The sequence below is a fragment of the Streptomyces sp. CA-181903 genome (assembly GCF_050937075.1).
In the GTDB taxonomy this organism is placed as follows: Bacteria; Actinomycetota; Actinomycetes; order Streptomycetales; family Streptomycetaceae; genus Streptomyces.
Genome location: NZ_JBNJLY010000001.1, coordinates 4,512,838 through 4,570,508 on the forward strand (window position 1 = coordinate 4,512,838; position 57,671 = coordinate 4,570,508).

Here is a 57,671-nt window from a genome sequence, read left to right on the forward strand (position 1 = left end):
GCCGCCGCCGGGCAGCCCGGGCGCCGGGACGGCGGAGTCGGCCGGTCCGTTGCGGACCTCGACGCGCAGTCCGTCGTTCGGCTCGTCCACCCGCACCCGCACCTTCGCCCCGGGCGCGTGTTTGCGCACGTTCGTCAGCGCCTCCTGCACGGTGCGGAAGGCGGCCCGTTCGACCGCCTCCGAGCGTTCGGCGGCCGGGTCGTACGCGGCCTCGTACGTGACGTCGAGCGCGCTCAGTTCGATCAGCCGGGGCAGGTCGGCGAGCTTCGGCTGCGGCGTCAGTTCCTCGGTGTCCGCGCCCGCGGCCCGCAGGATGCCGACCATGTGGCGCAGTTCGTCCAGCGTGCGCACCGAGAGCTCGCGGATGGTCCGCGCCCCGGCGCGGGCCCGGGTGTCGGCCGTGCTGACCTGCACGGCGCCCGCCTGAAGGCTGATCAGGCTCACCTGGTGGGCGACGATGTCGTGCATCTCGCGGGCGAGCCGGGCGCGTTCGGTGGCCAGCACCCGGTCGGCGAGGAGCCGGTCCTCGCGGGCCCGGCTGCGGGTCAGTTCGTCCAGCCGGGCGGCCAGTTCGCGGCGGGTCCGGGAGAGCAGTCCCACCGCGATCGGCGCCGCCGCGATGACGACCGCGTTGATCGCGTCCAGCGCCAGCCCGCGCGGATCGTCCACCGGGAGGTGGGAGACGGGGTAGGGCAGGAAGTGGACGACGGCGAAGAGCAGGCCGGTGACGCCCAGCAGCCGCCGGTCGGGCCGGCGCACAGCCGCCACCGTGTAGAGCGCGATCAGCGGCGCGAACCAGATGTAGCCGATGTAGAAGCCCGGCAGAACGGCCAGGAAGACGGCCACGGGGAAGCGCCGCCGCCACAGCAGCGCCACGGCGGCCGCCAGGGAGAGCAGCAGGGCGGCGCCGGGCGTCACCCCGTTGACCAGGAGGGCGTCGGCGACGGCCAGCGCCACGGGCGCGACGAGCGGCACCCAGGCCGGCCGGCTCCGCGCCCGGGGTCTCACCGGACGCCGTCCCCGGGCCGTGGCACGGGCACCAGCCCCGCGCGGTCGGCCACGACGGCCGCCTGCACCCGGTTGATCCCGCCGAGCTTCCCGAGGACCGCGCGGACGTGATCCTTGACCGTGCTGGGCGCCAGGCCCATGCGCGCGGCGATCTGCGGGTTCGCCAGCCCGGCGCCGACGTGGGCCAGCACCTCGCGCTCGCGCGGGGTCAGGCTTCCCACCGCCTCGGCGGCCGAGGCCCCGGCGCCCGCCGCGAGATAGCCGCCGATCACGGTCCTGGTGACCCCGGGGTCGAGCACGCTGCCCCCGGCGGCGAGCGTGCGGACGGCCCGGACGAGCTGGTCGGGGTCGGTGTCCTTGAGCAGGAACCCGGCCGCTCCGCCGCGCAGCGCGGCGGCCAGGTACTCGTCCGCGTCGAACGTGGTGAGCATGGCGACGGCGGGCGGCTCCGGCGCGGCCCGCAGGGCGCGCAGCACGGTCAGCCCGGAGACGTCGGGCATCCGCACGTCGAGGAGGACGACGTCGGGCGCGCAGGCGAGAACGGTGGCCACGGCGTCGCCGCCCCCGCAGTCCGCGACGACGTCGATGTCCCGGGCCGTGCCCAGGATCATCCGCAGTCCGGACCGGACCAACTGCTCGTCGTCCACCACAGCGACACGGATCAACGCCCGCTCCCTCGTCCCTTTCACACCAGGAGCCTCTGGGGGCTCTTGGCACCTTCCAGCCTGCCGTACCGGCACGGGGAAAGCGGAATCCAATGCTCCGCCGGTCGGCCGGAACCGGGCGGCCACGACCGGACGGCCGGGACCGGACGGCGACGGCGGCCGGCGGACCGGGTGGATTTCCCTCCCGGTCTGCCGTCCGGCAGAGTGCTGCCCATGCTGCACCATGCCGGGCCCGGCCCTCGTACGCCGTCCCGCGCACGGTACGTCCGTATTCTGCCCGCGGCGCTGGCCTGCGCCTTCATGGCCACGGCCTGCGGCGGCGGAGGAGGCGGGGGAACGGACGACCGCACGACCCCGCGTCCCGGAAACGGAGTGACCGTCTCCTACCGGACGGCCGACGGCGGGGACGCGGAGCACCTGGTCTTCCTGCGCGGCCGGCGGCTCGCCGAGCGGGTCGCGGACGACCTGAACGCCGCGCTCCGGCTGCCCCGGCGGATCGCGATCGTCGGCCGCTCCTGCGCCGAGGACGACGTCCCCGAGTACGACCCGGAGACCGGCCGGGTCGGCCTCTGCTACGGCTACGTCGGCGAGGTCCGCGCGATGTTCCGCGCGGCCCACGACCCGGACGTGCCCGGCCGCACCGCCGGAGTGATCACCGAGACCCTGTACCACGAGGTCGCCCACGCCCTCATCGACCGGCTGGACCTGCGGTTCACCGGGCGCGAGGAGGACGTCGCCGACCAGTTCGCCGCGTACCGGCTGCTCTCGCGCGGCGCCGAGGGCCGGGCCGCGCTGCGGGCCGCCGCCGACAACTACGCCCAGTACGCCGCCGACGACCCCGAGGACGGCGACCCCAGCGACGAGCACGCCCCGGACGCCGTCCGCAGCGCCAACTACCTCTGCTACCTGTACGGTTCCGCCGACGACGGCGACCGCGAGCCCGTCGACGGCAAACGGCTCACCCGTGAACGGGCCGGGCAGTGCGCGGACGAGTACCGCGCCCTGCGCCGCGGCTGGGAGGCGCTGTTGACGCCGTACGCCGTACGGGGCGGAAACTGACCGGGGACGGGCTGTTCAGCCCGTCCGGCATGTGAGGACGAGCGGCGAAGCCGTGGCAAGGGGGTCGGGGCCCCCTCCGGCCCGCTCACCCGCACGGCCGCCGCAGCCGTACCGGCGGCGCCGGGCCCAGCGTCGTCGTGCCGGGCGCGGCACGGTGGCCGAGCCCCGTCCGGTACGCGTTCAGCGCCGCCTGAGTGCGTCCGGTCCGCCGCAGCAGGTCCCCGAGCAGCCGGCACAGGTCGGCCAGGTCACCGGCCGCCCCGGTGCGTTCCAGCAGCGACAGGGCCGCGCAATAGTGCTCCTCCGCCGCATCGGTGTCACCCCGGTCCTCCGCCATCAGGCCGAGCAGCCGGTGCGCCCCGCCCGCGTGCACGGCGCCCCGCTCGGCCCCCAGCGCGGCCGGAGTCAGCAGCGGGGCCAGCAGACCGGCGGCCTCGTCGGCCTTGCCGCGCCGCCGCAGCACGTCCGCGAGCTCCACTTCCACCTGGACGGTGAACAACGGTGCCCGCTTGGCGGCCAGCATCGCGCGCGCCGTGCGCAGTTCGCGCTCCGCGGCGCCCAGTTGCCCGTTCTGGGCGTGGACGTAGCCGCGCGCCCGGTGGCAGTGCGCCAGTTCGGTGCGGAACCGCCGGCTCCGGCACAGCTCCTGGGCCCTGGCCAGCGAGGTGTCCGCCTCGGCGAACCGCCCCTCGACGACGAGCGTCCTGGCCGCCCCCCGCAGCGCGCCCGCCACCAGCACCGGATCGTCCACCTGCGCCGTGAGCGCCAGCGCGAGATCCGCGGCGCGCGCGGCCCGTGCGTACGCCCCGAGGTCGACGTACGGCGCGATGGCCGCCGTGTGCAGGGCGAGCAGCGCCCGCGGGTCCCCCGCGCCCGCGGCGTCGAGCTCGTCCAGCGCGGTCTCCAGCAGGTGGCAGCAGTACCGCAGTTCGCCCGCCAGCAGGTGCGCGGTGGCGCGCCCCCGGCGGGCGGGCGCCCGGTGCGCCGGCGGCTCGTCCGCGAGCAGCAACTCCGCCTCCGCGAAGTGGTCGCGCGCGTCGCTCAGTTCGCCGGACTCCAGGGCACAGTCCCCGAGGCCGACGAGCGCCGCCGCCCACTCGGGGACGAGGCCGAGCCGGGCGGCCTCCTCCTGTAGTACGCGGTAGATTTCGGCGGCTTCCGCCGCCGCCCCCCAGTGCAGGACGTCCCGGGCCTCGGCAAGGCGCGGAACGATGTCGTCCGGCTCGTGGGCCGGCATCCCCTTCATGCTGTTCTCGGCCACTTCAACCCCCCGGTACATGACGCCGTCGTCGAGGTGGCGGGTTGCGTCCACACAGGGTCATCCATGCCCGGGACGGGGCCGTCGCACGGCGATCCGCCCTAATTCGCCAACTCCCGCTCCAGCGGCGCGCGGTACCGGGGTGTGACGCGCACGGCGCCGATCCACGCGGTCAGCCGTTCCGCCTCGGCCTCGACCGCGGCGGCCCCCTCGCGGCCCACGTCGGTGAGCAGCCGCCACACCACCTCGCCGTCCGCGCGCTGCGTCCACGCGCCCACCACGCGGCCGTTCCACCAGACCGTGGGGCCCGCGTTGCCGGCGCGGTCGAAGAGGGCGGGGACGTGCTCGGGCGGCAGGTACCAGTCGCGGTGGCGCCAGCCCATCGTCGTCGGATCAAGGCAGGGCAGCAGGGCGGCCCACGGCCCCACCGGGGGCGTCTCCTCCTCCGGCTGGCCGGGCAGCGCGCGGCCGGGCCCGCAGTCCAGCTCCACGTCCACCGCGCCCGCGTCGGCGAGCGCCTTCCGGGTGTCGCCGAGCGACCAGCCGGTCCACCACTTGAGGTCCGTCTCGGTGGCCGGCCCGAACGAGTCGAGCCAGCGGCGTGCCAGTTCGGCCTTGGCCTCCCGCACGGGCGGCTCGGGCAGCCGCTCCGCGGCCGCCCAGGGGAACATGCTGCTCGTCCAGGAGCCGCGCGGCCGGGCGCGGCGTATGTGGCCGTCGGCGGCCAGCAGCCGCAGGACGCGGCTGCCGACGCTCTGCCGCGCGGCATAAGGCTTGTCCGGGGACGTCAGGATCGTCTCCCGCAGGGCGGGCACGTCCTTGTTGAGCTCGGCTGTCGTGGCCTCGCCGCGGACCGCGAGCGCGTCGAGGGCGGCGCGTTCGGTGGCCGCGAGCCGTTCCTCGTCCCAGTGCGCCCCTTCCTCGATGTTTTCGCGGAGATGCTTCAGCAACTGCGCACGCTCGCGGGCGGCGATGGCCCGTGCGGTCGACGAGCCGACGTAGGGGGCGAGTTCGGTGGTGACGGCGAAGAGGGTGCGCCGCATGGAGAGCAGCTTCACCAGCGTGACGTCCTCGTACAGCGCCCGGTCCACCTCGTCCGCCGCCGGCTCCGCCAGCCGGGCGCAGACGGACAGGTACACGGTCGCCGGGTCCGTCGCGTGCAGGGCCACGACGGCGTCGGCGACCTCCTCGGCCGACCCGGCCCGGTACGCGGGTGCCAGGAGGTGGCGGCGTCCGACGCGGGCACGGCGCTGATCGTCGCTGAAGCGGGGGCGGGGGCTGCTCATGACCGCAGAGTAGACGGCATATAGGCCGGATCCCGACCTACTTCGGCGGGGTGTCCGGCCGCCGGGGAGGGGGCCGCGGGCCGTCCGGGACCTCTCTCGGGGGCGCGGATCCGGGACAACCCTGACAGGAATTCAGGGGAACGTCGGGGCTCTCCCGGATGGGCCGGGAGCCGTCCGCGGGAAGACTGGAGGGCATGGAGACGACGAGGACGGGGTCGCGCCGGGCGGGGACGGGTACGCCGCAGCGCGGGGTGGAGTCGAGAACGAGGGTGCGCGGCGCGGGGTGGGCGGCGCTCGCGGCCGGCCTGTCGGCCGCGATGCGGACCGGGAGCGCCGGGACGGGGGAGGCGCCGCCGCTGGACCGCGCCGCGCTGCGGCGGGCGGTCGACGGGATGACGGCCGGGGGTGTGACGGGTGCGGTGGTACGGGTGGCCGGGGCGGACGGGCACTGGTGGGGCACGACGGGCACGGGTGACCTGATGACGGGCGAACGGGCGCGGACCGACGGCCTGTTGCGGGCGGGCGGCATCAGCGCCCTCTTCATCGGCACCCTTGTACTGCAACTGGCGGGGGAAGGACTGCTCTCGCTGGACGCGCCCGTCCGTGACCACCTTCCGGACCTGCTGCCGGGCGGCCCGGACGGGTACGACGCGGTCACCGTCGGCATGCTGCTCGACCACACCAGCGGCCTCCCGGGGCCACACAGTTCCGCCTTCCGGTCACCGGGGGAGGCGGTCGAGGCCGCGCTGCGGGGTGGCGGCCGGGCCTTCGCGCCGGGCGAGCACCAGCAGGAGAACGACGTCAACACGTGGCTGGCGGCCCTGGTCGTGGAGAGGGCGACCGGCAGACCCCTCACCCGGGAACTCCGGGAGCGCATCACCCGGCCCCTGGGCCTGTGCCACACCCGCTGTGTGCGGGCCGGGGCGCATGAGGCGGGCGTGCGGCCCGGGGACGCGGGGGTCCTCGAGGCCACGGCCGGCCGGGGTGGGGAGTGCGCGGGCGGCATGGTGTCCACGGCTGCCGACCTGGACCGCTTCCTCGACGCGCTCCTGGGCGGCCGGCTCCTCGCACCGGCCCAGCAGAGACTGCTGTTCGAGCTCCCGGAGCCCGGCGTGACCACCCCGCCCGGGACCGGGACCGGGGCCGGCGGTCGGGCCGGAGGGACCGGGCCGGGAGCACCGGCGGAGGGCCCGATGCCGCGCCGGATCAGCCGGGGCGGCCTGACGCGGGTGGTCCTGCCGGACGGCACCCCGGACGGGACGGTGGTCTGGGGCCGGGCAGGGACGGGCCCGGGGTACGTCAACGGACTGTTCGGCACCCGGGACCGTACGCGCCGGCTGGCCTGCTCGCTGAACCGGGCCGATCCGCCCGGGCCGGACGGGGAGCGGCACGTCGACGACCTGATACGGGCCGCCTTCACTGCCGGGCGGCAGGCCGGAGGGTGACGCGGCACCCTCGGCGCCGCGTCGGGCAAGGCGGCGATCCCACGGGACCACGCCGTGGGGCAAGATGTCGCCCATGGGGAGTTTCGCTGCACACGACGGCGTGATCGCGGGACGCTATCGGCTGGGGCGGCGGATCGGGCGCGGTGGCATGGGCACGGTCTGGCGTGCCACCGACGAGCTGCTGGGCCGCGAGGTGGCCGTCAAGGAGCTGCACACGGACGACGCCGCGTCCGCCGGGGCCGCCCTGTCGTCCCGGGAGCGCACCCTGCGCGAGGCCCGGGCGGTGGCCCTCATCAAGCACCCGAACGTCATCGTGCTGCACGACATCGTGGAGCAGGACGGCCGGCCCTGGATCGTCATGGAGCTGGTGGACGGCCGCTCGCTGTCCGACCGGCTGACGGCGGACGGCCCGGTGGACGCGCGCGAGGCGGCCGGGATCGGAGTCGCGTTGCTGGGCGCGCTGCGCGCCGCCCACGGGCGGGGAGTCCTGCACCGGGACATCAAGCCGCCGAACGTCCTCCTGGAGGCGGGCAGCGGACGCGTGGTGCTCACCGACTTCGGCATCGCCCAGGTGTCGGGCGCCACGACGATCACCGAGACCGGGGCGTTCGTCGGATCGCCCGAGTACACCGCGCCCGAGCGGATGGCCGGCGGCCAGGCGGGCCCGGAGTCGGACCTGTGGTCGCTGGGGGTGCTGCTGTGCACGGCCCTCAGCGGCGAATCGCCGTTCCACCGCGACTCGCTGGGCGGCATCCTGCACGCGGTGGTCTACGACGAGATCCGGCCGCCGTCGTCCGTGGGGCCGCTGCTGCCGGTGGTCCGCGGCCTGCTGGAGCGCGACCCGGCGCGGCGTTTGGGCGCCGACGAGGCCGAACGGTTGCTGCGCGCCTACCTGGACACCGGGCGCACCCCGGCCGCCTCCCTGCACTACACGCCCACTCAGCGCAGCGTCCCGACACCGACACCGGCCGCGCCCGCCTCACCGGCCGCGCCCGCCTCACCGGCCGCGTCTGCTTCACCCGCCACGCCTGCTTCACCCGCCACGCCTGCTTCACCCACCACGCCTGCTTCACTCACCGCGTCTGCTTCACCCGCCGCGCCCGCCTCATCGGCCGCACCCGTCGCCCCGCGGACCGCAACGCCGGTGCCACCGGCCCCGGATGCCACTCCCGGCTCAGTCGCCGACCCGCGAACTCCGCCCGCCCCGGCGGAAACCGCCAAGCCGCAACCCGAGTCGGCCGCGACGCCCCCCGGGCACGTCCCGGAGGCCGAGTCGCCCGGCGCCCACCCCGCGACGCCGCCAGGGACGCCCCCGGGCACACCGCTCACGACACCGCCCGCGACGCCCCCCGCCGCGTTCGTCCCGCCCCCCGGGCCGTCCGCCGCGCCCCGCCGCACCGTGCGGGTCCGTACGGCGGTCCTGGCCGGCGTCGCCGTGGTCACCCTGGCGGGGCTGGGTGCCGGGGCCGTGGCCTGGCTGATGCTGCGCGGCGACGCGGAACGGGACGACGCCAAAGGACCCGCCGTGGTCCGCGGCGCCCCGGGCCGGCCGTCCGCCGCGCGGTCCGCCGGCGCGTCCGCGCGCCCCGGACCGCACGGGCCCGCCGCGGCCTCCGCCGGAGCTTCCGCCGCGGGACCGGCCGCGAGCGCCGCTCCGGAGACCCCGCCGCCCGGTTCGCCGACCCCGCCCGCGTCCCCGGCGGCGGGCCGGGCCCCGGCGGGCTACCACGTCGTCCAGGACCCGATGGGCTTCACCCTCGCCGTCCCCGACGGCTACACCCGCTCGCTCGAACCCCCGCGCGTCTTCTACTACTCGCCGGACAAGGAGTTCCGCATCGGCGTGCTGATCTCCGACCCCAAGGACGGCGGCCCCATCGGCTTCATGCGCGACTCCGCCGCGCAGGGCCCGGACCACTACCCGGGCTACCGCGACGGCCGTGTCACGCGCACCACGCACAACGGAAACCAGGCCGCCTCCTGGGAGTTCACCTGGGACGGCTTCGAGGACACCGCCGGCCCGCGGCGCACCGAGGACGTCTGCTGGAACGAGGGCGGCAGGATGTACGACGTGTGGGTGTCCGCCCCGGCCGCCCGGTCCGCGGAGGGGCGGCGGCAGTTCGACACCGTCCTCGGGAGCTTCGACCGGTCCGGGTGACCCCCGGCCCAGGCTTCCCCGATCACGCGCGATCCCCTTCCGGGCCGCCCCGCCGACCCTGCCATCAACCACTGGCGGGATTGTGGACGACCGGTGAAAACAAGCTACTTGCGGGTACCCAAAAAGCCGCACCTCCGCCTACGCTCGCCCTCATGACGGACTCGCGGCACAGCACAGCAGTGGCGGCGCAGGCCCCGGAGGTCCCCGGGGGCAACCCGGTCGCCCCGGCCAAGGACACCCGCACGGCGGCCGACGTGGTCACCCCGGAGCTCGTCGCCCGCCTCACCCGCGGGGTGACCGGTTCCGGCACGACCGCCAACCACACCCCGTTCACCGAGGAAGAGCTGGCCCGCCTCCCGGAGGCGACCCCCGAGGACGTCACGATGGCCTTCGCGCGGGCGCGCGAGGCGCAGCGCCGGTGGGCGGACGTGCCGGTGCGCCGGCGCGCGGACGTCCTCCTGCGCTTCCACGACCTTCTGTTGAGCCGCCAGTCCGAGGTCCTCGACCTCATCCAGCTGGAGACCGGCAAGGCCCGGCTGCACGCGCACGAGGAGGTGCAGGCCGTCGCCGTCGCCGCCCGGCACTACGGCCGCCGCGCCCCCTCCTACCTGCGGCCGAAGGCGCACACGGGAGTGCTGCCCCTGCTCACCAAGGTCACCGAACTGCGCCGCCCGCGGGGTGTGGTGGGCCAGATAGCCCCCTGGAACTACCCGCTGGAGCTGTCGGCCGGCGACGCCCTCCCGGCCTTCGCCGCCGGCAACGCGGTGGTCATGAAGCCGGACACCGAGACGGCCCTCACCGCGCTGTGGGCCCGCGAGCTGCTGATCGAGGCGGGGCTCCCGGAGGAGCTCTGGCAGGTGGTCCTGGGCGAGGGCCCGGTCGTCGGCCCCGAGGTCGTGGCCCACGCCGACTACGTGACGTTCACCGGTTCCACCCGCACCGGCCGCGACGTCGCCCGGCGCGCCGCCGCCCGCCTGATCGGCGCCTCGCTGGAACTCGGCGGCAAGAACGCCATGCTGGTCCTGCGCGACGCGGACGTGGAGAAGGCCGCCTCCGGCGCGGTCCGCGGCTGCTTCTCCACCGCCGGCCAACTGTGCATCTCCATCGAGCGGTTGTACGTCCACCGCTCCATAGCCGACGCCTTCCTGGAACGCTTCACCGCCCGGACCCGCGCCCTGCGGCTCGGCACCTCCCTGTCGTACGGCGCCGACATGGGCTCGCTGACCTCCCGGCGGCAGCTGGAGACGGTGGTCCGGCACGTCGAGGAGGCCGTCGCCAAGGGGGCCACCGTCCTCGCCGGCGGCCGCCCCCGCCCGGACGTCGGCCCCCTCTTCCACGAGCCCACCATCCTGGAGGGCGTCGAGCCCCCGATGGCCGTGTGCGCCGAGGAGACGTTCGGCCCGGTCGTCTCCGTCTACCGCTTCGACGACGAGGACGAGGCCGTGCGCCTCGCCAACGCCACGCCGTACGGCCTCAACGCCAGCGTCTGGACCCGGGACGGCCGGCGCGGCCGGGAGATCGCCGGCCGGCTGCGGGCGGGCACGGTCAACGTCAACGAGGCGTACGCCGCCGCCTACGGCAGCGCCGCGGCGCCCATGGGCGGCATGGGGGAGTCCGGCGTCGGCCGGCGGCACGGCGCCGAGGGCATCCTCAAGTTCACCGAGGCCCAGACCGTCGCCCACCAGCGGCTGGTGCCGCTCGCGCCGTCCTTCGGGCTCGACGACGCGGCGTACGCGCGGCTGATGACCGGCGGCCTGCGCGCGCTGAAGGCCCTCCGCCTGCGCTGACGCACCCGGCCGCGCCGCCCCGCACACCCCGACCCCTGCACGGAGGTACTGGTGGCACAGTTCGACTACGACGTCATCGTCGTGGGATCCGGTTTCGGCGGCGCGGTGGCGGCCCTCCGGCTGTCGGAGAAGGGCTACCGCGTCGGAGTGCTGGAGGCCGGCCGGCGCTTCACCCGGGACTCCCTGCCGAAGACGTCCTGGGACCTGCGGAACTTCCTGTGGGCACCGGCCCTCGGCCTCTACGGCATCCAGCGCATCCACGTGCTGGGCCACGTCATGGTCCTCGCGGGGGCGGGCGTCGGCGGCGGCTCGCTCAACTACGGCAACACCCTGTACGTACCGCCCCCGTCGTTCTTCACCGACCCGCAGTGGGCGGACATCACCGACTGGCGGCAGGAACTGGAGCCCTACTACGAGCAGGCGCGGCGCATGCTCGGCGTCAGGCTCAACCCGACGACGACGCCGTCCGACGTCCACCTCAAGGCCGCAGCGGACCGCATGGGTTACGGGCACACCTTCCAGGCCGCCCCGGTCGGCGTCTTCTTCGGCGACGGGCGGGACGGCGAGGGCAACGCCCCGGTCGCCCCCGGGACCGAGGTGCCCGACCCGTACTTCGGCGGCGCCGGGCCGGCGCGCACCGCCTGCACCGAGTGCGGCGAGTGCATGACCGGCTGTCGGCGCGGCGCGAAGAACACCCTCAACGAGAACTACCTCCACCTCGCCGAACGGGCCGGAGCCGTGATCCACCCGCTGACCAAGGTGGTGGCGCTGGGCGAACTCCGCGACGGCGGCTGCCGCGTGGTCACCGTCCCCACCGACCGGCGGCGCGGCGCCCCGCCCAAGGTGCTGCGCGCGGAACACGTGGTCGTCGCCGCCGGCACGTACGGCACCCAGACGTTGCTGCACACCATGCGCGACCGCGGCCTGCTGCCCCGACTCTCGCCCCGGCTGGGCCACTTGACCAGGACGAACTCCGAGGCGCTGTTCGGCGCGCAGACCACCGACCGCCGCTACCGCGCGGTGCACGGCACGGGCGTCGACTTCACCCGCGGCGTGGCCATCACCTCGTCCGCGTACCCCAACGAGAACACGCACATCGAGCCCGTCCGCTACGGCAAGGGGTCGAACGCGATGGGGTTCCTGTCGATCCCGCTGGTACCGCTCGCCGGCCGGGCGGTGCCGCGCGTCCTGGGCTTCGCCTCGGCCTGCGCGCGGCAGCCGGTCGTCGTGCTGCGGTCGTTCTCCAAGCGGCGCTGGTCCGAGCGGACCATCATCGGCCTGGTGATGCAGTCCGTGGACAACTCCCTGACCACGTACCGCCGCAGGCGGGGCCCGGGAAAGGGGCTGCTCACCGCGCGGCAGGGACACGGCGCGCCCAACCCGGTGCAGATCCCCGAGGCGACGGAGGCGGCGACGAGGATCGCCGAGGAGATCGGCGGGTTCGCCGGCAGCAATGTGGGGGAGCTCATGGGCACTCCGCTGACGGCGCACTTCCTGGGCGGCTGCACGATCGGTTCCGGTCCCGACCGAGGCGTGATCGATCCGTACCACCGCGTGTACGGTCATCCGTCGATCTCGGTGGTCGACGGCTCCGCGGTCACCGCCAATCTCGGCGTCAACCCTTCGCTGACGATCACCGCCCAGGCCGAGCGGGCCATGTCCTTCTGGCCCAACAAGGGCGAGGTCGACCCGCGGCCCGAGCAGGGCGGCGGGTACGAGCGCGTGGCCGCCGTGGAACCGCGTCAACCGGCCGTTCCCAAGGACGCGTTCGGGGCGCTGCGGCTGCCGTTCCTGCCCGTCCCGCCGGTACCGCGCGCGCCCCGGGAGTGAGCGCGGCGGCGTGCGCCGCGCGACCGGTCGCGCACGGCGCGCGGCAGGCGAAGGGCCCCGGACCGTCTACGCGGGGGCGTGCGGACGGCCACGGGGCCCTTGACAGCCGGCACCGGTGAACAGGGCGGCCCGGTGCCGCGGAACGGCGCCGGGGGGAGCGCCGTGGTCCTCGGATGGTGCTGGGTTCCTCGGGTGGTGCGGTGTCGCTCGGGTGGTGCGGCTCCGGAACCGTACGGTCCGGGATGGTGCGGGGCGTTCTTCCGGTGGTCCGACCAATGGCGGTGCGGTACGGGGGAATTGAGCGCCCACTTCGCATCGTGGGGTATGAACCGCGTCGAACGCAACCGTTCGGGGTGGATACGGTCGGTTCCAGGCGTCCCCGGAACCGACCGTTCCTTGGTGGCGGCCGGGCGGCTGTCCCCTGCCGACCGGCCGCCGTACCACCGGAGTGAGGTCCCACGACGCGCGTCGGCGCGCGTCTCACACTCCGGTGGAATCCGCCCTGTCGTTGCGGGCGCCCAGGTGAACAGGGGCGGAGACCACGCGTGGATTCAGGTGGGCCGCTCCTGGCTGGCGCGGACACCGACTCCAACGAAGGCGGATCGCGACCGGTCACGCGCCGTACGGGTGACGGGACGGGCGGCGGGTTTCCGCCGCGTCACCGGCGCCGTACGGCCCCGTTCCGGGGGGTGTTCAGACACGGCCCCGGCAGAGGTCCAGCAGAGTCATCGCGAGGACGGTGCCGTTCTTCCCCAGCCGGTCGCTGTAGTGGTTGAGGATCTCCATCTCGCGGGAGAGGCTGACGCGTCGCCCGCCGGAGGCGATGCGCTCGCGCTGGATCTCCTCCGAGACGGCCATCCGTTCCTGGACGAGGCCGATGATCCTGGCGTCGAGATCGTCGATGCGCTCACGGGCGCCGGTGATCAGGCGGGCGGCCTCGTCGGTGCGGGCGCCGGTGTCGGTCGCGGCGGGGGCGGCGGGCGCGGTGGTCGTGGTCATGTCCGGTGTTCTCCTCGGGGTGGGGGTCCGGCGCCGGCACGGCCCTGGGGAGAAACGCACGAGCGCCCCGGGCCTTGGCCGGCCCGGGGCGCTCGTGGAAGTCGCTGTTCTATCGCTGAGCAGCACGACCATGGCAGCCGGACGGGCCGGTGCCATAGGTAAAGACGAAGGTCGAGTGCTCACGCATGGCGGTCAGTATGGCCCCCGGGGGGTCCCGGAGCCAACCGCATTCGGATGGTGAGACAAAAGCGACCACCCCCGTCCCGGTAGAATCGACAAATAGAGACCCCCACCCTCGACCGCCGGAAGGGCCGCTCCCGTGTCAGCAGCACCACCCCCCGCCGCCCACGACAACACCGCGGAGCCGGTCCTCGTCGTCGACTTCGGCGCGCAGTACGCCCAGCTCATCGCCCGCCGTGTCCGCGAGGCCCGGGTCTACAGCGAGGTCGTCCCGTCCACCACGCCGGTGGCCGAGATCCTCGCCCGCAAGCCGAAGGCGATCATCCTCTCCGGCGGGCCCTCGTCCGTCTACGAAGAGGGCGCCCCGACGCTCGACCGCGAGATCTTCGAGGCCGGCGTCCCCGTCTTCGGCATGTGCTACGGCTTCCAGCTGATGGCCACGACCCTCGGCGGCACGGTCGACAACACCGGCGCCCGCGAGTACGGCCGCACGCCGCTGGCCGTCTCCCGTCCGTCCTCCACCCTCTTCGAGGGCACCCCGGCCGAGCAGCCGGTGTGGATGTCGCACGGTGACGCCTGCTCCGCCGCGCCCGAGGGCTTCACCGTCACCGCGTCCACGGACCTGGTGCCGGTCGCCGCCTTCGAGAACGACGAGAAGAAGCTGTACGGCGTGCAGTACCACCCCGAGGTGATGCACTCCACCCACGGCCAGCAGGTCCTGGAGCACTTCCTCTACCGGGGCGCGGGCATCGAGCCCACCTGGACCACGGGCAACGTGATCGAGGAGCAGGTCGCGGCCATCCGCGAGCAGGTCGGCACCAAGCGCGCCATCTGCGGCCTGTCCGGCGGCGTGGACTCCGCGGTCGCCGCGGCCCTCGTCCAGAAGGCCATCGGCTCCCAGCTGACCTGCGTCTACGTCGACCACGGGCTGATGCGCAAGGGCGAGACCGAGCAGGTCGAGAAGGACTTCGTCGCCGCCACCGGCGTCAAGCTGAAGGTCGTGGACGCGCAGGAGCGCTTCCTGGCCGCCCTCGCCGGGGTCTCCGACCCGGAGGAGAAGCGGAAGATCATCGGCCGGGAGTTCATCCGGGTCTTCGAGCAGGCCCAGGCCGAGATCGTCGCCGAGGCGCCGGACGACCAGCCCGTCGAGTTCCTGGTCCAGGGCACGCTCTACCCGGACGTCGTCGAGTCCGGCGGCGGCACGGGCACCGCCAACATCAAGTCGCACCACAACGTGGGCGGCCTCCCCGAGGACCTGGAGTTCAAGCTCGTCGAGCCGCTGCGCCAGCTGTTCAAGGACGAGGTCCGCATGGTCGGCAAGGAGCTCGGCCTCCCCGACGAGATCGTCCAGCGCCAGCCCTTCCCGGGTCCCGGCCTCGGCATCCGCATCGTCGGCGAGGTCACCAAGGAGCGCCTCGACCTGCTGCGCGAGGCCGACGCCATCGCCCGCGAGGAGCTGACGGCCGCCGGTCTCGACCGCGAGATCTGGCAGTGCCCGGTGGTCCTGCTGGCCGACGTCCGCTCGGTCGGCGTCCAGGGCGACGGCCGCACCTACGGCCACCCGATCGTGCTCCGCCCGGTCTCCTCCGAGGACGCGATGACGGCCGACTGGTCGCGCCTGCCGTACGAGACCCTGGCGAAGATCTCGACCCGCATCACCAACGAGGTCCGCGACGTCAACCGCGTCGTCCTCGACGTGACCAGCAAGCCGCCGGGGACGATCGAGTGGGAGTGACCCCTCCCTGAACCCCGACCGCGCCGCCCTTCGTCCACAGCTGTGGACGAAGGGCGGCCGGCTTTTTCCGGCGGCACTTCCCCGGCCGCCCTGCTTTTCCCGGCTGCCTGGGTTTTCCCGGCTGCCCGGGCGCGGGGGGCCGTCCGCTCCGCCACGGTGGTGCGTAGGGTCGGGGTGCGTACGACGCATGACCGGGGCACGGGCGGACAGGTGCCACCCGGGCCGGGAAGCGAGAGGAGCGGTGGACGGCATGACACTCCTGGGACGAGGGGAAACGGTGAGCGGTGGCACGGGACGACGGCCCCCGGCCGCTCCGTACGCACTGCTGCCCCTGCGGCTCTTCCTCGGCGTCACCTTCCTCTACGCGGGGCTCGACAAGCTCACCGACGGAGCGTTCCTCGCGAGCGACGGACCGGGCTCGCTCGGGGAGCTGATGCGCTCCTGCCGGGACAGCGCCGGCGCTCCCTGGCTCGTCGACCTGGGGCTGCACAGCCCGGTCGGCTTCGGCTGGGCGATCGGCCTGGGAGAGGCGGCCGTGGGCGCGGCCACGCTGCTCGGGCTCTTCGCCCGCGTGGCGGCGGCAGGTGGCGCACTGATCTCGCTCTGCCTCTGGCTGACGGTCAGTTGGTCCTCGACCCCCTACTACTACGGCAACGACCTCGTCTACCTGGTGGCCTGGCTCCCGCTGGTCATCGCGGGAGCGCCGCTCCTCTCCCTGGACGCCGTCCGCCCCCGCCGCCGGGCGCGCGCCCGGCGGGGGGCCTTGTTCACCTGAGCCCGGCGCGCACCGGGGACCGGCGGGGGCTCACCGCCGCTCGACCGGCCCCCGCGCGCGGGCCGCCCGGTGCCGGCGTATGAGGAAGCCGACGGACGAGGTGGCCCCTGCCAGGCAGAGCCCCCCGACCAGGGCGGGCAGCAGCGCGAAGGCGGGGAAGCGCCAGCGGCCCGCCGCCGCCGCGAGGTAGGCCAGCCCACCGCCCACCAGCACCAGCCCGATGATGAGCTTGCCGGGTTCGAACTCATGGCGCCGCACGGGTCACCTCCACTTCACCGAGACCGGCTTTGAGCCGCAGTTCCAACGTGCCCCGCGAGGCGTGCCCCGGCAGCGGGTCCACGGTCACCCGCTTGCTCTGGCGGGGCTGGACGTCCACGTCGTCGCGGTCGCTGCCGGGCAGCTTGATGGCTCCGACGCCCACCTCCACCGTCAGCTTCGCCGTGACGTCGCCCGGGAGGACGACCTTCAGCTGTCCGGCACCCGCCTCGGCCCGGACGGCCGGGGGCTTCGAGCCCGGTCGCCCTCCTGCGGGCCAGGAGAGGCGCGACAGGTCGAGGGTGCCCACGCCCGTGCCGACCTCGTACTCCGGCCGGAGCTCCGCCGCGTTCGCCGGCCGCCAGGTCACCCGGCGCCAGTCCGTGGTGACCGACTTCGGCAGGGCCGCCGCCCCCACCAGCAGCAGCCCGGTCAGCACGGCCGCGGTGACCGTCCCGCCGCCGGTGCGGCCGTAGCGGGAGCTGACGGCTATGCCCAGCCCGTAGACGCCCAGCGCGCATGCCAGGCCCGTCTCCAACGAGGTGCCCAGGGGCCGCCCGTGCCAGGTGAGGGCCGTGCCGACCGAGAACGCCACGAGGGCCAGCAGGAACGTCCAGCCGCCGAGCTGCCGCCCGTCCCGCGCCGGGCGCGCGCGCGGCGCCTCCCGCCGGACCGCGTCGGCCGGGCCGTCGTCCGGCCCCCACAGATAACCGGTGCCGTGGTAGGGCAGACCGGCCACCTCCACATGGAGGAGCGGATCCCGCCACCACGACGGACCGGCGGGCGGCGGGGGCGCCTGGGTCTCGGGCGGCGCGTCCACCGCCTTCTGCGCCTTCGCCGGCCTCCCGGCGCCCGGCGCCGGGGCCGCCTCCTCGTCGGCTTCGGGCGTCCGGCGCCGCTGCGACCAGTACGCCGTCCCCACCAGGGCCACGGTCAGCAGGAGCGAGAACGACATGGCCCCGCTGTTGTTGATCATGGACAGGAACAGCCCGCAGCCCACCAGCGCGCACAGCACCGCCGTCAGCGCCGGGCCGTCCACCCGGCCCGACAGCATCCGGCGGCCCTCATTCTCCTCCTCACCCTCCAGGGGGATCAGCAGCCACGCGAAGCCGTACACGATCAGGCCGAAACCGCCGGTGACCGCCAGGACTCCGAGGACCACCCGGAAGATCACGGGGTCCAGGTCGAAGAAGCGGCCCAGCCCTCCGCACAGGCCGGAGAGCACCTTGTGGTCGCGGCTGCGCCGCAGCGGTGGCCCGGCCGCGGCGGGTGGCGCGTCCCGGTGCTGCGGGTTCTCGGCGGGCGGTGCGTCGGTCATGAGCACATGGTGTCAACCGCGGCCGCCGAGCGGCATCCGTGATGACCCTGGCCCTTCCCTGAGATCGACCCTGAGACCGGGACGGTTAGGGTGGCGGATCGAACAGAAAGTCGTCATCCGGAGGGGCGCGCGGTGTCCGAGTCAGAGTCCGGTGCGCCGGGCGGGGTGCCCGGCACGGCCTCCGGCCGCCTGCTCGCCGGCCGGTACCGGCTGCTCCGGCGGATCGGCCGGGGCGGCATGGGCACCGTGTGGCTCGCCGAGGACGAACTGCTGGGCCGCCGCGTCGCGGTCAAACAGCTCCATGTGTCCCGCGGGCTGGACGAGGAGGAACTCGCCACCCTCTACGAGCGGACCCGCCGGGAGGCGCGCAGCGCGGCGCGGATCAGCCACCCCAACGTGGTCGTCGTCCACGACGTGGTCGAGGACGACGGCCTGCCGTGCATCGTGATGGAGCACGTGCCGTCGAAGACCCTCGGCGACGTGTTGAAGCAGGGGCCGCTGACGCCGGAGGAGGCGGCCCGGATCGGGCGCGGGATGATCGCCGCGCTGCGGGCCGCCCACGCGGCCGACGTCCTGCACCGCGACGTCAAGCCGGGGAACGTGCTGCTCGGCGACGACGGCCGCGTCGTGCTCACCGATTTCGGCATCGCGCACCTGGCCGGGAACTCCACCCTCACCAAGACCGGTGAGATGGTCGGTTCGATCGACTACATCGCCCCCGAACGCGTCCGGGGCGCCCGCCCGGGCCCGGCCTCGGACCTGTGGGCGCTGGGCGCCACGCTGTACGAGGCGGTCGAGGGCCGGACGCCGTACCACCGGCCCACGCCCGTCGAGACGGCGTACGCCATCGCCGTGGACCCGCTGGAACCCCCGCTGCACGCCGGTCCGCTGACCCGGCTGATCGAGACCCTGCTGGCCCGGGACCCGGACCTGCGGCCCCCCGCCGACCTGGTGGAGCAGATCCTGCGCGAGCCGGCCGCCGAGCCGGGGACGGCCCGTCACCCGGCCCCGGGGGCGGGCGGATTCGAGCGGTCCGAGGCCACCACCGCCGTGACACCGCCCCGCGTCGAACCCGCCGCGGAGCCGTCCGTTCCGGCACCGGAGCCGACGCCGGATCCCGCGCCGGCTCCCCGCCCGCGGCCGACCGTGCCGACCGCCGTCGCGCCTCACGGGCCTGCCGCCGCCCCCGCCCCCGCTCCCGCCGGGCGCCGGCGGATCGGCAAGTGGGTCGCGGTGGCGGCCGTCATGAGCGTGGTGGGCGCGGTCTGCGCGTTCTTCCTTCTTCCGGGGGACAAGGAGGACGACGCCGCGCCGCCGGCGCCGAAGCCATCGGCGTCCTCGGCCGCACCCACGCCCGCTCCCTCCTCGCCGCCGCCCGTACCGCCCGGTTACCGCCTGGTGACCGAGAAGCGCCTCGGGGTCGCCTTCCCGGTGCCCAAGGGCTGGAGCCGCAAGGAGAAGTCGGCCGTCGAGGTGGACTACATCGACCCCACCGGACTCATCGACCTCAAGGTCAACGTCCTGGACCTGGCGAGCCCCGATCCGCTGAAACACTGGCAGGACGTCGAACAGCAGGTGCGGACGAAGGTCGACGGCTACCGGCGGCTGCGCATGCAGGCCACCGCCTACCGCGGCGTCCCGGCCGCCGTCTGGGAGTTCGTCTTCAAGGGCCGCGTCCGCGAGTTCCGGGCCATCGACCTGGGCTTCGGCCGCGCCGGCGACGACGAGTACGCCGTGTACCTCTCCGCCCCCTCGGCCGACTGGGACCGCCACCGGCCGGTCTTCGACGCGGTCCGGGACGGGTTCCGGGTGCTCCCGCACTGACGGGTGCCGGACCGGCCGCACCGGCCGCCGCGGGCTCGGGCGGGAACCGGTGTAAGGGACGGCAACAGGGCTCTCTCAGGGAAACAGATCGGGGTTCGGTCAGGGACGACCCCGATACCGCGGGGGCTCACGACGTGTGACGATCGTTCCATGACCGGCGCATCGACGACGCAGCCCCGAGCCGGCGGTGCCTACGCGCCCGCCGCCCCCGACCCCGTGCCCTTGCGCAAGCTCTACCGCAGCGCCGAGGGCCGGATGCTCGGCGGCGTGGCGCGCGGCCTCGCCGGGCACTTGGGGGTGCCGGTCTCCTGGGTGCGGCTGGTCTTCCTCGCCCTGCTCATGGCCCAGGGCATGGGCGCGCTGCTCTACGCGGTCTTCTGGTTCGTCGTACCGCTCGGTGTCGGTGGCGTCGAGGCCCGCCGGCCGGACGGAGAGGTGGCGCCGGACGGCCGGAGACACCTGTTCGCCCGCAAGCCCGACCGGGGGCAGGTCTTCGCGTTCCTCGCGCTCATCGTGGGCGCCGCGATCTTCCTGGACCGGATGCACCTCGGCCGCGCCAACGTCTACGTCTGGCCGCTGGTCCTGATCGGAGCGGGCGTCGCCCTGGTGTGGCGGCAGGCGGACAACGCGCGGCGGGCGCACTGGGTGGAGGTGAGCCGGCGCAAGCGCGTCCTGCCGCTCGCCCGGGGCGCGGCCGGCGTCCTGCTGGTCGGCGCCGGGGTGACCGGCATGGTCGTGCTCCAGGGATCCGCCGAGCACCTGGGCACCGTGCTGCAGGCGTCGCTCGCCGTCCTGGTCGGCATAGCCCTGTTGGCGGGCCCCTCCGTAGTGCGCATGACGCAGGACCTGTCCGCCGAGCGCACCATGCGCATCCGCGCCCAGGAACGCGCCGAAGTCGCCGCGCACGTCCATGACTCGGTCCTGCATACGCTCACTTTGATACAGCGCAACGCCGAGGACTCCAGGGAGGTTGCCCGCCTCGCCCGGGCCCAGGAGCGCGAGTTGAGGGCCTGGCTCTACAACCCCGAGGGCCACGGCAAGGACGAGTCCGAGGAGCCCGAGACCCTGGCGGAGGCCGTACGCGCCAACGCCGCCGAGGTCGAGGACCACCACGGCGTCCCCCTGGAGGTGGTCGTGGTCGGCGACTGCCCGCTCGACGAACGCCTGCGGGCGCAGATGCAGGCCGCGCGCGAGGCCATGGTCAACGCCGCGAAATACGGGGGCCAGGGCGGGGCGGTTCAGGTTTACGCCGAGGTCGAAGGGCGTACGGTCTTCGTCTCGGTGCGCGACAGGGGACCGGGCTTCGACCCGGACGCCGTGCCCGACGACCGGATGGGGGTCCGGGAGTCGATCATCGGCAGAATGCAGCGCAACGGTGGTACCGCGCGCCTGCGCTCCGTTCCCGACGGGGGGACGGAAGTGGAGCTGGAAATGGAGAGGGCGGAACAGACGTCATGACGAACGGGACGACGACCGAGCCGACGGACCGGAGGGTCCGGGTGGTGCTGGTGGACGACCACCGGATGTTCCGCACCGGGGTGCAGGCGGAGATCGGGGTGACCGACCGGACGGGTGTCGAGGTCGTCGGCGAGGCCGCCGACGTCGACCAGGCCGTCACCGTCATCACCGCCACCCGCCCCGAGGTCGTCCTGCTGGACGTCCATCTGCCCGGCGGCGGCGGGGCGGAGGTGCTGCGCCGCTGCGCCGGGCTGCTGTCGACGTCCGAGGAGCCGGTCCGCTTCCTCGCGCTCTCCGTGTCCGACGCCGCGGAGGACGTCATAGGGGTCATCCGCGGCGGCGCGCGAGGCTATGTGACCAAGACGATCACCGGCTCCGACCTGATCGCCGCGATCTTCCGGGTCCGGGACGGGGACGCCGTGTTCTCCCCGCGGCTGGCCGGGTTCGTCCTCGACGCGTTCGCCTCCACCGACGCCCCTCCCGTCGACGAGGACCTCGACCGCCTCACCCAGCGTGAGCGCGAGGTCCTGCGCCTGATCGCGCGCGGTTACGCCTACAAGGAGATCGCCAAGCAGCTGTTCATCTCCGTGAAGACGGTCGAGTCCCATGTCTCGGCGGTGCTGCGCAAGCTCCAGCTGTCCAACCGGCATGAGCTGACCCGGTGGGCGACGGCCCGGCGCCTGGTGTGAGAGACCGCACCTTCCGCCACCGCGGGGAACCGTAGTCACGCGCCTCCCATCTGCAGAGGGTGAGTGGCTCTCGACAAGCAGGGCCCGGGCCCGCCGGGCCTGACGTCGGAAACGAGAGCCGCTGACTCGATGAGCCTGATGGGGACGCCCTTCTTCGTGACCACGATCGCCCTGGTCGTGGTGGCGCTCGTACTGCCGCTGCTGCTGTGGAGCAGGGTCCCGGGCCCGAGGTTCGTCCGGCATGTGACGCGGCTGCTGATGCTGCTCTTCGCCCAGGCCGCCGCGATCACCGCGGTCTTCGTGGTCGTCAACGACGACAACGACCTGTACGACAACTGGGACGACCTGCTCGGCACGGGCAACCACGTCACCTCGGCCGCCTACCTGGGGGCGGACGGCACCGGCGGCAAGAAGATGAAGGACCTGCCGAAGGTCGTCCAGAAGTTCACGGCCGCGACCGACCCGCTCATGGGGGAGGGCGTCCGCCAGACGCAACTGAAAGGCGCCGTCTCGGGCGTGAGCGGCGAGGTCTACGTCTGGACCCCGCCCCAGTACGACGACCCCAGGTTCAAGGACGAGAAGTTCCCCGTGGTGGAGGTGCTGCCCGGCTTCCCCGGTTCGGCGAAGGCGTGGTTCGGCTCCCTGAAGGTCAACGAGCAGCTCAAGCCCATGATGGAGCGGGGCGAGATCCGGCCCTTCGTCATCGTCGCGCCCCGCACCACCCTCCTCGGCGGCAACGAGGACACCGGCTGCGCCAACACCCCCGGCAAGATCAACGCCGACACCTGGCTCAGCTTCGACGTCCGCAAGATGGTCGTAGACAACTTCCGCGTCAGCGACAAGGCCAAGTCCTGGGGCGTCGCCGGTTATTCGGCGGGCGCGCACTGCGCCGCCAAGCTCACCATCGCCCATCCCGACCGCTTCCACGCCGGAGTGAGCCTCTCCGGCTACAACGACCCCGCCGGCGTCCCCTCCTCGCTCACGGCCAGGACCCCCGAACTCCGCCGCGCGAACAACCCGCAGCGGATGCTCGAGCGGGCCAAGACGCCGCCGCACGTGGCGCTGTTCTTCTCGGGCAGCGAGCTCGACGGCTACCGGGCCGGTATGGACATCAAGAAGGTGGCGAAGCCGCCGACCACCGTGGAGGTCAGGAGGATCCCGGCCAATGCCGGCGGCCACAGCACGGCCGTCTGGAAGGAGCAGATCCCCGAGGTCTTCCGGTGGCTCGGCAAGCAGCTCGCCCCCTGACCCTCCCCGGGTGGCCCGCTACGCGGGTCTGACCGCTCCGGCGAAGGGCATCGAGTCCACCGACGCGATGCTGACGGGCGCCCCCGGGTGCGGGGCGTGGATCATCTTCCCGTCGCCGATGTAGAGACCGACGTGGCTCACGCCGGAGTAGAAGAACACCAGGTCACCCGGGGTCAACCGGGATCTGGTGACCCGGTGCCCGGAGTTGATCTGGGTGTAGGTGGTGCGCGGCAGCGAGACGCCCGCCGCCCGCCAGGCCGCCTGCGTCAGCCCCGAACAGTCGTAGCCGAACGGCCCGGTGGCCCCCCAGACGTAGGGCTTGCCGAGCGCCCCGTAGGCGAAGGCCACGGCCTGTGCGGCGCGGCCCGTCGCGGGGGCGGGTCCGGCCGGCGCCGCCGCGGGGTGCGGGGCCGCGGGCGCGGCCGCGGGCGCCGAGCGCCCGGCCGCGTGGCCGGCCTCGGCGGCGCCCTGGTCGTCGTCGGCGGGCCGCGCGGCGGACGGCAGGGTGCGGAGCAGGTCGCGCGCGGCGGCGAGCTTGGCCTCGATGGTGCGGCGGTGCCGCGCGAGCGCGTTCCGCTCGGCCTCGAGCTCCCGCAGCTTGGCCTCGGCCGTGGTCCTGACCTGCCGCACCTGCCGGACCTCCTCCCGCACCCGGGCCACCTCGGTGGCCTCGCGGGTCCCGGTGCGTTCGGCCATCGAGGCCCGGTCCAGGAAGTGCCGGGGCGAGGACGAGAGCAGCAGCCGCACCGAGGAGGGGATGCCCCCGGCGCGGTACTGGGCCGTGGCGTACGACCCGAGGGCGTCGCGGGCGGCGTTGAGCCGTTCCGTCCGGCGGGCGGCGTCGTCCTGGAGGCCGTCGAGCACGGCCCGGGCCCGGTCGGTGCGCTCCTTCGCCCCGTTGTACCGCTCCGTCGCCACCTCGGCCTGCCGGTAGTAGTGCGCGACCTGCGCCTTCACCTCGTCCGGGGTCCGCTGGGGGGCCGCGTGGCCGGTGCCGGCCGGCACGGTGGCGGTGGCGGCACCCGCCAAGGCGAGGCCGGCCGCCGTACGGGCGGTGCCACTGAGGAGCGAGAGATGCTTGGGCTTGCGGTGCGACGCCACGGTGGCCGTCACTTCCTTCCTGTCCGGCGGCAGGCTGGGGGGCTCAGGCGGTGGCCCGTCCGAGGGGGAGGAGGGCGGGCCACCGCCGTCTGGGGCAGGACGCTAAACCGCGAGATCCGCCGGTAACGCGCATGACTGTTAATGGCCGGAACCGGTGGTGAAACGACCGGTGCGGGCCGGGAACTCCTCGGCCTCGCGGAAGGATTCGGTGCAGGACTGACCGAATCGATGATCTTTGCCCGGTTACGGGGGAGTTGATGGTACGGGGCCCGATTTATTCGGAGCCCGACCATCCGGCTAAGGTCGGCCCCCATGGACCCTCTGATTCACGCCATGATCGGCCTGCACATCGTCGGCATCGCCGCCCTGCTCGGCGGCTTCCTGACCCAGGTGAAGGCCATGGGCAAGGGGGAGGCCCGCATGGTCCCCGCGATGCTGCACGGCGCCCTCACCATGCTGGTCACCGGCATGGCGCTGGTCGGCCTGCACCGCGCGGAGGACGACGCGGTGAACACCTTCAAGATCGGCCTGAAACTGTCCCTGCTGATGGTGGTCCTCGCCCTCGTGTACGTGAAGCGGGACCAGGGAGAAGGGGAGCGGGTCGGGGCCGTCGCCTTCGGCACGGTCGGGGCGCTGACCACGGCCGACGTCTTCATCGCCGTCCTCTGGACGTGACCGGCGCCACGGCGCCCCTCCCCGGCCCCGGGAGCCGAGGGGGGACGGGTTGTCAGTGGGGCCGCCTAGACTCGGATGACGATGAGCAGCCTCTTTGACGACAGCTTCCTGGCGGATCTCGTCCCTTCCGACGAGGAGCCGCCGCCCCCCGCGGAGGACTCGGCCCCCGAGCCGCTGCCGGACGACCTCTTCGGCGGCGCCTTCGACGCGCCCGTCCCCCGGGAGGCGTACTACCGCGACGGCGCCCCGCGGCCCGTCGTGGACCCCGCCGCGCTGCTGGAGGGCATGAACGACCAGCAGCGCGCCGCCGTGGTGCACTCCGGCTCCCCGCTGCTCATCGTCGCCGGCGCCGGCTCGGGCAAGACCCGCGTCCTCACCCACCGCATCGCCCACCTCCTCGGCGCCCGGGGCGTCCACCCCGGGCAGATCCTCGCGATCACCTTCACCAACAAGGCCGCGGGCGAGATGAAGGAGCGCGTGGAGCAGCTCGTCGGCCCCCGGGCCAACGCGATGTGGGTGATGACGTTCCACAGCGCCTGCGTGCGGATCCTCCGCCGGGAGAGCAAGAAGCTCGGCTTCACGTCGTCCTTCTCGATCTACGACGCCGCCGACTCCAAGCGGCTCATGGCCCTGGTCTGCCGCGACCTGGACCTCGACCCGAAGAAGTTCCCACCGAAGTCGTTCAGCGCGAAGATCTCCAACCTCAAGAACGAGCTCGTCGACGAGGAGGCGTTCGCCGCCCAGGCCGCGGACGGCTTCGAGAAGACCCTCGCCGAGGCGTACACGATGTACCAGTCGAGGCTGCGCGAGGCCAACGCGCTCGACTTCGACGACATCATCATGACCACGGTCCACCTGCTCCAGGCGTTCCCGGACGTCGCCGAGCACTACCGGCGGCGCTTCCGGCACGTCCTCGTCGACGAGTACCAGGACACCAACCACGCGCAGTACACGCTCATCCGCGAGCTGGTGGGCACCCCCGCGACGGCGGGCGAGGAAGGCCCCGGCGAGCTGTGCGTCGTCGGCGACGCCGACCAGTCCATCTACGCCTTCCGCGGCGCCACCATCCGCAACATCCTCCAGTTCGAGGAGGACTACCCGGACGCCACGACCATCCTGCTGGAGCAGAACTACCGCTCCACGCAGACGATCCTGAGCGCCGCCAACGCGGTCATCGAGCGCAACGAGAACCGCCGCCCGAAGAACCTGTGGACCGAGGCCGGGGCCGGCTCCGCGATCACCGGCTACGTGGCCGACACCGAGCACGACGAGGCCCAGTTCGTCGCCGACGAGATCGACCGGCTGACCGACGCCGGCGACGCCAAGGCCGGCGACGTCGCGATCTTCTACCGGACCAACGCCCAGTCCCGTGTCTTCGAAGAGATCTTCATCCGCGTCGGCCTGCCCTACAAGGTCGTCGGCGGCGTGCGCTTCTACGAGCGCAAGGAGGTCCGGGACGTCCTGGCCTACCTGCGCGTCCTGGCCAACCCCGAGGACACCGTGCCGCTGCGCCGGATCCTCAACGTGCCCAAGCGCGGCATCGGCGAGCGCGCCGAAGCCATGATCGACGCGCTGTCGCTGCGCGAGAAGATCAGCTTCGCCCAGGCGCTGCGGCGCGTCGACGACGCCTACGGCATGGCCGCCCGCTCGGCCAACGCCGTCAAGCGCTTCAACGTCCTGATGGACGAGCTCCGCACGATCGTGGAGTCCGGCGCCGGACCGGCCACCGTCCTGGAGGCGGTCCTGGAGCGCACCGGCTACCTGGCCGAACTCCAGGCGTCCACCGACCCGCAGGACGAGACCCGCATCGAGAACCTCCAGGAACTGGCGGCCGTGGCCCTGGAGTTCGAGCAGGAGCGGACCGAGGACGAGCCCGGCACCCTCGCGGAGTTCCTGGAGAGGGTCGCCCTGGTCGCCGACTCGGACCAGATCCCCGACGAGGACACCGAGGGCAGCGGCGTCATCACGCTGATGACCCTGCACACCGCCAAGGGCCTGGAGTTCCCGGTCGTCTTCCTCACCGGCATGGAGGACGGCGTCTTCCCGCACATGCGCGCCCTCGGCCAGACCAAGGAGCTGGAGGAGGAACGGCGGCTCGCCTACGTGGGCATCACCCGGGCCCGCGAGCGGCTCTACCTGACCAGGTCGAGCATGCGCAGCGCCTGGGGCACGCCCGCCTACAACCCGCCGTCCCGCTTCCTGGAGGAGATCCCCGACCGGTACGTCGAGTGGCGCCGCACCGGGCCGGCCACGCCGTCGGCGTCGGTGTCCGGGATCGCCTCGGGCCGGTTTGCCTCCTCCTCGTCGTCGCGGATCGGCGGCCGGGGCACGGCGGGGCCGAGCGGCTTCGCGACGCGGCGTGCCAAGGACCGCCCGGTGGTGTCCCTGGCGATCGGCGACCGGGTCACCCACGACTCGTTCGGCCTGGGCACGGTCGTCGGCGTCAAGGGCAGCGGGGACAACGCGGAGGCGACGATCGACTTCGGGCAGGAGAAGCCCAAGCGGCTGCTGCTGCGCTACGCGCCGGTCGAGAAGCTGTAGCCGGGGGCCGGGGGCGGTCCGGCCGAGCGGCCGCCCCCGGGCCGGTCAGGTCGGGTCGAGGTCGTGGGCGCGCAGCCACGGCAGCGGGTCGACGGCCGACCCGCCGGGCCGTACCTCGAAGTGCAGGTGCGGGCCGGTGGAGTTGCCCGAGTTGCCGGAGTAGGCGATCACGTCACCGGCCTTGACCTGGCCGGACCGCACCCGGGTGCTGCTGAGGTGGCAGTACCAGGTCTCGGTCCCGTCCGGGGACGTCACTATGGCCATGTTGCCGTAGGCCACGTTGTACTGGGTGCGGACGGTGCCGTCGGTGGCCGCCATGACGGGGGTGCCGTAACTGACGGGGAAGTCGATGCCGGTGTGCACGGACATCCAGTTGACGCCCGCCTGCCCGAAGTAGGCGCTGAGTCCGTGCTGGGCGACGGGGAGCGCGAACTTGGGCCGTTCGGCTTCCTTGCGGGCGGCCTCCTCGGCCTTCCGCTTGCGCTCTTCCTCCTGGCGCAGCCGCAGGTCGATGCGTTCCTGCGTCCGGTTGGCGCGGGTGGCGAAGTCGTCCGCCCCCCGGCTCAGCCCGGCGAGCTGGGTGTCCAGCTTGCTGTTGGCGGCGGAGAACTTGACGGTGGACGCGTCGGGGGCGGCCGCGGCCTGGGTCTGCTGTGCCTCGTGGCCCCCGTTGGACGCGACGGTCGCGGCGGCCACGCCGGCCACGCCCATCACGGCGACCGAGGGGACGGCCACCGTGAGGAGGGCCTTGCGGCGGGGCCGGTAACCGGAGCGCGGGGCACCGCCCTTGCGCCGGTTGCGGACCGGGCGGTCGCCGGCGGCGGGTGTCCCGGTGTCCTGCCGGTCGTCCTCACCGGTGGCCCGGCCGTCCGGGTGCTGCCCGTCCGCCGTGAGGTCGCTCGCCGCCGGGTCGTCGGGGGCGAAGTCGTCCGCGGCCGGGGCGAAGACGGCGTGCATGGTCCGCGTGTCGGCGTCGGTCACCGGCGCCGGCTGTCCGCCGGGGTCGGGGAGGACGGCCATCAGCGTCGGGTCGTGCGGCGGCGCGGGCTGTGCGGTCTCCGCCCAGGCACTGGCGTCCCAGGTCTGCGTCTCCGCCGCGTGGTGGCCGCCCCAGGGGTCGGCGGGCTGGGCCCAGGCCGAGCTGTCCCACGTCTGCGTCATGGCGTGGTCGGCGGGCTGCTGCGGGGCCTGCGGCTGGTGGCCGTAACCACTGGTGTCCCACTGGCTCGACGTGTCCCACTGGGCGGAGTGCCCGGTGTTCCACTGGCCCGAGGTGTCGCCCCAGCCGCCACCGGGAAGGTCTCCCCACCCGGTCGGACTCGGCGTCTCCCACTGCCACTGCCCGGCGGGCCCGCTGCCGGAACCGGCCGCCCAGGTGCCGTCCTGGGCCTGTCCCCAGCCGGGCTGCCCGCCGGAGTCACAGGCGCTGAAGTCCCAGACCTGGGTGTGACCGGAGGATCCCCACTGATGGGTGGTGTCCCACTGGCCGGTGTCGTGACCGGTCCAGCCGTAGGCGGTGGACTGCTGGGGGACGGGTGGTGTCCGAATGCTGCATCGGGAACGGGAACGGACGGATCCGGGGCCGCCGATGGGTGACGGTCGTTCACCACCACTTCCATTTCGCCTCGGGAGCAGGAGAGGTAGCGGCGACTGTACCCGGCGGTATGCGACGGCCACAATCTTCCTCACGTTTCGCGAGCCGGGAGCCTGGGCATTTAGCCGCCTTTTGGTGGACGGGGCACGCCCGAGTCGCTTTGACGTTCGAAAATCGTTCGACATTAATCGGGCAAGTGGGGTGCGATCAAAGGTTGGCCGACGGTTTCCGCGCATCACACGAAGGGGCGCCGGGCATCCCGTGGCCGCGACGCCGGAGTCATGCCACGGAGGCCCGCCCGGCGTCGCCGTCGCTCTCGTCCCGCGCCACCAGTGCCTGCCGGATGCCCGCCACCACGGCCGGGTGCACCGGGAGGGCGAGGTGCCCGACGCCACTGACGCGGATGTTCCGCACCACCAGGTCCGGATGGTCGAGGCGGGCCGTCTCCACGGGGACCATCACCTGGTCCAGGTCGCTCCAGAAGGCGACGAAGCGCGTCCGGCAGCCGGGGGCCGGCGCGGCCAGCTCCGCGAGGACCCCGGAACCCGGACGCATCTGCCGTACCAGCGGATGCACCGACATCGGCGGGGCCACCCGGGTGCCGCCGTGCGGCGTGCCGAGCGTGACCAGTCGGCGGACCAGGGCGTCACCACCCAGCCGTTGCACGTAGTAACGGGCCACCAATCCGCCCAGGCTGTGCCCGACGACGTCGATCCGGGAGGCGCCCGTGCGGGCCCGGAATTCCTCGACGTACCGGCTGAGCGCCGTGGCGGCGGTGCGGAGGTCATGGGTGAGGAGCGAGTGGTTGAGGGAGCCGACGTGCTGCCAGCCGTGGCGCAGCAGCGAGCGGCGCAGCAGGACGAACACCGAACGGTTGTCGGCGAATCCATGGAGGAGGAGCACGGGGACCCGGTCGTTCGCCATGCCGTTCCCCTCGGGTGCCTGCGGCGTGGCGAGGGGCGGCGGGTGACGTTCCTGGGTGACGCCCGTCGGGTACAGCAGCGTGTGGCAGGCCAGGATGACCAGCTCCAGCGCCGTGGACCGGACCAGCGCGGCCGACGGCCGCGAAGGGCCGGAACCGGTGGATGACGAAGCCCCGGAGACAAGAGCCCCGGAGACAAGGGATAAGGCGGGCAAGGCCCCCATGGCCGACCTCCGAACGGCACACAGGCCGATGCCCTGTCCCCCGTGCGCCCTCATGGGCAGCCGTGCGCGAGCTGCCGGGACACCGCCGCCGTGCGGCTGTCGGCGGCGGTGCGGCAGACCTCGTCGAGGCTCCCCTGCGCGGCCCGCTCCGGGCTCCGCCGTGCCACGGCCGGGCGGCTGTACGGCGCGTGGCGGGCGGAAGAAGAGTGCGAGTCGCGGTGAACGTGGTGTCCCACGTGTGATTTCCCCCTCCCTCCGCACCGCGAAACGACCGCTTGCGGGATGCTGTGGATAACGTTCGTTCACACCCGGGCCCCTTCGGCACGGGATCCTCGCGGCCGGCTGACGGCAGTCGTACATGGAGGCAGTGATGGGAGTGACCGGTCCGATCCGTGTGGTGGTGGCCAAGCCGGGGCTCGACGGACACGATCGCGGGGCCAAGGTCATCGCACGTGCGCTGCGGGACGCCGGCATGGAGGTCATCTACACCGGGCTTCACCAGACCCCCGAGCAGATCGTCGACACCGCGATCCAGGAGGACGCCGACGCGATCGGCCTGTCCATCCTGTCCGGCGCGCACAACACCCTGTTCGCCAAGGTGATCGAGCTGCTGAAGGAGCGTGACGCCGAGGACATCAAGGTGTTCGGCGGCGGCATCATTCCGGAGGCCGACATTCCGCCGCTCAAGGAGCTGGGAGTGGCGGCGATCTTCACGCCGGGGGCGACGACGACGTCGATCGTCGAGTGGGTCAACGCCAACGTCCGCCAGGCGGCCGGGGCCTGAGAGGGCTTCCCTTTTCGGCGGGGCGGGCCGGGTGTGTGTCATCCCGCCAGCTCCGCCCGCATCACGGCGCGCAGCCGGAGCGTTCCGGCCAGCCGCTGGAACGCCTCCGCCCAGTAACCCGTGGCTCCGGGCGGGGCGGCGTCCTCACGCGGGCCGCCGCCCGCGACGGCGAGCACGGCCAGCCGGTCGGCCCGGTCCGGGTCGAGGCAGCGTTCGGCCAGGCCCATGACGCCGCTGAAGCTCCAGGGGTAGCCGCCCGCGTCCCGGGCGATCTCCAGGGCGTCCACCACGGCCTGCCCGAGCGGTTCGGCCCAGGGCACGGCACAGACCCCGATCAGCCGGAACGCGTCCGACAGCCCGTGGGCGGCGACGAACCGTGCCACCCAGTCGGCCCGTTCGGCCGCGGGGAGGACGGTGAGCAGCCGGGCCGGGTCCCGCCCCGGCGCGCCCTCGGGAGCCGGGGGTGCCGCGGCCGGGCCGAGCAGGGCCCGGGCCCATGCCGGGTCCCGCTGCCGGACCGCGGCACGGCACCAGGCCGCGTGCAGGTCGGGTCGCCGGCCGTCGGCGACGGGCAGTGCCACCGCCTCGGCCGGGCCGGCGACCCCCAGCCGGGCCGGCCAGACGGACAGCGGTGTGGTCTCCACGATCCCGCTCAGCCACCATGAGCGGGCGCCGCGTCCCGACGGGGGTTTGGCGGTGATGCCGTCCCGCCGCATCCCGCCGTCGCACTCGTGCGGGGCCTCGACCACGATGACGCCCTGGTCGAGCGCGACGCAGGTGAGGGCCCGCGCGGTCATCCGGGCCGTCAGAGCGGAACCGGGCAATCCGCCGAGGAGTTCGGCGGCCACGGCCCGGACGGAGCGGCCCCGGTCCGACAGGGCCGCCTCCAGGAAGGGTTCGTCCTCCGGGGAGAGCCCATCGCGCAGCGCGCCGAGGAACGCCTGCCGGTCCTCGGCCCGTTCGGTGGCCCAGGTGTCCGCCAGCAGCTCGCGCCCGGCCGCCGGGTCGTACCGCCGGACCGCGGTGAGGGCGGCCAGGCGTTCGGCGAACAGGCCCTCCCGCCATACGCGCCGCAGACCGTCGAGGCCGACGGCGTCCGGTGGGCCGGGGGAGGCCGTCGCCGGCCCCGGCGGATGGGAACGGAGCGCGTACGCCCACTGCGGGTTGAGACGGGCCAGCCACCGCCCGCGGGGCCCGGCGAAGGCCAGCGCCTCGGGACGGAGGTCGGTGCGGGCGCGGGCGGCGTCGAGGAGACCGGGCAGCAGGGCGTCCGGTGGCCGGTAGCCGTAGGCGTTGGCGGCGGTCAGCCACTGGGGGAGCAGTTCGACGAGGTCGGGGGCCGCCGTCCGGCGCCGGTCACCGGCGCCGGCCCGCTCGCCGAGGAGCAGCTCCAGCCGCCGCCGGGCGGCCTCGGGCAACGGCGTGCGGGGATCGGGAGGCGCGGGCTCGGGGCGCCATCCCGCGGCGACGGGCAGGGCGGCGGCGCGGCGCCGCACCGTGTGCAGGGCGGCGGCGTCCAGCAGGGCGAGGGCGGGATCCCGCCCGGGACGTGGCCGGACCGGTGTGCCGCGCCGGCCCGTGCCGATCAGGGCGGCGGTGACGAGGTCGTCCCAGGGGACGTCCGTGGGCGGAGCCTCGTGGCTCGGTGCGTTCATGGGTGACCTTTCGAAGGTGGGGCCGGAGGGAGGCAGGTGAGGGGCGGGCCGGTCCGTGTCGTCAGCGCCGCAGGGGCGTCAACTCCGGTGCCCAGACGGCCAGGGGCGCGAAGCCGCGGTGCCCGCACTCGCCGAAGACCCGCACCGGCCCGCCGGCCGACACCGCGACCAGCCGCCACCAGCCCGATTCGCCGGTGCGGCACGCGTCGACGGCCAGTGCGGCACCGCCCTCGGCGTCGGCCAGCCGGCGGCCGGCGTCGGGGTCGGGTATGGGGACCACCCCGTCGAGGACCACCGGCCACGCGTCCAGCCACGGGTCATCGCGCAACGCCGTCCCGTAGGCGGCGAGGGCGGCCTCGACGCCGACGCCCGGCGGTGGTCCGGCGGCAGGCTCCGGGTCGCCGTGGCGTGTTCCGAGTACGGCGCGCAGCGGCACGGCGGCGGGGTGGAAGACCAGGTCGGCGTCGAGGGAGGAGCCGACCGGGAGCGACAGTTCGGGTGCCCGGCCCGCCGCTCCGTACGACAGCAGCAGCGCCGCTCGGCCGGTGCGCGTTCCGTGGAGCCGGATGCGCCGGGTGGTGAGGGTGCCGTCGTCGGCGGTGTCGTCCTGGGAGAGGACCATCCAGTCGTCCCGCACGGGCGGCCCGGAGGCCAGCAGCGCGGCCGAGTCCACGGTGATCCCGACGCGGGCGCGCACGGTCGCGGCCAGTCGGGCGGGCAGTCGGTCGACGCGCGCGTACGCGCGGTTGAGCGTGTGCAGGAGCGCGCACTCCTCCAGGAGCCGCGAGGCCCAGTCCGGGTCCGCCGCGGACAGCGAACCCAACGCGCGGGTAGGTGAGGCCAGTCCGGGTGCCTGCGCGTCGACCATGCGGGCGGCGGCCCGGTCCCACTCCTCCCGCGTGCCGCCGTTGGACCCGGCGAGCCCGCCGTGCACCAGGTCGGTGAGGCGCCGCTCCAACTCCGCGGCGCCCTCGGCGATCCGCCGCGCCCGGTCCGCCGCCCGGCGTTCGGCCGACGCCGACGCGGAGGGCGGGCGGGCCGCCACAGGAGAGGTCCGAGCTCCCCAAGGCCCCTCCAGCCACTCGCCCACCCACGACGGTGGCTCGTCCGTCGGTCGGACGGACTCGTGGCCCCCCGCCCACAGCAGCAGCAACCCCACCGTGTGCTTGCACGGCACCTTGCGGCTGAGGCAACTGCACGTGAATCGCGGTCTGTTGGAATCCCTGCTGTCCACGGCGGTCCGGTACGTCCGGCCGCCGGCCCCCACGCACTCCCCCCACACCGAGTCCGGGCGCGCTCCCGTCCCCGACCACGATCCCGGCGTCGCGAGCCTGCCGCCCGCCGTGCGCGACGCGGAGTCAGGCGCCAGCGCGAGCACCTGTTCCGCCGTCCAGCGTTCCCCCTGCGGATTCATGTCACCGACCGTAAGGCCCGCCACTGACAATCGCCTTGACCTGCGGATTCGTTGCCGCCGAGGGCGATTGTCAGTGGTGTGGTGCAGGGTGGAGTCACATCCCGGACCGCACGACGAGGGGGACTTGTGACCGTGCCCGGAAACCGCTTCGTACCCACCGACGCGCCTATCACCACCGACAACACGCCTGCCACACACGTCCGTTCCGTCCCGCCGCTCGGCGGCCCGGAGTCTTCTGCCGAAGTCATCCGACCTCACGCGGAAGCGGCGTTCGCCGGTGAGCTGGCGGCCCTGGCGGCGGCGGACGACCGGCCCCGGCCCGAGCGCTGGCGGCTGTCGCCGTGGGCCGTCGCCACCTACCTGCTGGGCGGGGTGCTGCCCGACGGCACCGTGATCACCCCGAAGTACGTGGGCCCGCGCCGGGTCGTCGAGGTCGCCGTCACCACCCTCGCCACGGACCGGGCCCTGCTGCTCCTCGGCGTCCCCGGCACCGCCAAGACCTGGGTGTCCGAGCACCTGGCCGCGGCCGTCAGCGGGGACTCGACCCTCCTCGTCCAGGGCACGGCCGGCACGGCCGAGGAGGCCGTCCGCTACGGCTGGGACTACGCCCGGCTGCTGGCGCACGGGCCCGGTCGGGACGCCCTCGTGCCCGGTCCCGTCATGCGGGCCATGGCCCAGGGCATGACCGCCCGCGTCGAGGAACTGACCCGCATCCCCGCCGATGTGCAGGACTCGCTGATCACGGTGCTGTCCGAGAAGACCCTGCCCATTCCCGAGCTCGGCGAGGAGGTCCAGGCCGTGCGCGGTTTCAACCTCATCGCCACGGCCAACGACCGCGACCGGGGCGTCAACGAGCTTTCCAGCGCCCTGCGCCGCCGCTTCAACACCGTGGTCCTGCCGCTCCCCGCCACCCACGAGGACGAGGTCGACATCGTCGTGCGGCGCGTCGACCAGATCGGCCGCTCCCTCGACCTGCCGGCCGCCCCGAGCGGCGCGGACGAGATCCGCCGGGTCGTCACCGTCTTCCGTGAACTGCGCGACGGGGTGACCGCGGACGGCAGGACCAGACTCAAGTCGCCCACCGGGACGCTCTCCACGGCCGAGGCGATCTCCGTCGTCACCGGCGGCCTGGCGCTGGCCGCGCACTTCGGCGACGGTGTGCTGCGCGCCGGGGACGTCGTGGCCGGCATCCTCGGCGCCGTCGTCCGCGACCCGGCGTCGGACCGCACCGTCTGGCACGAGTACCTGGAGACGGTCGTGCGGGAGCGGGACGGCTGGCAGGACTTCTACCGCGCCTGCCGCGAGGTGTCGTCGTGAACGCGCCCGCCCTGCTGGGCGTCCGCCACCACGGGCCCGGCTCCGCGCGGGCCGTGCGCGCCGCCCTGGAGCGGCTCCGGCCCCGCGCGGTGCTCGTCGAGGGGCCGCCCGAGGCCGACAAGATCGTCCACTGTGCGGCGGACGAGGGCATGCGGCCCCCGGTCGCGCTGCTCGCCCACGCCGCCGACGATCCCGGCCGGGCCGCCTTCTGGCCGTTCGCCGCCTTCTCGCCGGAGTGGACCGCCATCCGCTGGGCCCTCGCCCACGACGCCGAGGTGCGGTTCATCGACCTGCCCGCCGCCCACACCCTCGCCGCGCCGGGAACGGCCGGCCGGGACGGGCCGGACGGCGCGGCCGGGCCGCCGGCCGATCCGCTCGCCATGCTGGCCGGGGCCGCGGGCCACGACGACCCCGAACGCTGGTGGGAGGACGCCGTCGAGCACCGCGGCGCCGGCCGTCCGGGCGACGGCGGGCCCGGTGACGACCCCCTCGGACCCTTCCGGGCCGTCGCCGAGGCCATGGCGGCGCTGCGCTCCCTGCCGGAGGGCGAGCCGCCGGGCGGCGAAGCGCCGGGCGACGGCGGCCCGCCGAACCCGCGCGACGACGCCGTACGCGAGGCCCACATGCGCCTGCGGCTCCGCGAGGCGCTCAAGGAGTTCGGAGAGGAGGTCGCCGTCGTCTGCGGCGCCTGGCATGTCCCCGCCCTGGCGGTCCGGCGACCCGTCGCCGCCGACCGGCGGACGCTCAAGGGGCTGCCGAAGGTCAGGACGGAGATCTCCTGGGTGCCCTGGACCCATCGCCGCCTCGCCCGGAGCAGCGGTTACGGCGCCGGGATCACCTCGCCCGGCTGGTACGCCCACCTCTTCGCCGCCCCGGACCACCCGGTCGAACGCTGGATGACCACGGTCGCCCGGCTGCTGCGCGAGGAGGGCCGGCCGGTCTCGTCCGCGCACGTCATCGAGTCCGTCCGGCTCGCCGAGACGCTCGCCGCCCTCCGCGGCCGGCCGCTCCCGGGCCTCACCGAGACCACCGACGCCGTGCGCGCCGTGCTGTGCGACGGCTCGGACGTGCCGCTCGACCTCGTGCGCGACCGGCTCGTCATCGGGGACGACCTCGGCGAGGTCCCCGACACCGCGCCCGCCACACCACTCCAACGCGACCTCACACGTCTCCAGCGCGCCTTGCGCCTCAAGCCCGAAGCCGGCCCGCGGGAAAAGGAGTTGGACCTCCGCAAGGACACCGACACCGAGCGGAGCCGGCTGCTGCACCGCCTCCGGCTCCTCGACGTCGACTGGGGCACGCCTCTCGCCTCGCGCGCCCGCCTCGGCACCTTCCGCGAGGCATGGCGCCTGTCCTGGCAGCCGGAACTGGCCGTCCGGCTCGCCGAAGCGGGCGTCTGGGGAACGACCGTCGAAGCCGCCGCGACCGCCCGGGCGGAAGCCGCCGCGCGGGAGGCCGACACCCTCGCCGGCCTCACGACCCTGGCCGAACGGTGCCTGCTCGCCGCCTTGCCGGCCGCCCTCCCCGTCGTCCTGGACGCCCTCGCCGACCGCGCCGCCCTCGACACCGACGTCGGCCACCTCGCCGAGGCCCTGCCCGCGCTCGTCCGCTCGGTGCGCTACGGGGATGTGCGCCGCACGGACACCGAGGCCCTCGACGACGTGGCGGCCGGCCTCGCCGACCGGATCTTCGTCGGCCTCCCGGCCGCCTGCGCCGGGCTCGACCGCGATGCCGCACGGGGGATGAGAGGACACGTGGACGCCGTGCACCGGGCGGTCGCCCTCCTGGAACGCCCCGGCGTCGGCGACCGCTGGACGGCGGTGCTCACCGTCCTCGCCGAACGCGAACACCTCCCCGGAGAAGTGCGTGGCCGGGCGGCCCGGCTCCTGCTCGACGAGGGTGCGCTGACCGCCGACCGGGCCGCCCGGCTCCTGGGCCGCGCCCTGTCACCCGCCGTGGCACCCGCCGACGCGGCGGCCTGGATAGAGGGGTTCACCGGCGGCACCGAGCCCGGCGGCGGACTGCTGCTCCTCCACGACGAGCGGCTGTTCGGACTGATCGACGCCTGGCTCACCGGCGTCCCCGCCGACGCGTTCACCGACGTCCTGCCCCTGCTCCGCCGCACCTTCTCGGACTACGCGCCGGCGCTCCGCCGCGCGCTCGGCGAACGCGTCAGGAACGGCCCGGCCACCGGCCCGGCGCGCGGAACCACCGCACCGGCCTGGGACCCGGAGCGCGCGGCGGCCGTACTGCCCACGATGCGGCTGCTCCTCGGCCTGGACGACGAGGAATGCGGCATGCGACTCCCGCCTGGCGCGCAACACCCGCCTGGCGCAAGGGAAATGGCCGAGGCGGGGGCGAGCGCCCGGCCGGCGTCCACCGGGGGAGGAACGCGATGACCTCGACGACCACCACCCCCACGCCTCCCCCTCACCCCACGGAGCCGACGTCCCCCGACTCCGCCGACGAACGGCTGCGCCGCTGGCGGCTCGTGCTCGGCGGGGCGGCGGGCGAGGACGGCACCGGGCGGGCGCTCTCGGGCCGTGACGCCGCCGTGGACCGGACGCTTGAGGCCCTCTACGGGGCGGGATCCCGTTCGCCGGGCGCGGGCGCGGGCGCGGGCGCGGGCGCGGGCGCAGGCTCGGGCGCCGGTGACGGCCGGCGGGGCGGCGGTCTCGGAGCCTCCGCGCCGCGGGTCGCCCGCTGGCTGGGGGACATCCGGTCGTACTTTCCGGCGTCCGTCGTTCAGGTGATGCAGCGGGACGCCCTGGACCGGCTCGGCCTGACCGCCCTCCTCCTCGAACCCGAGCTGCTGGAAGCGGTCGAACCGGACGTCCATCTGGTCGGCACCCTGCTGTCGCTCGGCAAGGCGATGCCGGAGGAGACGAGGGCCACCGCCCGCGAGGTCGTCCGCAAGGTGGTCGAGGACCTGGAACGGCGCCTGGCGTCCCGTACCCGGGCCACGCTCACCGGGGCGCTCGACCGGTCGGCGAGGGCGGCGCGGCCCCGCCACCGGGACATCGACTGGAACCGCACCGTCCGGGCCAACCTCAAGAACTACCTGCCCGAGCACCGCACGGTCGTGCCGGAACGGCTCGTCGGCTACGCCCGGGCGGCGCGCTCGGTGAGGAAGGAGGTGATCCTCTGCGTCGACCAGTCCGGATCGATGGCGGCGTCCGTCGTCCACGCCTCCGTCTTCGGCGCCGTCCTGGCCTCGATACGCGCCCTGGACACCCGGCTGATCGCCTTCGACACCTCGGTCGTGGACCTCACGGACCAGCTGGCCGACCCGGTGGACGTGCTCTTCGGCGTGCAGCTCGGCGGGGGCACCGACATCAACCGGGCGCTGTCCTACTGCCAGTCGAGGATCACCCGCCCGGCGGACACCGTCGTCGTCCTGATCAGCGATCTGTACGAGGGCGGCGTACGGGACGGGATGCTCGGACGGGTCGCGGCCATGCGGGCGTCCGGAGTGCGGTTCGTCACCCTGCTGGCCCTCTCCGACGAGGGTGCCCCGGCGTACGACCGGGAGAACGCGGCGGCCCTCGCCGCGCTCGGCGCCCCGGCCTTCGCCTGCACCCCGGACCACTTTCCCGAGGTGATGGCGGCGGCCTTGGAGCAGCGGCCCGTGCCCGTACCCGACTCGGGGGCCGGGACGTGACGGAGACGGGGAAACGCGGGGAAACCCGCGGCCGGGAAAGGGAGATGACAGCGAGGAGGAAGACGGGAGGGCGCGGGGGAGCGGACGGAAGGCGGCGGCCGGCGGCGTGCGGGCCGGGAGGCCGGGGGTTCCCGGCGCGGGGCGGGCGCGTGCCCGCGGGCCGGGACCGGGCGGCGTACGCTCTGTCGCGATGCGTGCGGGGTTTGTGCGCGATCTGTGAGCGTAATCACGGCCGGAGTGTGATCTGCGATTTAGGGACCTCCGGCCCTCGGGGATAACCTGCGAGACGGACATGCCGCGTATTCGGCGCACGTGTGCCGCCCTCGTCATAGATCGCGTCCTCACGCTGCCACCGCGGCACGCCCGCGCAGACAACGAACCGCGATATCCATGGAAAAGGGACGGACGCGCGTGGACCTGTTCGAGTACCAGGCGAGGGACCTCTTCGCCAAGCACGGTGTACCGGTGCTGGCCGGTGAAGTCATCGACACGCCTGAGGCGGCGCGCGAGGCTACCGAGCGTCTGGGCGGCCGTTCGGTCGTCAAGGCGCAGGTGAAGGTCGGTGGCCGTGGCAAGGCCGGCGGCGTGAAGCTGGCCTCCACCCCGGACGAGGCCGTCGCTCGCGCGACGGACATCCTCGGCATGGACATCAAGGGCCACACGGTCCACAAGGTGATGATCGCCGAGACCGCTCCGGAGATCGCCGAGGAGTACTACGTCTCGTACCTCCTCGACCGCACCAACCGCACCTTCCTCGCCATGGCGTCCGTCGCCGGCGGTATGGACATCGAGGAGGTCGCCGCGACGACCCCCGAGAAGCTGGCCAAGGTGCCGGTCGACGCCAACGAGGGCGTCACCATCGAGAAGGCCCGCGAGATCGTCGCCCAGGCGAAGTTCCCGGCCGAGGTCGCCGACCAGGTCGCCGACGTCCTCGTCACCCTGTGGAAGACCTTCATCGCCGAGGACGCCCTCCTCGTCGAGGTCAACCCGCTCGCCAAGGTCGCCGACGGCCGCGTCATCGCGCTCGACGGCAAGGTGTCCCTGGACGCCAACGCCGCGTTCCGCCAGCCGGAGCACGAGGCGCTGGAGGACAAGGCCGCCGCCGACCCGCTGGAGGCCGCGGCCAAGGCCAAGGGCCTCAACTACGTCAAGCTCGACGGCCAGGTCGGCATCATCGGCAACGGCGCGGGCCTCGTCATGAGCACCCTGGACGTCGTCGCCTACGCCGGTGAGAACCACGGTGGCGTCAAGCCCGCCAACTTCCTCGACATCGGTGGCGGCGCCTCCGCCGAGGTGATGGCGAACGGTCTCGAGATCATCCTCGGCGACCCGGACGTCAAGTCCGTCTTCGTCAACGTCTTCGGTGGCATCACCGCCTGTGACGCGGTCGCCAACGGCATCGTCCAGGCCCTGAAGCTCCTTGAGGACAAGGGCGAGAAGGTCGAGAAGCCGCTGGTCGTGCGCCTCGACGGCAACAACGCGGAGCTGGGTCGCAAGATCCTGAACGACGCCGACCACCCGCTGGTTCAGCAGGTGGACACCATGGACGGCGCCGCCGAGCGCGCCGCCGAGCTGGCTGCGAAGTAAGGAACGAGGTCACTAGAACACCATGGCTATCTTCCTCACCAAGGACAGCAAGGTCATCGTCCAGGGCATGACCGGCTCCGAGGGCCAGAAGCACACCAAGCGCATGCTGGCTTCCGGCACCAACATCGTCGGCGGCGTGAACCCGCGCAAGGCCGGCACCACCGTCGACTTCGACGGCACCGAGATCCCCGTCTTCGGCTCCGTCAAGGACGCCATGGAGCAGACCGGCGCCGACGTCACGGTCATCTTCGTCCCGGAGAAGTTCACCAAGGACGCCGTGGTCGAGGCCATCGAGGCCGAGATCGAGCTGGCCGTCGTGATCACCGAGGGCGTCGCGGTGCACGACACCGCCTCGTTCTGGGCGCTCGCCCAGGCCAAGGGCAACAAGACCCGCATCATCGGCCCCAACTGCCCCGGCCTCATCAGCCCCGGCCAGTCGAACGCGGGCATCATCCCGGCCGACATCACCAAGCCCGGCCGCATCGGTCTCGTGTCCAAGTCCGGCACGCTGACCTACCAGATGATGTACGAGCTGCGTGACCTGGGCTTCTCGTCCTGCGTCGGCATCGGTGGCGACCCGATCATCGGCACCACGCACATCGACGCCCTCAAGGCGTTCGAGGCCGACCCCGACACCGACCTGATCGTCATGATCGGCGAGATCGGCGGCGATGCCGAGGAGCGTGCGGCGGACTTCATCAAGGAGCACGTCACCAAGCCGGTCGTCGGCTACGTGGCCGGTTTCACCGCGCCCGAGGGCAAGACGATGGGCCACGCCGGTGCGATCGTGTCCGGTTCGTCCGGCACCGCGCAGGCCAAGAAGGAGGCCCTGGAGGCCGCGGGCGTGAAGGTCGGCAAGACCCCGTCCGAGACCGCCCGCCTGGCGCGTGCCGCGCTGAGCGCCTGAACGGTCGCCGGATCGACGGCCTGATCGGCCGTCCGGTCTGATCCGGTCCCCGGCGGACCGGTGGAAACGCGTGGGCCCGTACCTCTCCGGGGGTACGGGCCCACGCGCGTCCCGCGCCGACGGCGCCGCCGCGGGCCGACGGTCCCGGCGCCAAGCCGACGCTCCGGTGCAGGGCTGACGGTCTCGTCGTGAGGCCGACGCTCCGGCGCAGGGCCGGCGGTCCCGGCGCGAAGCCGACAGCCCCGGCGCAGGGGTCCGCGCCGTCCTCCGGACCGCGCCGCCCTGAACACGACACGACGGTCATTTGTCGCTACCCGCCCGAAAGGCGCGTTGTTGGCAGCATGGCCCTTGTGACCCCATATGCCCACAGCGGTCCGCCGCTGCCGTCGCACCCCCGATCCGCGGCGCGTCACAAGCCGGGGGCGGGCAGGGCCTTCCTGGGCGGGGCGGTCGCCGCCGGACTGGGACTCGGGGCCTTCGCCACGCTCGTCCTGGTGCTGTGGATCGTGTCGCCCTACCCGGACAGCGGGCCCGCCGGAGCGCTGCACATCGCCACCGGCCTCTGGCTGCTGGCCCACGGCGCCGACCTCGTCCGCACCGAGACCCTCTCGGGCAGCCCCGCGCCGGTCGGGCTGACCCCGCTGCTGTTCTCCGTCGTGCCCTGCCTGCTCATCCACCGGGCGGCGCGCCAGGCGCCGATGCCACCGGACGACGCGGAGCACGCGGACGAAGTGGACCAAGTGGACCAAGTGGATGAGGCGGATGAACCAGGTGATCCGGGCGATTCGCGGGCGGCCGGCTTCCCCGCCGCCGCGTCCGTGCCGTCCGGCGGGCCGCCGGCGCCCTGGGAGGCGCCCCTGCTCCCCACGCGGCTCCCGGGGCCGCCACTGCCGCCCCGGACCGCGTTCACCGCGCTCCTCGGCGGATACCTGCTGGTGAGCGCCGCCGCAGTGCTCTACGCCTCATCCGGACCGATCCGCGTCGATCCCCTGAGCGCGCTGATCCACGTTCCCCTCGTCGCGGCGGCACCGGCCGCGGCCGGGGTCTGGATGGCCGTGGGCTGTCCGCCCTGGACGCCCTCGGCGCGGGTGCGCCGGATGTGCCGGGTGGTTCCGGGGTTCGTACGCCACTGGTTCACGGCGCCGCACGTCGTGGCGGTCGCCCGGGCCGCCGCGGCCGGTACGGCGATGCTGTTCGGCGGCGCGGCGCTGCTGCTGGCGGCATCGCTGGCGGTGCACGCCGGTGCCGTACGGGACGCGGTGGAACACCTCACGGTGGGCTGGCCGGGGCAGTTGGGGGTGGCGCTGCTGAGCGTGGCGCTGCTGCCCAACGCGGTGGTCTGGACGGCCGCCTACGGGCTGGGTCCCGGCTTCGCGGCCGGTGCGGACGGCCTCGTCGCCCCGCTGGCCCTGCCCGTGCTCGGTTCGCCCGACCGGCCCCCGCTCCCGCCCTTCCCGCTGCTCGCCGCGCTGCCCGCGCCGGGCGAGGCCGGGCCGGTGGGGCTGGCCGGGGCCGCCGCCCTGGTGACGGCCGTCGGCGTCGCGGTGGCGGCAGCGGCCGTGCCGCGCCGTCCGGCGGCCGCGGGACGGCGCGAGACGGTCGCCGTCGCCTTCCTCGCCGCGACGCTCTGCGCCGCCGTCGCCGCCCTGTTCTCCTACGCCGCGGGCGGCCCGCTCGGCGTCGCCGCCCTGTCCCGTTTCGGCCCCTCGTGGCGCCTGACCGGGCTGGCGTGCCTGGTCTGGACGCTGGTCATCGGCGTTCCGGGGGCGCTGGTCGTCCGTCGGATCCGCAGGGAGGAACGGTTCGTGACGGCGCACGACGGGTCCCGGCCGCGCGGCTGGGGGCGCAAGGCGCGGAAGGTCCTCGGGCTGCGGGCCGCCACGGAGGTTTCCACGGATGGCGCGGCGGCCGGCGGCGGAACGGCCGGCGGGAAGGGAGCGGCGGCCGGCGGTGGCGCGGCCGTCGGGAAGGGCGCGGCGACGGCGATGGACGAGAAGAATGCGCCGGACGGGTCGATTGGGGCCTCGGCCACGGGACCGTCCGTCCCACGGCGCGTACGGGTCCGCGGCCCGCGTGCCTGGTGGCGCGGGCTCGCCCGCTGGCTGGGCTTCGCCGTGCGCGGCGACGGCACGGACGCCGAATCGGCGGCCCCTGCGACGCCCGGACAGCGGCGGGCGAAGGACCACGAGCAGCGGCAGGCAGCGGGCCGTTCGCCGGCCGCGGACGGTGACATGCGGCCGGGAACGCCCGACGGCTCAGGGAACGCTGATTCGGCCACCGGAGCGGACAAGGGGGCGACCGGCGCGGAGGATCCCGGAGCGGACCGGAGGCCGTCCGGGGGAGCGGGCGGAGACCGGCGCGACGAGCCGGACGGCCCTCGGGCGTCCGTGCCGCCGCGGGCGCGACCATCCCGGCCGGAGCAACCGGAGCAACCGGAGCAACCGGAGCAATCGGAGCAACCGGTCCACCGGAAGCCCGCGCGTCCGGTGAACCCCGTTTCCTACGCTCCCGAGAGCCTGCCCCTGCTCCCCGTACACGGCATCGTCCTCGGGGCCGACGGGCGGGCGGAGCCCCCGCGGCGCAGGCACCGGGGCGTCCGGGCGTCCCGGGCGGAACGCGCGGCCCGGCGCCAGGCGGCGCGGACCGCCCGGCGCGAGGCCCGACAGGCGGCGCGCAGGGCGCGGAAGGCGCGGAAGTCACCGATGCCGCCCGTCCCCGGTCCGGCGCCGGCCGGCCGTTCCGACGGCGCCGACTGGCACGACACCGATGTGCGCCAGGCCCGCTGGGCGGCGCTGAAGGACTCGGGCGGCGGGCTGATGCCGGACTTCGAGCCCCGCGATCCGGCACGGCTGCTCGACGATCGGTGGGGCGAGGGGTGACGCCCCTCAGCGCGTCCCGCGTACCTCGCGCGTCCCGCGTACCTCGTGTGTCCTGCCTACCTCGCGCGTCCCGCGTACTCCGCGCACCCCCTGCGCTCCGCCTGCCCTGCGCCCCTCCCGTACCTCCGTCAGTCGTCCACGCTCAGCAGCGGACGCAGCGGCTTCGGCAGATGGTTCTCGCAGGACTGGCGGGACGTCTGCGTCAGCGCGTCGTCCACACAGGTGTAGTAGTCCCGGTAGATCAGCTGGAACGAGAACGTGGACACGGCGATGACCAGCGCCAGCCCGCCCATGACCAGTCCGCTCACGGCCGCCGTCGTCTGCGGCCGGAAGCCGCCGGGCTGCGGTGCGGGCGTCGCGGCCGGGCCGTCGCCGTTCCGTCGGGCGTTCTTGGCGCGCAGCGAGCTGGTCGCCCAGTAGACGGAGAGCGCTCCCAGCAACAGGGCGATCTCGGGGAGGCTGAAGAGCGCGAAGAAGAAGCCCCAGAGACCCGCGAGGAGGGCGTAGCGGGCGCGGCGCTGGGCCGGGTCGGTGGGGTCCCAGCGCGGGCCGCCGCCGGGGCCGCCGTTGGCGGGGTCCTGGCCGCCGCCCTGCGGGCCGCCGAACCCGCCGTTGTGGCGGCCCGGCTGCCGGCTGCTCCACTGGCTGCCCCAGGCGGGCGGCTGCCCGGACCCGTCCCGGCCGTCGGAGCCGGCTGAACCGTCGCTTCCATCGCCGTGCCGCGGCTCGCGCGGCCGCCACGGCTGGTCCGGCCGGCCCGCCGGCGGCGCGGCGAAGGGGTTGTCCGACTCGCTCGGGCCCTGCCCGCCCCCGTCGCGCCCACCGCCCCGGCCGTCCCCGTCCCGCGGCGAGCCATCCGGCCCGGAGCCATCCCGCCCGGAGCTCTCTCGCCCCGAGTCCTCCCGGCCCTGCTGCTCCGGCGACCGCTGCTCGCGGACGGCCATCGAACCCGGCCGGGGGCCGGAGGAAGCCGTGGCGGCCGATGCGAAGCCGGCACTGGAAGAGGAATCCATAGACCTCACCGAACCCATAGAGCCCACCGAGCCTGCAGAGACCGTGGAGCCCACCGAGCCCGCAGAGACCATGGGTCCCACCGAGCCCATACAGACCACGGAGCCCACCGATCCCATCAAGGCCACGGAGTCCATAGAGCCCACAGATCCCACAGAGCCCATCAGCGTCATCGAAGCCGCCCGATCGCCGGACGCCGCCTCCACGGCGAACGGCCGCGTCCCGGCGGACGCGGCGGACGGCGGAAGGGGGCGGTGAACCGCGGGGCGGCGTCGGTCCGGCATGTGGAGTGTGTCTTCCCCTGGTCTCGTCTGTGTCGCGTCCTGCTGGTCGCGCTCCGCGGTCCCGGCTCCGCCGGGCGGCATCCCCGCCGGGCGGCGTCGCGCGGTCCCGCGTCCTGCTGTGTCGCGTCCTGCTGAGTCGCGTGCTGCACCTTTGAGCGTACGGCCGTGAGCCCGGTTTCCCGGAGCCGGTCCCCTGCCGCGTCGGCCCCACCGGGCGCCTGGCGGACGCCTGATGAACGCCTGATGGGCGCCTGGCGGACGCCGTCCTCAGACGCTACCTTCCGCGCGCGCCCCCGTCCCGCGGGGGCCGTCGGGTGTGCCGGTATCGTTGCTGGCGGTCGGCGGCTTCGTAGGGTCCCCCGTATTCGGGGACCCCTCTGTCTCGTACGACCATACAAACCGCACCGTGCGCGAGAAAGGGCCCGCCGTGGCGTCCCCGGCCCCCCAGGCTCACCCCGCCCCCTCCGACCATCCCGACGCCGACCGTCCCGACGGCTCGACGCGGCCCACCCGCCTCGTCGTCCTCGTCTCCGGTTCCGGTACGAACCTCCAGGCGCTGCTGGACGCGATCACCGCCGACCCCGAGGGCTACGGCGCCCGGATCGTGGCCGTCGGCGCCGACCGGGACGGCGTCGCGGGCCTCGAACGCGCCGAACGCGCCGGGATCCCGGTCTTCGTCGAGCGGGTGCGGGACCACGCCTCCCGCGCCGACTGGGATCGCGCCCTGGCGGAGGCGACCGCCGCGTATGCCCCCGACCTGGTGGTCTCCGCGGGCTTCATGAAGATCCTGGGGAAGGAATTCCTCGCGCGCTTCGGCGGGCGGACGGTCAACACGCACCCCGCCCTGCTGCCCAGCTTTCCCGGCGCCCACGGCGTGCGCGACGCGCTCGCGTACGGGGTGAAGGTCACCGGGTGCACCGTCCACTTCGTCGACGACGGCGTCGACACCGGACCGATCATCGCCCAGGGCGTGGTCGAGGTCCGGGAGGAGGACGACGAAGCCGCTCTGCACGAGCGGATCAAGGAAGTCGAGCGACAGCTGCTCGTCGAGGTCGTGGGGCGTCTGGCCCGGCACGGCTACCGCATTGAGGGACGAAAGGTACGGATCTCGTGACCGCCGAAGGTACGAAGCGGCCCATCCGCCGGGCGCTCATCAGCGTCTACGACAAGACGGGTCTCGAGGAGCTCGCCCGCGGGCTGCACGAGGCCGGCGTCGAGCTCGTCTCGACCGGTTCGACGGCCGGCCGGATCGCCGCCGCCGGGGTGCCGGTCACCCCGGTCGAGGAGCTGACGGGCTTCCCCGAGTGCCTGGACGGCCGGGTCAAGACGCTGCACCCGCGCGTCCACGCCGGCATCCTGGCCGACCAGCGTCTCGACGCGCACCGCGCGCAGCTCGACGAACTGGGCGTGCGCCCCTTCGAGCTGGTGGTCGTCAACCTCTACCCGTTCCGGGAGACCGTCGCCTCCGGCGCGTCCCCTGACGAGTGCGTGGAGCAGATCGACATCGGCGGCCCCTCCATGGTCCGCGCCGCCGCCAAGAACCACCCCTCGGTGGCCGTCGTCGTCAGCCCCGGCCGCTACGCCGACGTCCTGAAGGCCGTCGCCGAGGGCGGGTTCGACCTGGAGGCGCGCAAGCGGCTCGCCGCCGAGGCGTTCCAGCACACGGCCGCCTACGACGTGACGGTCGCCAACTGGTTCGCGACCGGCTACGCGGCCGACGACAGCCCCTGGCCGGACTTCACCGGCACCACCCACACCCGCAAGCAGGTGCTCCGCTACGGCGAGAACCCGCACCAGGCCGCCGCCCTCTACACGGACGGCACGGGCCAGGGACTGGCCGGCGCCGAGCAGTTGCACGGCAAGGAGATGTCGTACAACAACTTCGTCGACACCGAGGCCGCCCGCCGGGCCGCGTACGACCACACCGAGCCCTGCGTCGCGATCATCAAGCACGCCAACCCGTGCGGCATCGCGGTCGGTACGGACGTCGCCGAGGCGCACCGCAAGGCGCACGCCTGCGACTCGCTGTCGGCCTTCGGCGGCGTGATCGCCGTCAACCGCCCGGTGTCCGTGGCCATGGCGGAGCAGGTCGCCGAGATCTTCACCGAGGTCGTCGTCGCCCCGGACTACGAGGACGGCGCGGTCGAGGTGCTGGCGCGGAAGAAGAACATCCGGGTGCTGCGCTGCGCCGACGCCCCCGCCGCCGAAACCGAGACCCGGCCGATCGAGGGCGGCGTCCTCGTCCAGGCCAAGGACCGGCTCCAGGCCGAGGGCGACGACCCGGCGCACTGGACGCTCGCCTCGGGCGAGGCGCTGTCCGAAGCGGAGCTTGCCGAGCTGGCGTTCGCGTGGCGCGCCTGCCGCGCGGTGAAGTCGAACGCGATCCTGCTCGCCAAGGACGGCGCCACCGTCGGCGTCGGCATGGGCCAGGTCAACCGCGTCGACTCCGCGAAGCTGGCCGTCCGGCGGGCGGGCGAGGAGCGGGCCCGCGGCTCGTACGCCGCCTCGGACGCCTTCTTCCCCTTCCCCGACGGCTTCCAGGTGCTGGCCGACGCGGGCGTCAAGGCCGTTGCCCAGCCGGGCGGTTCGGTCCGCGACGCGGAGGTGGTGGAGGCGGCGAAGGCGGCCGGGGTGACGATGTACTTCACGGGGACGCGGCACTTCTTCCACTGATGCCCGGCGCGCCTGACGCCGGCTGTCTGACGCCTGGCGCCATATCTGACGTCTGGTGTCGATACGGCCGGAGGCCGCACCCCCGGTGAGGGTGCGGCCTCCGGGCCGGACGGCGGGCGTCGCTCAGCGGCGCGGGCGCGTTCAGTAGCGCGGGCGCTGAAACCATTCGGCGGACGCGCGCTTGGCGCAGAAGACGATGGTCAGGATCGCCATGACCAGCGTCAGCAGGCCCAGGCCGTACGCGGGGGCGGTGAACAGACCGCTGATGATCGCGAACGACGCGTAGACGATGGAGCCGACGCGGACGCCGTTGCCGCCCTTGGCGTAACGGATGGCGAGGATGATGCCGATGACCGCGAAGACCGCGGCCAGGATGGCGAGGAAGGCCACGAAGCCCCGGGCGAGGCCGAAGGCGGTCTCGGCGTCGACGGTGTCGCCGTTGCGCGTGGTGACCGTCTCGCCGGTGTGCTTCCCCGACTCGTCCTTGATCGCGACGTAGGCCGCGATCATGAGGCCGGACACGATCACGTGCACGGTCGTGATGACCCACATGAAGATCCGTGCGGCCTTGGTGATGCCGGGCATCTCCGCCGGCACCGGCGGCATCCCGTGGTACCCGCCCTGCTGCGGGAACGGCGCGTACGGCTGGCCCGGGTACGGGGCCTGCTGCGGGTAGGCGTAGCCGGCCTGCGGCGGCGGGCCGTACGGATTGTTCTGCTGGCCGAAGCTCATGGTCGGGCGATTCCTCCGTTGGTCGTGCGGGGACGGTCGCGGACTTCCGGAGGGCTGGCTGAGCGGCTCACCCCCCGTCACCGCCCGCGGCACAGGCGATTCATCGTGGTAGGGCTCTTGACATTTGTCCAGCGGATACCCTCTGCGTTGTTCAAGCGCCGCGCGACCGTGATCTCGACGTGAACGTGAACCGACCACCGTGCACCGGCGGACCCACCACGGTGTACCAGTGAACCGACACGGCGCACCAGTGGCCGACCACGGTGTACCGGTGACCACAGGGCGGCGTGCCCTCCTGATTGGAAGGGCCGCCGCCGGATCCAGGAGTATGGAGCCATGACCGCTCAGATTCTCGATGGCAAGGCCACCGCGGCCGCGATCAAGTCCGAACTCTCCACACGCGTGGAAGCCCTCAAGGGCCGGGGCGTCACCCCCGGCCTGGGCACACTCCTGGTCGGCGACGACCCGGGCAGCAAGTGGTACGTGGCGGGCAAGCACCGCGACTGCGCCCAGGTCGGCATCGGGTCCATCCAGCGCGAGCTGCCGGCGACCGCGACGCAGGAGGAGATCGAGGCGGTCGTCCGCGAGCTCAACGAGAACCCCGAATGCACCGGTTACATCGTCCAACTCCCGCTCCCCAAGGGCATCGACACCAACCGGGTGCTGGAGCTGATGGACCCGGCCAAGGACGCCGACGGCCTGCACCCGATGAGCCTGGGCCGCCTGGTGCTCAACGAGAACGCGCCGCTGCCCTGCACCCCGAACGGGATCATCGAGCTGCTGCGCCGCCACGGCGTGGAGATCAACGGCGCGCATGTGGTCGTCGTCGGGCGCGGCATCACCGTGGGCCGGTCGATCGGCCTGCTGCTCACCCGCCGGTCCGAGAACGCCACGGTCACCCTCTGCCACACCGGCACCCGTGACCTCTCCTCCCACCTGCGGCAGGCGGACATCATCGTCGCGGCGGCCGGCGTCGGGCACCTGATCAAGCCGGAGGACGTCAAGCCGGGCGCCGCCGTGCTCGACGTCGGCGTCAGCCGGGACGGCGAGGGCAAGATCATGGGCGATGTGGACCCCGGGGTCGCCGAGGTCGCCGGCTGGATCTCCCCCAACCCGGGCGGCGTCGGGCCGATGACCCGCGCCATGCTGCTCGTCAACGTCGTCGAGGCGGCGGAGCTCGCCGCGGATGCCTCCGGCGACGAGGTTGAGGGAAGCGTCGATGCCGGCTGAGACGGGCAAGGCGGCGGGCTCCGGGCGGTCCCGGGCGTCAAGCCGCTTCCCCCAGTTCACCCGCGACACCGCGCGCCCGGAGGGCGGCGGGCGTGCCGCCCCCGGAGGCGCGCCCGCTCCGGCCCGGCAGTGGCCGCTGCTGGTGGTGCTGGGGCTTACGGGGCTGGGGTTGCTGATCGTCGCCCTGGACGGCTTCCGGATCGGGACGATGCTGATCGGCATCGCCATGATCGGCGGCGCGGTGCTGCGCTGGGCGCTGCCCTCGGTGGGCATGCTGGCCGTACGGTCGCGGTTCACGGACATGTTCACGTACGGCGGGCTGGGGCTGGCGATCCTGCTGCTGGCGATGCTCGCGCAGCCGCACGCGTGGCTGAAGATCCCTTTCCTGGACGACATCCTGCACTTCACGGTCTGAGCGGTCTGGGAGGTCTGGGATGTCTGGGCGGTCTGAGGCTTCGGCCTGATCGGTCCGAGCGGCCCAAGTGGTCCGGCTGAGCGGTCTGAGCGGTCTGATCGCTCCGGCCGCATGACCTGAGCGTTCTGAGCGCTCCGGCCGAGTGACCCGAGCGGTCCGGACGGCATGGGCGGACCGTCCTCTCCCCCGTAAGAGGACGGTCCGGCCCGGAGACGGCCGGCCGGCGCGGGGTGGACCGCGCCGGCCGGCTCGCTGCACTGACTGTGATGCGCCACATCCCATCTGCCAAGCGTTCCCGGGCAGATGGGCCATCGTGGGACGTCCCACGCTCCCACCTGCGGCGACGGGCGCGCTTTTGAGGTCGTGGTGGGACGCCCCCGCCATGCCGCCCCTGGCCGGAAACCTGCGCGTCGGCCGACGACGCGGGAAAACGCGGCCCGGCGTCGCCATCATGTGCGACACAGGAGGCGCGTGCCTCGGGGGACCATGTGACGGTGTGGGGTGGAACATGCCGCGTTGGAAGGAACTGCCGGCGTCGCTCGACCAACGGGTGAGCCAGTTCGTCGTACAACTCCGCAGGCTCAAGGACCGTAGCGGACTCAGCCTCGCCGCGCTGGCGGCCAAGACGTCGTACAGCCGGTCCTCCTGGGAGCGCTACCTCAACGGGCGCCAACTGCCGCCGCGTGACGCGGTGGAGGAGCTGGCCCGGGTGTGCGGGGCGGACGCGGCACGCCTTCTGGTGCTGCACGAGATAGCGGAGGAGGCATGGCCCTCCGCCGCAACCGCCACGCCCACCGCATCGACCGCCTCTGTCGCATTCGGCGCGTCCGGCGCGTCCGGCATGGCTCCGACGCCCGTTACGCCGCCGGGCGTCGCGGATCTCCAGGAGACCAGGCGGCGCATGTGGCTGTACGTCGCGGCGGTGGCCGTGCTCGTCGTCGCGCTGGCGGTCGCGCTGCTGGCCGCCCGTCCCTGGAAGGACGACGACGCCCGCGCGAAGGGCGACGCGGGTGCGGCCGCGGTCTCCCCGTCCGCCTTCGTGTTCGTGCAGGGACGTTCCCGCCCGTGCCGCGTGGAGCGCCAAGGCGGCGAGCTCCGGGCCGGGTACAGCCCCACCCGCACGGTGCTGATGGACCTCAAGAGCAGTGGCTGGGAGGTGCTGGAGGCCCAGTGCCTGCTCAAGTACCACGGGTTCGACCCCGGTCTGATCGACGGTTCCTTCGGCGAGCGGAGCAAGGCGGCGGCCGAGCGGTTCCAGAAGACGAAGGGCCTGGTCGTCGACGGGATCGTGGGCCCCGACACCTGGAAGGAGTTGCGCAGGTGAGCGACGGGCGCCCCTGCCGGCGGAGTGTGCCCGACTGGCCGCCGTACTGAGGGAGTTGAAGGAACGCACCGGTCTGAGCCTGGCCGCGCTCGGCGGGCGGACGGCGTTCAGCAAGTCGTCCTGGGAGCGGTACCTCAACGGCAAGAAGCTTCCGCCGCGCGAGGCCGTCGAGGCGCTGTGCGCGCTGGCGGACGAGCCGCCCGGCCGGCCGCTCGCCCTGTGGGAGCTGGCGGAGCAGCGGTGGACCGGACGGGCCGCGTCCGCCTCCGTCTCTGCCTCCGCCTCGGCCTCCGAAGGCACCGGCGGGGGAGCGAGGGGCGCGTCGGCGTCGCCTCCCGTGCTCGACGAGGCGTCCGCAGAGTCCGCGTATTCCGCGCATTCGACGGATCACGCACATTCCGTCCATTCCGTGCGTTCCCCAGATTCCGTGCGTTCTGTGGATGCGGTGGCGGGTCCGGCCGCCGGACGGAGGGCCGGCCGGCGCGTCCCCGGGTGGTACCTCGCCGTCGGGGCGGTGGCGCTGGCGGCGGCCGTCCTGCTGGCCGTGGTGCTGCTGTCGGGCGATGACGCGGCGACCGAGACGGCCTCCAGGCCCGGCGCGGCCGGTTCGTCCTCCATGCCGTCCGCACCGTCCTACGCCCAGTCCTTCGAGCCCGGCTGCCACGGCAAGGACTGCGAGGGTGCCGACGCGCAGGCGATGGGGTGCGGCGCGCAAGGGCTGCCCGTCACCCTGGCCTCCCGGCGGTCGGCGGGCGGGGAACGAATCGAGATCCGGTACGCGGAGAAGTGCGGCGCGGTCTGGGCCAAGGCCACCGCCCTGCGGCTGGGCGACCGGGTGGAACTGACGCTGCCCGGCGCCGACGCCAAGGAGATCAGGGCCGCCACCCGCCGCGACACGGAGATCTACCTGTCGACCGCGATGACGGCGACCGACGATCCGCGCCGGGCCCGGGTCTGCCTGCGGCCCGCCGAGGGGGCGGCCGAGTGCTTCTCCGCGCCTGGTGGGTGAGGCTGCGGGACGTGGGCGGAACGAGTGGGGGACGGGCGGGCGTGACCGGTGCTCCAACGGACGGGCGGGCGTGGCCGGCGCTCCGACGGGTGGATGGGCGTGGCCGGCGCTCCGACGGGCGGACGCGGCTGGCCCTCCTACGGGCGGACGCGGCCGGTCCTCCACCCCGTGGGAGGACCGGCCGTACGTCCTCCCCGAGCATCCAGATGGCGGCATTCCGGTTCAAGGCGGGGCCGGGTCTTGTGACGCGGAGGAGATCGTTCCGCTACGAGGTCACCGTTCTGTACCGGAATGGCGTTGTGCCGTACCGGAAGGGTTCGCTTCCCGAAGGGTGTTTCAGGAGCACGGCGGGCGAGGGGGGCGTGCGCCCCGGTGCGTTGATCAACCCGGAACGCCCCTATGCGCCCGCCGACAAGGAACTGGGAGGCTGCGTCGCGGCATCCCCTGGGTAGCACCGCGGTACGCAGGGTGACTAGGGGGAGGGCCATGCCTCGTTGGAGAGCGCTGTCGGACGAACTCGACCCGCAGGTGCGGGAGTTCGTGGAACAGTTGCGCCGCATCGTCGAGCGCAACGGGATGAGCGTCGGCGCGGTCGCGGACCGCACCGGGTACAGCAAGACTTCCTGGGAGCGCTACCTCAACGGGCGGCTGCTGCCGCCGCGCGGCGCCACCGAGGCGCTCGCGGAGGCGACGGGCACCGACGCCGGGCACCTGCTGACCATCTGGGAGCTGGCCGAACGCGCCTGGAGCCGGTCCGAACTGCGGCACGACGTGACGATGGAGGGCCTGCGGGTCGAGGCGGCGCGCGCCGCGTTGGCCGAGTACGCGCCGCCGGCCGGCACGGGGAAGCGGGGCTGGACGCTCCGCAGGGGGAAGGCGGCGACGGAGAAGGACGCGCGTGGTGGTGCGCAGGCGGCACCCGAGGCGCCGCCTGGAGTGACACCAGAGCCGACGCGAGAGCCGACGCCAGGGCCGACGCTCGAAGCGGCAGCGGCAACTGAGAAGTCGCCAGAGGAGTCGGGGCCGCAACAGGGGCGACGGGACGAGCAGGGCGGGCGTGCGGCGGACGACCGGCACGGCCCCCGCCCCCGTACCGGCCTCCCCTCCGCCCGAGCAGCCGGCGTGGACGCCCGCGCGCAGGCGATCCCCCTGGCGGACGCCCTGACGGATGCTTTGACGGGCCCACCGGCGGACCCGTCCGCCGACCCGCCCGCCGGCCCGTTCACCGGCCCGTTCACCGCTCCCTCCGCCAACCCGCCCGCCGACCCGTCCACCGACGCCTCCGCGGGCCCGCCCGTCGGCCTGCCCGCCGGCCCGCCGAAGCGGCCTTCGGGCGACCGGCGCCCGTACCCCCGTCCGCACCCCCGCACCCACCCGCGCCCGAAGCGCCGCGCGGTGCTGCTGTTCACGGTGGGGGCGGTCGGGGCGCTGCTCATGGTCGTCGCGGCCGTCCTGCTGCTCGGGTACGGGCCGGGAGGCGGCGCCCGGAAGACCCCGCCGCCCGCCGCCGCGCGGGACACCGGCAGCCCGGCCGGCCTCCCGGCGGGCGTCAAGTGCGCGGGCGGCGCGTGCACGGGCAAGGACCCGGAGAGCATGGGGTGCGGCGGCCGGCGGGCGACGACGGCGGGTTCCGCGACCGTCGGCAGCACCTACGTGGAGGTGCGCTACAGCGAGACCTGCAAGGCGGCCTGGGCCCGGATGACGCAGGGCGGCCCGGGCGACACCTTGCGGGTCAGCGCGGCCTCCCGCACCGGCGAGGGCCGGATAGAGCGCGGCACGGACGGCCACAGCACCATGGTCGCGGTCGCGGCACCGGGCGAGGCCAGGGCCTGCGTGGTGCTCAGTTCCGGACGCCAGGGCTGCACGCTTCCCGGAAAGCCCGGGGCGGACGGGGCAAACAGGGCGGATGGGGCGAGCGGGGCGGGTGGAACGGACGGAGCGGGCGGGACAGGCAGGGGGCCGGGACGGGCAGGGCGGCTGGTCCGGCCGGGGCTGACGATTCGTAGGGGGCCACCGGGACGTCCGGTGCCCGAGGAGCGGAAGAGGCGTCCGAAGCGTCACAGGAGGTGCCATAGACCCAGGTGAGGCGTCCCACACCGGTTCGGGGGTTCCGGGCGTGCGCGGTCGGATAGCCTGACGCCGGATCTCTTGATACCAAGAGAGGTCCGCACAACAGGGGCAGGGACACCCACCGCCAGTTTCGCAGCAGGAGATCGCCATGACCCGCACTCCCGTCAATGTCACCGTCACCGGCGCGGCCGGTCAGATCGGCTACGCGCTGCTCTTCCGCATCGCCTCCGGTCACCTCCTCGGCGCCGACGTGCCGGTCAAGCTGCGACTTCTGGAGATCCCGCAGGGTCTCAAGGCCGCCGAGGGCACCGCCATGGAGCTCGACGACTGCGCGTTCCCGCTGCTGCGCGGCATCGAGATCACCGACGACCCGAACGTGGCCTTCGACGGCGCCAACGTCGCGCTGCTCGTCGGCGCCCGCCCCCGCACCAAGGGCATGGAGCGCGGTGACCTCCTGGAGGCCAACGGCGGCATCTTCAAGCCGCAGGGCAAGGCCATCAACGACCACGCCGCGGACGACATCAAGGTCCTCGTCGTCGGCAACCCGGCCAACACCAACGCCCTCATCGCCCAGGCCGCCGCGCCGGACGTGCCGGCCGAGCGCTTCACCGCGATGACCCGCCTGGACCACAACCGCGCCATCTCGCAGCTCGCGAAGAAGACCGGCACCGCCGTGTCCGACATCAAGAAGCTGACGATCTGGGGCAACCACTCCGCCACCCAGTACCCGGACATCTTCCACGCCGAGGTCGCGGGCAAGAACGCCGCCGAGGTCGTCAACGACGAGGTGTGGCTGGCCGACACCTTCATCCCGACCGTCGCCAAGCGCGGCGCCGCCATCATCGAGGCGCGCGGCGCCTCCTCGGCCGCCTCCGCCGCCAACGCCGCCATCGACCACGTCCACACCTGGGTCAACGGCACCGCCGCGGGCGACTGGACCTCCATGGGCATCCCCTCGGACGGCTCCTACGGCGTTCCGGAGGGCCTCATCTCGTCCTTCCCGGTGACCTGCAAGGACGGCAAGTACGAGATCGTCCAGGGCCTGGAGATCAACGACTTCTCCCGCTCCCGCATCGACGCCTCCGTCAAGGAGCTCGAGGAGGAGCGGACCGCGGTGCGCGAGCTCGGTCTCCTCTGACCGGACGGTTCTGATCGGACGGTTCTGATCGGACGGTTCTGATCGGACGGTTCTGATCGGACGGGCGGCCCTGCCGCCGGTGACTTCGCGTCGCCGGGGCGGGGCCGCCCGTCCGTGTGAGGGCCCCCGGAACTGCCCCGGCACCGACCCGGACGGCGTCCCCGCCTGAGCGGGCGCTCCGGTCACGTGCCACGCAGGGCGGCGCGTACGGCGGCGCCGCCCCGGACGGCGGCCCCCCGGGCGGCTTCCGCCGCGGCCAATGCCCGCTCTCTCCGGCAGTCGCGGCACCACGGTTCGTCGTCCACCGGGTGGAAGAGGAACCCTTGCGTGTGATCGCCCCGGCATTCGCGCATGGTCATGTTCTTCGGCTGTGCCCGCTCGCGGGGTGGGGGCGGGGCGGAAATCGGCGGAGCTTCCGGCAGCTTGCGCAGCAGCCGGTTGCGGACGAGGGCCGCGGCGTGATGGATCCGCTCCGGCAGCCCGACGCTCAACTCCTCCCGTAGCTGGGGCGCTTTCACCCCGCGCAGCAGCCAGTCCGCCGCCAGCGGTGCGAGCTCCTTGACCTCCCGGCCGGTCAGCCGCAGCCGGGGTTCGCGGTGGGATACGGAGGCGAGGATGAGTGCGCCGTGCTCGATGAGTTGCTCAGGCAGGCAGGCCGGGGGAGTCGGGCGCGGCCCGGGCGGGGGAGGCGGCGGTAGCTCCTCCGCTTCCGGCTCCGGTTCGGGCCAAGGTTCCGCTTGTGCCTGTGGCTGTGGCTGTTGCTCCGGCGGGGCGGGCGGAAGGGACGTGTTGCTCACCGTCTTATCCCTGGGGTGACCACCGACCACCCGACTCCCCGGCTCACCGACGGCCGGTTCCCCGGTACTCGGCGAGCCGGGCACCTCCTGCCCGTCCCGCACGGCCCGCGCCTCCTCGGCACTCAACGGCACCGAAGCCACCAACTGCGTGGTCACCCACCGCCCGTCGGCCCCCTGCCGGCGCCACTCGTGCGCGTAACCGGCCTCCTTCAACTGCGCCTTGGCCCGCTGGAACGCCCCGTTCTTGATCCCGGCCCGCCGCGCGACGTCGGAGAGGGAGACGCCGGAGGTATCGGCGAGCGACAGCAGCCAGACGAGTAGGCGTACGGCATCCGAAGAAAGATCCGCGTGGCGAATGATGTCGTTCGATACCTGGGTGAAGCGACGCTGGGGCGCGCTAACATGGCGCATCATCCCGTGGGTCTCCGTTCTCAGACCTCGGTGGTGTAGGCCCTCGCGATGTCCTGGCAGACATGCGGGGGCCGCTCCGTTTGTGGAGTTGGGTGTGGCCGAGAGTACACGCAACTCGGCACCGATTAGCGGCTGTTGGGAGCGCCTGGAAGGCGTTGCCAGCGCACGGGCTGACTAGGGGGCGCACGCCACTCGTTGGGGCGCCCTCAAGCAGTTCAGGGCCGTCGCCACTCGCTATGACAGGCGCGGATACGTCTACCTCGGCACCGTCACCGCCGCCGCACTCCTCATCTGGTTCCGATCCTGATCGGAGAGACAGAACCTATCCACTGAGGCGCGCAC

45 protein-coding genes and 1 pseudogene (1 of these 46 running past the window's edge) are annotated in these 57,671 nt (G+C 73.9%); 30 read left to right on the forward strand and 16 right to left on the reverse strand.

Annotated elements, in window-relative coordinates; translation table 11 throughout:
- Positions 1-975 carry the 5' portion of a sensor histidine kinase gene (locus tag ACQEVS_RS20305; protein WP_433022334.1) on the reverse strand. It extends 114 nt beyond the left edge of the window, so 975 of the gene's 1,089 nt are visible here — the first part of the coding sequence; the start codon lies at positions 973-975; the stop codon falls past the left edge of the window.
- Between the two features lie 29 nt (positions 976-1,004).
- Positions 1,005-1,673, reverse strand: a complete 669-nt coding sequence (locus ACQEVS_RS20310; RefSeq protein ID WP_433022336.1) for a response regulator — start codon at positions 1,671-1,673, stop codon at positions 1,005-1,007.
- Between the two features lie 213 nt (positions 1,674-1,886).
- On the opposite strand from ACQEVS_RS20310, the gene ACQEVS_RS20315 reads away from it, so the two are divergent.
- On the forward strand, positions 1,887-2,732 hold the full coding sequence (locus tag ACQEVS_RS20315) for a DUF4344 domain-containing metallopeptidase (RefSeq protein ID WP_433022338.1): 846 nt from the start codon (positions 1,887-1,889) through the stop codon (positions 2,730-2,732).
- A gap of 85 nt (positions 2,733-2,817) precedes the next feature.
- Here ACQEVS_RS20315 and ACQEVS_RS20320 read toward each other — a convergent pair whose 3' ends face one another.
- Together ACQEVS_RS20320 and ACQEVS_RS20325 are read right to left on the reverse strand one after the other, a co-directional pair.
- Entirely contained in the window at positions 2,818-4,011 is a 1,194-nt protein-coding gene (locus ACQEVS_RS20320; RefSeq protein ID WP_433027736.1) for a tetratricopeptide repeat protein, read from the reverse strand.
- A gap of 80 nt (positions 4,012-4,091) precedes the next feature.
- On the reverse strand, positions 4,092-5,276 hold the full coding sequence (locus ACQEVS_RS20325; RefSeq protein ID WP_433022340.1) for a winged helix DNA-binding domain-containing protein: 1,185 nt from the start codon (positions 5,274-5,276) through the stop codon (positions 4,092-4,094).
- A gap of 194 nt (positions 5,277-5,470) precedes the next feature.
- On the opposite strand from ACQEVS_RS20325, the gene ACQEVS_RS20330 reads away from it, so the two are divergent.
- The 4 genes from ACQEVS_RS20330 (at position 5,471) to ACQEVS_RS20345 (ending at position 12,493) form a co-directional block, all read left to right on the forward strand.
- The gene (locus ACQEVS_RS20330; RefSeq protein WP_433022342.1) at positions 5,471-6,721 is read left to right on the forward strand and encodes a serine hydrolase domain-containing protein; all 1,251 of its coding nucleotides are present in this window, start codon (positions 5,471-5,473) and stop codon (positions 6,719-6,721) included.
- 73 nt (positions 6,722-6,794) lie between these two features.
- Positions 6,795-8,876 carry a serine/threonine-protein kinase gene (locus ACQEVS_RS20335; RefSeq protein ID WP_433022344.1) on the forward strand — a complete coding sequence of 694 codons (2,082 nt, stop codon included), beginning with the start codon at positions 6,795-6,797 and terminating at the stop codon, positions 8,874-8,876.
- 152 nt (positions 8,877-9,028) lie between these two features.
- Positions 9,029-10,663 carry a succinic semialdehyde dehydrogenase gene (locus tag ACQEVS_RS20340; RefSeq protein ID WP_433022346.1) on the forward strand — a complete coding sequence of 545 codons (1,635 nt, stop codon included), beginning with the start codon at positions 9,029-9,031 and terminating at the stop codon, positions 10,661-10,663.
- 51 nt (positions 10,664-10,714) lie between these two features.
- Complete coding sequence (locus tag ACQEVS_RS20345) at positions 10,715-12,493, forward strand: GMC oxidoreductase (RefSeq protein ID WP_433022348.1); 1,779 nt, start codon at positions 10,715-10,717, stop codon at positions 12,491-12,493.
- A 693-nt stretch (positions 12,494-13,186) separates the two neighbouring features.
- On the opposite strand, the gene ACQEVS_RS20350 is transcribed toward ACQEVS_RS20345, so the two are convergent.
- Entirely contained in the window at positions 13,187-13,492 is a 306-nt protein-coding gene (locus tag ACQEVS_RS20350; protein WP_433022350.1) for a chorismate mutase, read from the reverse strand.
- 319 nt (positions 13,493-13,811) lie between these two features.
- Here ACQEVS_RS20350 and guaA point away from each other — a divergent pair, with 319 nt between their 5' ends.
- Both guaA and ACQEVS_RS20360 read left to right on the forward strand, forming a co-directional pair.
- The gene (gene guaA, locus ACQEVS_RS20355; protein WP_433022352.1) at positions 13,812-15,407 is read left to right on the forward strand and encodes a glutamine-hydrolyzing GMP synthase; all 1,596 of its coding nucleotides are present in this window, start codon (positions 13,812-13,814) and stop codon (positions 15,405-15,407) included.
- Between the two features lie 250 nt (positions 15,408-15,657).
- Positions 15,658-16,182, forward strand: coding sequence for a DoxX family protein (locus ACQEVS_RS20360; RefSeq protein ID WP_433022355.1), 525 nt, complete (start codon positions 15,658-15,660; stop codon positions 16,180-16,182).
- 30 nt (positions 16,183-16,212) lie between these two features.
- On the opposite strand, the gene ACQEVS_RS20365 is transcribed toward ACQEVS_RS20360, so the two are convergent.
- Positions 16,213-16,440: a hypothetical protein gene (locus ACQEVS_RS20365; RefSeq protein WP_433022357.1), complete on the reverse strand. Its 228-nt coding sequence runs from the start codon at positions 16,438-16,440 to the stop codon at positions 16,213-16,215.
- The gene (locus ACQEVS_RS20370) at positions 16,427-17,755 is read right to left on the reverse strand and encodes a PspC domain-containing protein (RefSeq protein WP_433022359.1); all 1,329 of its coding nucleotides are present in this window, start codon (positions 17,753-17,755) and stop codon (positions 16,427-16,429) included. The genes ACQEVS_RS20365 and ACQEVS_RS20370 overlap by 14 nt, the downstream gene beginning before the upstream one ends.
- A 132-nt stretch (positions 17,756-17,887) precedes the next feature.
- On the opposite strand from ACQEVS_RS20370, the gene ACQEVS_RS20375 reads away from it, so the two are divergent.
- The 4 genes from ACQEVS_RS20375 (at position 17,888) to ACQEVS_RS20390 (ending at position 22,974) form a co-directional block, all read left to right on the forward strand.
- Positions 17,888-19,579, forward strand: coding sequence for a protein kinase domain-containing protein (locus ACQEVS_RS20375; RefSeq protein WP_433022361.1), 1,692 nt, complete (start codon positions 17,888-17,890; stop codon positions 19,577-19,579).
- A gap of 150 nt (positions 19,580-19,729) precedes the next feature.
- Entirely contained in the window at positions 19,730-21,037 is a 1,308-nt protein-coding gene (locus ACQEVS_RS20380; protein ID WP_433022364.1) for a PspC domain-containing protein, read from the forward strand.
- Positions 21,034-21,726, forward strand: a complete 693-nt coding sequence (locus ACQEVS_RS20385; protein ID WP_433022366.1) for a LuxR C-terminal-related transcriptional regulator — start codon at positions 21,034-21,036, stop codon at positions 21,724-21,726. Before ACQEVS_RS20380 ends, ACQEVS_RS20385 begins: the two co-directional genes overlap by 4 nt.
- A 129-nt stretch (positions 21,727-21,855) precedes the next feature.
- Positions 21,856-22,974, forward strand: coding sequence for an alpha/beta hydrolase (locus tag ACQEVS_RS20390; RefSeq protein ID WP_433022368.1), 1,119 nt, complete (start codon positions 21,856-21,858; stop codon positions 22,972-22,974).
- Between the two features lie 18 nt (positions 22,975-22,992).
- Here ACQEVS_RS20390 and ACQEVS_RS20395 read toward each other — a convergent pair whose 3' ends face one another.
- Positions 22,993-24,075 (reverse strand): NlpC/P60 family protein, encoded by a 1,083-nt coding sequence (locus tag ACQEVS_RS20395; protein WP_433027739.1) that lies wholly within the window; start codon positions 24,073-24,075, stop codon positions 22,993-22,995.
- Positions 24,076-24,387: 312 nt separating this feature from the next.
- On the opposite strand from ACQEVS_RS20395, the gene ACQEVS_RS20400 reads away from it, so the two are divergent.
- Both ACQEVS_RS20400 and pcrA read left to right on the forward strand, forming a co-directional pair.
- A complete protein-coding gene (locus ACQEVS_RS20400) occupies positions 24,388-24,750 on the forward strand; it encodes a hypothetical protein (RefSeq protein ID WP_433022370.1) in 363 nt (120 codons plus the stop codon).
- Positions 24,751-24,831: 81 nt separating this feature from the next.
- A complete protein-coding gene (gene pcrA / locus ACQEVS_RS20405; protein WP_433022372.1) occupies positions 24,832-27,291 on the forward strand; it encodes a DNA helicase PcrA in 2,460 nt (819 codons plus the stop codon).
- A gap of 45 nt (positions 27,292-27,336) precedes the next feature.
- Here the strand turns inward: pcrA and ACQEVS_RS20410 are convergent, their stop codons facing one another.
- The 3 genes from ACQEVS_RS20410 to ACQEVS_RS20420 all read right to left on the reverse strand — a co-directional run bounded on the left by ACQEVS_RS20410 (position 27,337) and on the right by ACQEVS_RS20420 (position 30,267).
- Positions 27,337-28,968, reverse strand: a complete 1,632-nt coding sequence (locus ACQEVS_RS20410) for a peptidoglycan DD-metalloendopeptidase family protein (RefSeq protein WP_433022374.1) — start codon at positions 28,966-28,968, stop codon at positions 27,337-27,339.
- A 196-nt stretch (positions 28,969-29,164) separates the two neighbouring features.
- A complete protein-coding gene (locus tag ACQEVS_RS20415) occupies positions 29,165-30,031 on the reverse strand; it encodes an esterase/lipase family protein (protein ID WP_433022376.1) in 867 nt (288 codons plus the stop codon).
- A 50-nt stretch (positions 30,032-30,081) separates the two neighbouring features.
- Positions 30,082-30,267, reverse strand: a complete 186-nt coding sequence (locus ACQEVS_RS20420; protein WP_433022378.1) for a hypothetical protein — start codon at positions 30,265-30,267, stop codon at positions 30,082-30,084.
- Positions 30,268-30,401: 134 nt separating this feature from the next.
- Between ACQEVS_RS20420 and ACQEVS_RS20425 the strand changes: the two genes are divergently transcribed.
- Positions 30,402-30,815, forward strand: coding sequence for a cobalamin B12-binding domain-containing protein (locus ACQEVS_RS20425; RefSeq protein ID WP_185941399.1), 414 nt, complete (start codon positions 30,402-30,404; stop codon positions 30,813-30,815).
- 38 nt (positions 30,816-30,853) lie between these two features.
- Here ACQEVS_RS20425 and ACQEVS_RS20430 read toward each other — a convergent pair whose 3' ends face one another.
- Together ACQEVS_RS20430 and ACQEVS_RS20435 are read right to left on the reverse strand one after the other, a co-directional pair.
- On the reverse strand, positions 30,854-32,470 hold the full coding sequence (locus ACQEVS_RS20430) for a DUF5691 domain-containing protein (protein WP_433022381.1): 1,617 nt from the start codon (positions 32,468-32,470) through the stop codon (positions 30,854-30,856).
- Between the two features lie 61 nt (positions 32,471-32,531).
- Complete coding sequence (locus tag ACQEVS_RS20435; RefSeq protein ID WP_433022383.1) at positions 32,532-33,884, reverse strand: hypothetical protein; 1,353 nt, start codon at positions 33,882-33,884, stop codon at positions 32,532-32,534.
- Positions 33,885-34,010: 126 nt separating this feature from the next.
- Here ACQEVS_RS20435 and ACQEVS_RS20440 point away from each other — a divergent pair, with 126 nt between their 5' ends.
- The 6 genes from ACQEVS_RS20440 (at position 34,011) to ACQEVS_RS20465 (ending at position 44,235) form a co-directional block, all read left to right on the forward strand.
- On the forward strand, positions 34,011-35,201 hold the full coding sequence (locus ACQEVS_RS20440) for an ATP-binding protein (RefSeq protein ID WP_433022385.1): 1,191 nt from the start codon (positions 34,011-34,013) through the stop codon (positions 35,199-35,201).
- A complete protein-coding gene (locus tag ACQEVS_RS20445; RefSeq protein WP_433022387.1) occupies positions 35,198-37,600 on the forward strand; it encodes a DUF5682 family protein in 2,403 nt (800 codons plus the stop codon). Before ACQEVS_RS20440 ends, ACQEVS_RS20445 begins: the two co-directional genes overlap by 4 nt.
- Positions 37,597-38,862, forward strand: a complete 1,266-nt coding sequence (locus ACQEVS_RS20450) for a VWA domain-containing protein (RefSeq protein WP_433022389.1) — start codon at positions 37,597-37,599, stop codon at positions 38,860-38,862. Before ACQEVS_RS20445 ends, ACQEVS_RS20450 begins: the two co-directional genes overlap by 4 nt.
- A 411-nt stretch (positions 38,863-39,273) precedes the next feature.
- Positions 39,274-40,449: an ADP-forming succinate--CoA ligase subunit beta gene (sucC, locus tag ACQEVS_RS20455; RefSeq protein ID WP_433022392.1), complete on the forward strand. Its 1,176-nt coding sequence runs from the start codon at positions 39,274-39,276 to the stop codon at positions 40,447-40,449.
- Between the two features lie 22 nt (positions 40,450-40,471).
- On the forward strand, positions 40,472-41,356 hold the full coding sequence (gene sucD / locus ACQEVS_RS20460; protein ID WP_433022394.1) for a succinate--CoA ligase subunit alpha: 885 nt from the start codon (positions 40,472-40,474) through the stop codon (positions 41,354-41,356).
- A gap of 341 nt (positions 41,357-41,697) precedes the next feature.
- Positions 41,698-44,235: a cell division protein PerM gene (locus tag ACQEVS_RS20465; RefSeq protein ID WP_433022396.1), complete on the forward strand. Its 2,538-nt coding sequence runs from the start codon at positions 41,698-41,700 to the stop codon at positions 44,233-44,235.
- 128 nt (positions 44,236-44,363) lie between these two features.
- Here ACQEVS_RS20465 and ACQEVS_RS20470 read toward each other — a convergent pair whose 3' ends face one another.
- On the reverse strand, positions 44,364-45,179 hold the full coding sequence (locus ACQEVS_RS20470; RefSeq protein WP_433022398.1) for a hypothetical protein: 816 nt from the start codon (positions 45,177-45,179) through the stop codon (positions 44,364-44,366).
- Positions 45,180-45,207: 28 nt separating this feature from the next.
- On the opposite strand from ACQEVS_RS20470, the gene ACQEVS_RS20475 reads away from it, so the two are divergent.
- From ACQEVS_RS20475 to purH, 3 genes are all read left to right on the forward strand, one after another.
- The gene (locus tag ACQEVS_RS20475) at positions 45,208-45,504 is read left to right on the forward strand and encodes a hypothetical protein (protein ID WP_433022400.1); all 297 of its coding nucleotides are present in this window, start codon (positions 45,208-45,210) and stop codon (positions 45,502-45,504) included.
- A 453-nt stretch (positions 45,505-45,957) separates the two neighbouring features.
- Positions 45,958-46,644 carry a phosphoribosylglycinamide formyltransferase gene (gene purN, locus ACQEVS_RS20480; protein ID WP_433027742.1) on the forward strand — a complete coding sequence of 229 codons (687 nt, stop codon included), beginning with the start codon at positions 45,958-45,960 and terminating at the stop codon, positions 46,642-46,644.
- A complete protein-coding gene (gene purH, locus ACQEVS_RS20485; protein WP_433022402.1) occupies positions 46,641-48,203 on the forward strand; it encodes a bifunctional phosphoribosylaminoimidazolecarboxamide formyltransferase/IMP cyclohydrolase in 1,563 nt (520 codons plus the stop codon). Before purN ends, purH begins: the two co-directional genes overlap by 4 nt.
- Positions 48,204-48,344: 141 nt before the next feature.
- On the opposite strand, the gene ACQEVS_RS20490 is transcribed toward purH, so the two are convergent.
- The gene (locus ACQEVS_RS20490; RefSeq protein WP_433022404.1) at positions 48,345-48,935 is read right to left on the reverse strand and encodes a proline-rich domain-containing protein; all 591 of its coding nucleotides are present in this window, start codon (positions 48,933-48,935) and stop codon (positions 48,345-48,347) included.
- A 336-nt stretch (positions 48,936-49,271) separates the two neighbouring features.
- Here ACQEVS_RS20490 and ACQEVS_RS20495 point away from each other — a divergent pair, with 336 nt between their 5' ends.
- The 6 genes from ACQEVS_RS20495 to ACQEVS_RS20520 all read left to right on the forward strand — a co-directional run bounded on the left by ACQEVS_RS20495 (position 49,272) and on the right by ACQEVS_RS20520 (position 56,121).
- On the forward strand, positions 49,272-50,165 hold the full coding sequence (locus ACQEVS_RS20495; protein ID WP_433022406.1) for a bifunctional methylenetetrahydrofolate dehydrogenase/methenyltetrahydrofolate cyclohydrolase: 894 nt from the start codon (positions 49,272-49,274) through the stop codon (positions 50,163-50,165).
- Positions 50,155-50,580 (forward strand): DUF3017 domain-containing protein, encoded by a 426-nt coding sequence (locus tag ACQEVS_RS20500; protein WP_433022408.1) that lies wholly within the window; start codon positions 50,155-50,157, stop codon positions 50,578-50,580. Before ACQEVS_RS20495 ends, ACQEVS_RS20500 begins: the two co-directional genes overlap by 11 nt.
- 508 nt (positions 50,581-51,088) lie before the next feature.
- Entirely contained in the window at positions 51,089-51,904 is an 816-nt protein-coding gene (locus tag ACQEVS_RS20505) for a helix-turn-helix domain-containing protein (protein ID WP_433022410.1), read from the forward strand.
- A 55-nt stretch (positions 51,905-51,959) separates the two neighbouring features.
- The gene (locus ACQEVS_RS20510) at positions 51,960-52,913 is read left to right on the forward strand and encodes a DUF2690 domain-containing protein (protein WP_433022412.1); all 954 of its coding nucleotides are present in this window, start codon (positions 51,960-51,962) and stop codon (positions 52,911-52,913) included.
- Positions 52,914-53,399: 486 nt separating this feature from the next.
- Positions 53,400-54,998, forward strand: coding sequence for a DUF2690 domain-containing protein (locus ACQEVS_RS20515; protein ID WP_433022414.1), 1,599 nt, complete (start codon positions 53,400-53,402; stop codon positions 54,996-54,998).
- A 133-nt stretch (positions 54,999-55,131) separates the two neighbouring features.
- Positions 55,132-56,121, forward strand: coding sequence for a malate dehydrogenase (locus ACQEVS_RS20520; RefSeq protein ID WP_433022416.1), 990 nt, complete (start codon positions 55,132-55,134; stop codon positions 56,119-56,121).
- 182 nt (positions 56,122-56,303) lie between these two features.
- Here the strand turns inward: ACQEVS_RS20520 and ACQEVS_RS20525 are convergent, their stop codons facing one another.
- Positions 56,304-57,332, reverse strand: a complete 1,029-nt coding sequence (locus ACQEVS_RS20525) for a hypothetical protein (RefSeq protein WP_433022418.1) — start codon at positions 57,330-57,332, stop codon at positions 56,304-56,306.
- Positions 57,333-57,534: 202 nt separating this feature from the next.
- Here ACQEVS_RS20525 and ACQEVS_RS20530 point away from each other — a divergent pair.
- A pseudogene (locus ACQEVS_RS20530) lies at positions 57,535-57,636 on the forward strand (IS5/IS1182 family transposase); the annotation flags it as partial.
- Between the last annotated feature and the right edge of the window lie 35 nt (positions 57,637-57,671).

What these genes read in the sequence shown, in the direction of transcription:
- ACQEVS_RS20430 (WP_433022381.1), bottom strand. Translation starts at nt 32,470, where the DNA reads ATGAACGCACCGAGCCACGAGGCTCCGCCCACGGACGTCCCCTGGGAC.
- ACQEVS_RS20335 (WP_433022344.1), top strand. Translation starts at nt 6,795, where the DNA reads ATGGGGAGTTTCGCTGCACACGACGGCGTGATCGCGGGACGCTATCGG.
- ACQEVS_RS20525 (WP_433022418.1), bottom strand. Translation starts at nt 57,332, where the DNA reads ATGATGCGCCATGTTAGCGCGCCCCAGCGTCGCTTCACCCAGGTATCG.
- pcrA (WP_433022372.1), top strand. Translation starts at nt 24,832, where the DNA reads ATGAGCAGCCTCTTTGACGACAGCTTCCTGGCGGATCTCGTCCCTTCC.
- ACQEVS_RS20415 (WP_433022376.1), bottom strand. Translation starts at nt 30,031, where the DNA reads ATGGGGGCCTTGCCCGCCTTATCCCTTGTCTCCGGGGCTCTTGTCTCC.
- ACQEVS_RS20350 (WP_433022350.1), bottom strand. Translation starts at nt 13,492, where the DNA reads ATGACCACGACCACCGCGCCCGCCGCCCCCGCCGCGACCGACACCGGC.
- ACQEVS_RS20315 (WP_433022338.1), top strand. Translation starts at nt 1,887, where the DNA reads ATGCTGCACCATGCCGGGCCCGGCCCTCGTACGCCGTCCCGCGCACGG.
- ACQEVS_RS20505 (WP_433022410.1), top strand. Translation starts at nt 51,089, where the DNA reads ATGCCGCGTTGGAAGGAACTGCCGGCGTCGCTCGACCAACGGGTGAGC.
- ACQEVS_RS20490 (WP_433022404.1), bottom strand. Translation starts at nt 48,935, where the DNA reads ATGAGCTTCGGCCAGCAGAACAATCCGTACGGCCCGCCGCCGCAGGCC.
- ACQEVS_RS20515 (WP_433022414.1), top strand. Translation starts at nt 53,400, where the DNA reads ATGCCTCGTTGGAGAGCGCTGTCGGACGAACTCGACCCGCAGGTGCGG.
- ACQEVS_RS20390 (WP_433022368.1), top strand. Translation starts at nt 21,856, where the DNA reads ATGAGCCTGATGGGGACGCCCTTCTTCGTGACCACGATCGCCCTGGTC.
- ACQEVS_RS20320 (WP_433027736.1), bottom strand. Translation starts at nt 4,011, where the DNA reads ATGTACCGGGGGGTTGAAGTGGCCGAGAACAGCATGAAGGGGATGCCG.
- ACQEVS_RS20385 (WP_433022366.1), top strand. Translation starts at nt 21,034, where the DNA reads ATGACGAACGGGACGACGACCGAGCCGACGGACCGGAGGGTCCGGGTG.
- ACQEVS_RS20470 (WP_433022398.1), bottom strand. Translation starts at nt 45,179, where the DNA reads ATGGCCGTCCGCGAGCAGCGGTCGCCGGAGCAGCAGGGCCGGGAGGAC.
- ACQEVS_RS20360 (WP_433022355.1), top strand. Translation starts at nt 15,658, where the DNA reads ATGACACTCCTGGGACGAGGGGAAACGGTGAGCGGTGGCACGGGACGA.
- ACQEVS_RS20520 (WP_433022416.1), top strand. Translation starts at nt 55,132, where the DNA reads ATGACCCGCACTCCCGTCAATGTCACCGTCACCGGCGCGGCCGGTCAG.
- sucD (WP_433022394.1), top strand. Translation starts at nt 40,472, where the DNA reads ATGGCTATCTTCCTCACCAAGGACAGCAAGGTCATCGTCCAGGGCATG.
- ACQEVS_RS20325 (WP_433022340.1), bottom strand. Translation starts at nt 5,276, where the DNA reads ATGAGCAGCCCCCGCCCCCGCTTCAGCGACGATCAGCGCCGTGCCCGC.
- ACQEVS_RS20340 (WP_433022346.1), top strand. Translation starts at nt 9,029, where the DNA reads ATGACGGACTCGCGGCACAGCACAGCAGTGGCGGCGCAGGCCCCGGAG.
- ACQEVS_RS20495 (WP_433022406.1), top strand. Translation starts at nt 49,272, where the DNA reads ATGACCGCTCAGATTCTCGATGGCAAGGCCACCGCGGCCGCGATCAAG.
- ACQEVS_RS20370 (WP_433022359.1), bottom strand. Translation starts at nt 17,755, where the DNA reads ATGACCGACGCACCGCCCGCCGAGAACCCGCAGCACCGGGACGCGCCA.
- ACQEVS_RS20450 (WP_433022389.1), top strand. Translation starts at nt 37,597, where the DNA reads ATGACCTCGACGACCACCACCCCCACGCCTCCCCCTCACCCCACGGAG.
- ACQEVS_RS20330 (WP_433022342.1), top strand. Translation starts at nt 5,471, where the DNA reads ATGGAGACGACGAGGACGGGGTCGCGCCGGGCGGGGACGGGTACGCCG.
- ACQEVS_RS20425 (WP_185941399.1), top strand. Translation starts at nt 30,402, where the DNA reads ATGGGAGTGACCGGTCCGATCCGTGTGGTGGTGGCCAAGCCGGGGCTC.
- ACQEVS_RS20500 (WP_433022408.1), top strand. Translation starts at nt 50,155, where the DNA reads ATGCCGGCTGAGACGGGCAAGGCGGCGGGCTCCGGGCGGTCCCGGGCG.
- ACQEVS_RS20380 (WP_433022364.1), top strand. Translation starts at nt 19,730, where the DNA reads ATGACCGGCGCATCGACGACGCAGCCCCGAGCCGGCGGTGCCTACGCG.
- ACQEVS_RS20465 (WP_433022396.1), top strand. Translation starts at nt 41,698, where the DNA reads ATGGCCCTTGTGACCCCATATGCCCACAGCGGTCCGCCGCTGCCGTCG.
- ACQEVS_RS20400 (WP_433022370.1), top strand. Translation starts at nt 24,388, where the DNA reads ATGGACCCTCTGATTCACGCCATGATCGGCCTGCACATCGTCGGCATC.
- ACQEVS_RS20435 (WP_433022383.1), bottom strand. Translation starts at nt 33,884, where the DNA reads ATGAATCCGCAGGGGGAACGCTGGACGGCGGAACAGGTGCTCGCGCTG.